At 38.5% G+C, this 51,438-nt stretch carries 41 protein-coding genes and 3 pseudogenes; 19 read left to right on the top strand and 25 right to left on the bottom strand.

All coding sequences use genetic code 11. The features are described from left to right. The first annotated feature begins 182 nt into the window (after positions 1 to 182). Entirely contained in the window at positions 183 to 929 is a 747-nt protein-coding gene (locus ACSC97_RS06915; RefSeq protein WP_004954430.1) for a TenA family transcriptional regulator, read from the top strand. Positions 930 to 995: 66 nt separating this feature from the next. Here the strand turns inward: ACSC97_RS06915 and ACSC97_RS06910 are convergent, their stop codons facing one another. Next, a complete protein-coding gene (locus ACSC97_RS06910; RefSeq protein ID WP_130575555.1) occupies positions 996 to 1,694 on the bottom strand; it encodes an NAD(P)H-dependent oxidoreductase in 699 nt (232 codons plus the stop codon). Positions 1,695 to 1,817: 123 nt separating this feature from the next. Between ACSC97_RS06910 and ACSC97_RS06905 the strand changes: the two genes are divergently transcribed. Next, entirely contained in the window at positions 1,818 to 2,816 is a 999-nt protein-coding gene (locus ACSC97_RS06905; RefSeq protein ID WP_436660069.1) for a helix-turn-helix domain-containing protein, read from the top strand. Positions 2,817 to 3,454: 638 nt separating this feature from the next. Here ACSC97_RS06905 and ACSC97_RS06900 read toward each other — a convergent pair. The 3 genes from ACSC97_RS06900 to ACSC97_RS06890 are packed head-to-tail and all read right to left on the bottom strand — an operon-like array spanning position 3,455 to position 5,659. Further along, on the bottom strand, positions 3,455 to 3,892 hold the full coding sequence (locus ACSC97_RS06900) for a hypothetical protein (protein ID WP_436660067.1): 438 nt from the start codon (positions 3,890 to 3,892) through the stop codon (positions 3,455 to 3,457). 56 nt (positions 3,893 to 3,948) lie between these two features. Further along, a complete protein-coding gene (locus ACSC97_RS06895; RefSeq protein ID WP_004911078.1) occupies positions 3,949 to 5,010 on the bottom strand; it encodes a nucleotidyl transferase AbiEii/AbiGii toxin family protein in 1,062 nt (353 codons plus the stop codon). Beyond that, a complete protein-coding gene (locus tag ACSC97_RS06890) occupies positions 5,003 to 5,659 on the bottom strand; it encodes a DUF6088 family protein (RefSeq protein WP_253167330.1) in 657 nt (218 codons plus the stop codon). The genes ACSC97_RS06895 and ACSC97_RS06890 overlap by 8 nt, the downstream gene beginning before the upstream one ends. 210 nt (positions 5,660 to 5,869) lie before the next feature. Between ACSC97_RS06890 and ACSC97_RS06885 the strand changes: the two are divergent. After that, a pseudogene (locus ACSC97_RS06885) lies at positions 5,870 to 6,616 on the top strand (IS5 family transposase). 928 nt (positions 6,617 to 7,544) lie between these two features. Here the strand turns inward: ACSC97_RS06885 and ACSC97_RS06880 are convergent. Genes ACSC97_RS06880 through ACSC97_RS06855 form a run of 6 tightly spaced genes read right to left on the bottom strand, consistent with a single transcriptional unit; the run spans position 7,545 to position 14,368 of the window. Next, positions 7,545 to 8,603 carry a 2,3-butanediol dehydrogenase gene (locus ACSC97_RS06880; RefSeq protein ID WP_436660064.1) on the bottom strand — a complete coding sequence of 353 codons (1,059 nt, stop codon included), beginning with the start codon at positions 8,601 to 8,603 and terminating at the stop codon, positions 7,545 to 7,547. 21 nt (positions 8,604 to 8,624) lie between these two features. Beyond that, positions 8,625 to 9,410, bottom strand: coding sequence for an acetoin reductase (locus tag ACSC97_RS06875; protein ID WP_436660062.1), 786 nt, complete (start codon positions 9,408 to 9,410; stop codon positions 8,625 to 8,627). An 11-nt stretch (positions 9,411 to 9,421) separates the two neighbouring features. Further along, positions 9,422 to 10,822, bottom strand: a complete 1,401-nt coding sequence (lpdA, locus tag ACSC97_RS06870; RefSeq protein ID WP_436660060.1) for a dihydrolipoyl dehydrogenase — start codon at positions 10,820 to 10,822, stop codon at positions 9,422 to 9,424. 11 nt (positions 10,823 to 10,833) lie between these two features. Continuing rightward, complete coding sequence (locus ACSC97_RS06865) at positions 10,834 to 12,369, bottom strand: 2-oxo acid dehydrogenase subunit E2 (RefSeq protein WP_034705946.1); 1,536 nt, start codon at positions 12,367 to 12,369, stop codon at positions 10,834 to 10,836. 1 nt (position 12,370) lies between these two features. Further along, entirely contained in the window at positions 12,371 to 13,390 is a 1,020-nt protein-coding gene (locus ACSC97_RS06860; RefSeq protein ID WP_004979604.1) for an alpha-ketoacid dehydrogenase subunit beta, read from the bottom strand. 15 nt (positions 13,391 to 13,405) lie between these two features. Next, positions 13,406 to 14,368 carry a thiamine pyrophosphate-dependent dehydrogenase E1 component subunit alpha gene (locus tag ACSC97_RS06855; protein ID WP_178319289.1) on the bottom strand — a complete coding sequence of 321 codons (963 nt, stop codon included), beginning with the start codon at positions 14,366 to 14,368 and terminating at the stop codon, positions 13,406 to 13,408. A 342-nt stretch (positions 14,369 to 14,710) separates the two neighbouring features. On the opposite strand from ACSC97_RS06855, the gene lipA reads away from it, so the two are divergent. The 4 genes from lipA to ACSC97_RS06835 all read left to right on the top strand — a co-directional run bounded on the left by lipA (position 14,711) and on the right by ACSC97_RS06835 (position 19,205). After that, positions 14,711 to 15,685, top strand: coding sequence for a lipoyl synthase (gene lipA, locus ACSC97_RS06850; protein WP_436660056.1), 975 nt, complete (start codon positions 14,711 to 14,713; stop codon positions 15,683 to 15,685). Positions 15,686 to 15,944: 259 nt separating this feature from the next. Continuing rightward, positions 15,945 to 17,036 (top strand): transcriptional regulator, encoded by a 1,092-nt coding sequence (locus tag ACSC97_RS06845; RefSeq protein ID WP_436660054.1) that lies wholly within the window; start codon positions 15,945 to 15,947, stop codon positions 17,034 to 17,036. A gap of 394 nt (positions 17,037 to 17,430) precedes the next feature. Then, positions 17,431 to 18,506 (top strand): IS3 family transposase gene (locus ACSC97_RS06840; RefSeq protein WP_087548153.1). Its coding sequence is split into 2 segments (ribosomal slippage): positions 17,431 to 17,683 and positions 17,683 to 18,506, totalling 1,077 coding nucleotides; the frame shifts between segments, so codons are not numbered across the junction. A 456-nt stretch (positions 18,507 to 18,962) separates the two neighbouring features. Beyond that, the gene (locus tag ACSC97_RS06835) at positions 18,963 to 19,205 is read left to right on the top strand and encodes a VF530 family DNA-binding protein (RefSeq protein ID WP_020899562.1); all 243 of its coding nucleotides are present in this window, start codon (positions 18,963 to 18,965) and stop codon (positions 19,203 to 19,205) included. A 78-nt stretch (positions 19,206 to 19,283) separates the two neighbouring features. Here ACSC97_RS06835 and ACSC97_RS06830 read toward each other — a convergent pair whose 3' ends face one another. Both ACSC97_RS06830 and ACSC97_RS06825 read right to left on the bottom strand, forming a co-directional pair. After that, positions 19,284 to 19,592, bottom strand: a complete 309-nt coding sequence (locus tag ACSC97_RS06830; protein WP_436660051.1) for a helix-turn-helix domain-containing protein — start codon at positions 19,590 to 19,592, stop codon at positions 19,284 to 19,286. Further along, complete coding sequence (locus tag ACSC97_RS06825; RefSeq protein WP_436660049.1) at positions 19,589 to 20,920, bottom strand: type II toxin-antitoxin system HipA family toxin; 1,332 nt, start codon at positions 20,918 to 20,920, stop codon at positions 19,589 to 19,591. The genes ACSC97_RS06830 and ACSC97_RS06825 overlap by 4 nt, the downstream gene beginning before the upstream one ends. A 277-nt stretch (positions 20,921 to 21,197) precedes the next feature. Between ACSC97_RS06825 and ACSC97_RS06820 the strand changes: the two genes are divergently transcribed. Next, positions 21,198 to 21,896, top strand: coding sequence for a DUF1826 domain-containing protein (locus ACSC97_RS06820; protein WP_416700903.1), 699 nt, complete (start codon positions 21,198 to 21,200; stop codon positions 21,894 to 21,896). 59 nt (positions 21,897 to 21,955) lie between these two features. Here the strand turns inward: ACSC97_RS06820 and ACSC97_RS06815 are convergent, their stop codons facing one another. From ACSC97_RS06815 to ACSC97_RS06795, 5 genes are all read right to left on the bottom strand, one after another. After that, entirely contained in the window at positions 21,956 to 22,753 is a 798-nt protein-coding gene (locus ACSC97_RS06815; RefSeq protein WP_039907982.1) for a sulfite exporter TauE/SafE family protein, read from the bottom strand. Positions 22,754 to 22,794: 41 nt separating this feature from the next. After that, entirely contained in the window at positions 22,795 to 23,289 is a 495-nt protein-coding gene (locus tag ACSC97_RS06810; protein WP_436660046.1) for a flavin reductase family protein, read from the bottom strand. Positions 23,290 to 23,475: 186 nt separating this feature from the next. Further along, positions 23,476 to 24,504, bottom strand: coding sequence for a methionine synthase (locus ACSC97_RS06805; RefSeq protein WP_087540915.1), 1,029 nt, complete (start codon positions 24,502 to 24,504; stop codon positions 23,476 to 23,478). Between the two features lie 23 nt (positions 24,505 to 24,527). Beyond that, a complete protein-coding gene (locus tag ACSC97_RS06800) occupies positions 24,528 to 25,523 on the bottom strand; it encodes a DUF1852 domain-containing protein (protein WP_436660044.1) in 996 nt (331 codons plus the stop codon). 387 nt (positions 25,524 to 25,910) lie between these two features. Next, on the bottom strand, positions 25,911 to 28,115 hold the full coding sequence (locus ACSC97_RS06795) for a TonB-dependent siderophore receptor (RefSeq protein ID WP_436660042.1): 2,205 nt from the start codon (positions 28,113 to 28,115) through the stop codon (positions 25,911 to 25,913). A gap of 218 nt (positions 28,116 to 28,333) precedes the next feature. Between ACSC97_RS06795 and ACSC97_RS06790 the strand changes: the two genes are divergently transcribed. The 5 genes from ACSC97_RS06790 to ACSC97_RS06770 all read left to right on the top strand — a co-directional run bounded on the left by ACSC97_RS06790 (position 28,334) and on the right by ACSC97_RS06770 (position 32,655). Continuing rightward, on the top strand, positions 28,334 to 28,765 hold the full coding sequence (locus ACSC97_RS06790) for an SRPBCC family protein (RefSeq protein WP_004911109.1): 432 nt from the start codon (positions 28,334 to 28,336) through the stop codon (positions 28,763 to 28,765). 175 nt (positions 28,766 to 28,940) lie between these two features. Next, a complete protein-coding gene (locus ACSC97_RS06785; protein WP_419372031.1) occupies positions 28,941 to 29,822 on the top strand; it encodes a LysR family transcriptional regulator in 882 nt (293 codons plus the stop codon). A gap of 230 nt (positions 29,823 to 30,052) precedes the next feature. Continuing rightward, the gene (locus tag ACSC97_RS06780) at positions 30,053 to 30,757 is read left to right on the top strand and encodes a CoA transferase subunit A (RefSeq protein ID WP_039048228.1); all 705 of its coding nucleotides are present in this window, start codon (positions 30,053 to 30,055) and stop codon (positions 30,755 to 30,757) included. A gap of 1 nt (position 30,758) precedes the next feature. Beyond that, positions 30,759 to 31,406 (top strand): CoA transferase subunit B, encoded by a 648-nt coding sequence (locus ACSC97_RS06775; RefSeq protein WP_004954392.1) that lies wholly within the window; start codon positions 30,759 to 30,761, stop codon positions 31,404 to 31,406. 76 nt (positions 31,407 to 31,482) lie between these two features. Continuing rightward, positions 31,483 to 32,655, top strand: coding sequence for a thiolase family protein (locus ACSC97_RS06770; protein WP_125318749.1), 1,173 nt, complete (start codon positions 31,483 to 31,485; stop codon positions 32,653 to 32,655). Positions 32,656 to 32,948: 293 nt separating this feature from the next. Here the strand turns inward: ACSC97_RS06770 and ACSC97_RS06765 are convergent, their stop codons facing one another. The 5 genes from ACSC97_RS06765 to ACSC97_RS06745 all read right to left on the bottom strand — a co-directional run bounded on the left by ACSC97_RS06765 (position 32,949) and on the right by ACSC97_RS06745 (position 39,194). Then, positions 32,949 to 34,316, bottom strand: coding sequence for an MFS transporter (locus ACSC97_RS06765; RefSeq protein WP_436660038.1), 1,368 nt, complete (start codon positions 34,314 to 34,316; stop codon positions 32,949 to 32,951). A 94-nt stretch (positions 34,317 to 34,410) separates the two neighbouring features. Further along, a complete protein-coding gene (locus tag ACSC97_RS06760) occupies positions 34,411 to 35,697 on the bottom strand; it encodes a DcaP family trimeric outer membrane transporter (RefSeq protein ID WP_436660036.1) in 1,287 nt (428 codons plus the stop codon). Positions 35,698 to 35,980: 283 nt separating this feature from the next. After that, on the bottom strand, positions 35,981 to 36,682 hold the full coding sequence (locus tag ACSC97_RS06755; protein ID WP_436660034.1) for a class I SAM-dependent methyltransferase: 702 nt from the start codon (positions 36,680 to 36,682) through the stop codon (positions 35,981 to 35,983). A 91-nt stretch (positions 36,683 to 36,773) separates the two neighbouring features. Then, the gene (locus tag ACSC97_RS06750) at positions 36,774 to 38,468 is read right to left on the bottom strand and encodes an AMP-binding protein (protein ID WP_436660032.1); all 1,695 of its coding nucleotides are present in this window, start codon (positions 38,466 to 38,468) and stop codon (positions 36,774 to 36,776) included. Positions 38,469 to 38,576: 108 nt separating this feature from the next. Further along, a complete protein-coding gene (locus tag ACSC97_RS06745) occupies positions 38,577 to 39,194 on the bottom strand; it encodes a TetR/AcrR family transcriptional regulator (protein ID WP_436660030.1) in 618 nt (205 codons plus the stop codon). A 145-nt stretch (positions 39,195 to 39,339) separates the two neighbouring features. Here ACSC97_RS06745 and ACSC97_RS06740 point away from each other — a divergent pair, with 145 nt between their 5' ends. From ACSC97_RS06740 to ACSC97_RS06720, 5 genes are read left to right on the top strand one after another with little or no spacing between them, the layout of a single operon-like run. Continuing rightward, on the top strand, positions 39,340 to 40,512 hold the full coding sequence (locus ACSC97_RS06740; RefSeq protein ID WP_004911138.1) for an isovaleryl-CoA dehydrogenase: 1,173 nt from the start codon (positions 39,340 to 39,342) through the stop codon (positions 40,510 to 40,512). Between the two features lie 24 nt (positions 40,513 to 40,536). Further along, entirely contained in the window at positions 40,537 to 42,138 is a 1,602-nt protein-coding gene (locus ACSC97_RS06735; protein WP_243482376.1) for a carboxyl transferase domain-containing protein, read from the top strand. Positions 42,139 to 42,147: 9 nt separating this feature from the next. Continuing rightward, positions 42,148 to 42,951 carry an enoyl-CoA hydratase/isomerase family protein gene (locus tag ACSC97_RS06730; protein ID WP_436660027.1) on the top strand — a complete coding sequence of 268 codons (804 nt, stop codon included), beginning with the start codon at positions 42,148 to 42,150 and terminating at the stop codon, positions 42,949 to 42,951. An 11-nt stretch (positions 42,952 to 42,962) separates the two neighbouring features. Further along, complete coding sequence (locus ACSC97_RS06725; RefSeq protein ID WP_436660025.1) at positions 42,963 to 44,954, top strand: acetyl/propionyl/methylcrotonyl-CoA carboxylase subunit alpha; 1,992 nt, start codon at positions 42,963 to 42,965, stop codon at positions 44,952 to 44,954. After that, positions 44,951 to 45,853, top strand: a complete 903-nt coding sequence (locus tag ACSC97_RS06720; protein ID WP_436660023.1) for a hydroxymethylglutaryl-CoA lyase — start codon at positions 44,951 to 44,953, stop codon at positions 45,851 to 45,853. Before ACSC97_RS06725 ends, ACSC97_RS06720 begins: the two co-directional genes overlap by 4 nt. Positions 45,854 to 45,952: 99 nt before the next feature. On the opposite strand, the gene ACSC97_RS06715 is transcribed toward ACSC97_RS06720, so the two are convergent. Next, positions 45,953 to 46,909 (bottom strand): LysR family transcriptional regulator, encoded by a 957-nt coding sequence (locus ACSC97_RS06715; RefSeq protein ID WP_129262808.1) that lies wholly within the window; start codon positions 46,907 to 46,909, stop codon positions 45,953 to 45,955. A 200-nt stretch (positions 46,910 to 47,109) separates the two neighbouring features. On the opposite strand from ACSC97_RS06715, the pseudogene ACSC97_RS06710 reads away from it, so the two are divergent. Beyond that, positions 47,110 to 50,583 (top strand): annotated as a pseudogene (locus ACSC97_RS06710) (indolepyruvate ferredoxin oxidoreductase family protein). 121 nt (positions 50,584 to 50,704) lie between these two features. Here ACSC97_RS06710 and ACSC97_RS06705 read toward each other — a convergent pair. Both ACSC97_RS06705 and ACSC97_RS06700 read right to left on the bottom strand, forming a co-directional pair. Further along, the gene (locus tag ACSC97_RS06705) at positions 50,705 to 51,106 is read right to left on the bottom strand and encodes a DUF6670 family protein (protein WP_436660021.1); all 402 of its coding nucleotides are present in this window, start codon (positions 51,104 to 51,106) and stop codon (positions 50,705 to 50,707) included. Between the two features lie 188 nt (positions 51,107 to 51,294). After that, positions 51,295 to 51,438: pseudogene (locus ACSC97_RS06700) on the bottom strand (IS701 family transposase); the annotation flags it as partial.

Here is a 51,438-nt window from a genome sequence, read left to right as displayed (position 1 = left end):
TTGGCAGAAGAAATTATTTAGACCAATGATCAAAAACTTCATTGATGACTTTATTCTCGATAAAAATCATCTGCTACCACAGAGAGTCTATAAATAATAGTGCGTAAGTCCTAAATTTAGAAAAAAGCATCAATCACATACAGAGTGATTGAATTAAGTCATACGAAATAGGATGCATCGCAATGACTGCTATGAATCAATACAGCACAAAATTAGAAATCACTCCTCATTCTGATTGGGCGCAAAAGTTCTGGGATGAGCTTGTACCTGCTAAAGAAAGAGTGAGTAAACATCCATTATTTGTGGACATGGCAAATGGGGATTTAAGCCTTGAGTGCTTTCGTTCTGCATTATTAAATTTTTATCCATTGGTTGCTCATTTTCCGTCATACATGGCAGGTGCATTAGCTAAAGCGACTAACTTTGCTCTAGATGGTGTAACCGAAACACGAGACTGGTTAATCCAAAATATCAAAGTTGAAGAAAGACATTTAAATTGGTATCAAGATTGGGCAGGTGGATTCGGTTTGACTGTTGAGATGTTAAATAACGTTAGACCTCCTGCGGCGATGAATGCTGTGAATCATTATTTGTGGGATGTAAATTTTAGAGGTGGCTTGGCTGAAAGTATTGCTGCAACAAATTTAGCCATTGAGTGGGCGACAGGTGATTGGACAATCCAAGTCTACAAAGGGATTCAAACTTATACTTCACATCCTGAAGTCAATATCAATAAAAGATCATTGGCTTGGTTGAGAGCTCATGCGCATTATGATGATTTACATCCATATGAAGCGATGGAATTAATCAAAAGATTATGTGACAAAGATCCTGTTTTACAGAAAAAAGCTTTTCAGGCAGCTCAAGATGGTTTGGCTTATTATGAGTTGGCTTTGGATGAGTGCTATAAAATTCAACATAAAAACTAAGTTCTAATGATAGAAACAGTCACATTTTTATAAAAGTGTGACTGTTTTTTTATAAGTTTGATTTTGTTAAATCGGATAAAGTTTCTCATCAAAGTTTTCTAATTTTGGAAACTCTAAAGGCGTTAATTGATCTATATTGTTTAAATAATCTTCAAAATTTTCAATGATATTCATTCTATCTTCATCTTTAATATAAGGAACATGATAAGCAATAAATGGCGGAAGTACCTCAAAACCTACATAAGCCAAACTCCCTCGTTGGATTGAAGATAGGTAAGTCTCTATATAGCCGTGAATTGATTTATCACCAAACATATGCTCACGACCGCCCAGAGTCAGACACAGCATCGCTTTTTTTCCAGTCATTCCACCATGATTGTAAAAGCGTTTTCCACCATAAAAGAGACCAGAAACAAATACTCGATCAATCCATCCTTTTAAGATTGCAGGAACAGAAGTCCAATATAGTGGAAAGCTGAATATAACAAGATCTGCACGTTTAACTTTATCGATTTCAATTTGAATATCTTGCGCAAGTGTTTGATTCTTTTGTGCATGACGTTGTTCAAGTGCATAATTAAAGTAATAAGTTTGGTTGAGTGATTCAAAATCTAATTGTGAAGCAACTGGATTGAAATTCATCTCATATAAGTCAGAGATTTCTACATAATGTCCTTGTTTTTCAAGATTTTCTTTAGCAGTATTTTTTAAAGATGATGTGAATGACTTGGGTTCAGGATGTGCATGAACAATCAAAATATTCATTTAATATTTGCCTTGATGAAGAATTTCATCTTTTTACTATGCCGTAAATAAAAAAGCTGTCATAGTTCATGACCCGACAATATTTACCATTTCACGCCAATGTAAATGATTAATGGAGTGTCAATGTTACTTTCTAAGTTACCAGGTACGTATGTAAATCTATTGATTGAAACTATAGAAGAATGGGGGATTTCATCAGAGGAAATTCTTGCTGACACACATATTACATTTGAAGATTTACAAAAAACGTATTGGTATGTTGATTCGAAGGTTTTTATTCAATTACTTGAGAAATCAGTCCGCTTAACAGGTAATGCCGCATTTCCAATTATTATGGCAAATAAAATGAAAGTATCTCATTATGGAAATGTTGGTATTGCTGCAATGTCCTCAAAAAATCTTGATCAGGCATTGAGAGTATTAGAAGAATTTATTGGTCTATACTGTGGTGTATTCAAGCTGAGATTAGAAATTGAAGGTGAAAAAGCATTTTTATATCTTACTTATATACTAGTTGAATCTGAGAGTACAAATAAATTTATAGCATTTCTTGCGGCAAGCTTTGCGAATATTATAAGAAAGTTGATAAAAACTGAATCAGATATTTTTATTTTTCTTAAACAAAAACAATCATTTATTAATAATAATTTTGCTTATAAATTTGAGCAAGTAAAGGATGCTGTTTCCTTTGACAGAGAGCTATTAAATATACATTTAGAGACCGCAGACGAGATTGTTTTTAAACTTGCAATGAAGCAGTGTATTCGTGATACAGATAAACACATAAAAAGCAGACAAACAAAATCAATTATACGATCTCAAATCATTGAGCTGATAGAAACAAGTCTGATCCAAAAGAATATTGGTCAATTGAACTTATCTGAGGTTGCCAAGCAGTTAAATATATCTTCAAGAACGTTGCAGCGTTATTTGGAAATTGAAGACACAACATTCAAAGCTTTGATTGCTGAAGTTAGAAAACATTATGCAGAAGCCATGCTGATTCAAAACGAACTATCTATACAAGAAATATCTGAGTCTTTAGGTTATGCAGACGTTTCTCATTTCTCAAGAGCTTTTAAAAATTGGACTGGTGTTACGCCAAAAGCATTTAGGAAGTAAGCATGAATAGATATGTAGTTTAGATTTTTCAAATCCATTTTTATTTCGCATAATGTATATTATGTTAAATTGAGTACATGATACTTTAAGTTCATAGACCTCCTTGCTTAACTTAAAATCAATCACTTATATAAAATAACATTTCACATTCAGTTCACTTATGCTTATATTCTATTTACTTCATAAAGTTCTTGGTACTTAGAATGTTTGTCGTAAAAACAATTAAACTTTCAAAAAAGTATTCTAATCAAAATCACATAGTTCTATTGTTTGATACTTCAGCTACAGTACCTTGTCTCTATCCTTTACTCTATTCTACGACTGTCCTGAGATTTCAAAGTTTTGCCACACAACAATCAGATATGCTGGCACTAAAGTTTTGGTATGAGTTTTGGCATCAGAAATATTCAACTTTGTTCTGTGAGTCATTTTTGTCTTCCAAATATGAACCTGAGATTTTTAGGGGGGATTACCGATGAGCTATTGGCCAGCAATCACTCGTTTATTCGAAATATGACGGATAAGCTTGATAAGGGATTACTTACATAATTAGCAGACCCTATATAACATTTAAAACAGTTTTTGAATAAAAAGAGCCCATATCAAATATCAATGGGCTCTTTCTTTTGGTTTTATATTTAATTTATTGGCTTTAAAAAATCTCGATTATCATTTTCTTCAAAACCATTTGAAATTAATAATTCCTCTAACTGTTCTCTCTTAGGGTTAATCGATTTAATGCCTACTAACCACATACTATTATTAAACCATTTTTTGGGTAAATAATTTTTTATATGATCTATATCATTTAAAATACTTTGTGTAAATCCTCTAAATTTATTGGCTGATGGTGATTTACCTAAATTAAACTCAATAGTATTATTTTGAGAGTTAAATTCAAACCATACAAATCCAAGTAAATTAGAGTTTAAGTCTTTGACTTCAAAAAAGTATTCATAGTCTAACTCATCCCCTACATTGAGATGACCACCTCCAAAAGTCTTTGGATTTTGAAGTAAAATTTTGATATTTTGGTCAATTACTGGTTTAGGTCGTTTGTGATAAGTGTAAATCATTATTATTAACTCGTATTTTAATTAATTGATATAGGCCTTAGCACCTAACAACTTAACTACGCTACAGATGCCATATATTCCTTAATAGATAGATTAATGACATCTTGGGTTTGCTTGGTAGCTGCTATGATTTGCTTAAAGGTTATAGCAGTATCATTGAGATAGTTTGCTTCGAGCATCTGATGATAATCAGTTTCCAGCTGCTGCATACCTTCATCATTAGGAAGTAATAAGAAGTTACCCTGTAGGCATTGATCATAATGTGCATAGGATGCATTGAAAAAAATATTTTTAAGTCTAACTACATCCTTGAGTAAAAGTACATCTTGAGTGGCTTCTCTACCAATCTCGTGTTTAGACAAAGCCATCAGATCAAACCAATGCCGTGATAGGCGCTCTGCAGACTGCCTTACGCCACGATGACACTCTACATGTATCAATGTGGCTTTTTCCCAAAAAGTCCGCATTGGTGAGAGTACAGTGACATTGCTCGAGGGGAATTCAAACTCTTCAATCGCATCTGCTAGATAAGGTTTTACTAGATGTATGGCATTTGGATTAATGATGTTACGACCACCAAATTCAATTAAAACATATTCAAGCATATATGGCTTTTGCCCATCCCGCTCAACTACAGAGGGATAAACGAAATTGATACAGTCACCTTCCTCACTCACATTTACCTGAAATACATCACCCCGAGGTAGTATTTTTAATTGCTCACGCAGATACGGTGCGACTACATCCTCTACATAGGATCGAACCTCGCCTTTTAGCGACTCATTCATTCTGCGACGTGCACTAGAACCCAGGCTATCTGGAGCAGTTTGACCTTCATCCAGATTTAGGCTCTTAGCCGCCTCGAACTGACGGTAATCAAGTGTAATATCGATATCTTCTGAAAAGCGATCGATCAAGTTAAATACTTTGGAAAGCGAGGTACCACCTTTAAAGGCCATATCCAACTTATGCGGCATTTCAAACAGTTGTTTAAGCACCCAGCATACCCACACATCTTTTTCAGCAATAGCCATTTCACGGTACGGCTGAACCGACATGAAGTATCTTAGGATTTCAGCTTGATCCTTTTCACTGAGGTGCAAAAACTTTTCAGGCATAATTGTTTTCCGATATAACTGCCCTCTTCATCCAACTTGGTAATGGAGAGTTTTTTAGTTGCTCAAATTGTTGTTCATTCAGACGTGACTTAATTTTCTGAATCACTTGTTCATTCACTAGTTCTTTACCTAAGTAATGCATTGCGGCAATAGCCAAACCTACTTCAGTCCCATGAGCCTGGAATAGTTTCTTGTTACTGGAATGGACAAGCTTAACCTTTGCACCTGCAATTTCGAGCTCACGGGTTATACCGGTAGTGTAGTAAATCTTTTTCATTGGTATCTGGGTACTCAGACCAAGCCAGTTTGCCGCTGTAGCACCGTGAACCTGCAGTACTTCTTTATTTTTCTTGCTGATTACCTTAATAACCTCATTTACATTCGGAGGTAATGATTTTCCTTTCAAAACCTTGCTGTACTCAGGTTTATAATAGATACCATTTTGAATACGCTGAATCTCACCCTCTCTAACCATACGAGAGAGGGTTCGTAAAACGGTTTCATGATTGCCTTGCACGCGCATTTGGTCTGCAGCAAATACACGGCCAGGTTTATATTTCTGAATTTTGTTTTTGACTGATTGGGACACATTAAGGCTATTTCTAACACCTGATGACGAAGCATTAGAAGGCTGTGAATTAATATTCATGGCGTTCACCCTATTTATGATCTTACCTCTTAAATAGTACTATATTTTCAGACATATAGTACATAAATTATGTATATATTTTCGGACAATTAATTTATTAAAATTTATTAATATACAAGGTTTTATTTTTTTAGGGGCTGTTGACATTTACTGTGCAAAAAAATAGCGAGGAAGTAGAATTTAATCGCCAAACCAAATCTACTCATCGCTATGCTTCGTACAATGTTGACTGATCAACACTGGTCTAAGTTAGAAACTATTTTCCGTAATTTTCGTATTTATCTCAAACAAAATCTTCGAAATTTTATTGAAGTTATTCTTTATAGAATCCGTACAGGTTGCCCATGGCGGGATTTACCCCCTGCCTTCGGAAAGCCAAACTCCATATTCAAGAAATTTTCTCGGTGGTCGAAAGACAATAAGTTATTAAAAATATTTAAGTTAATTTCGTCTGATGCTGATCTAGAGTGGGTGTTTATTGATGGTAGTCATGTGAGAGCTCATCAGCATGCTACAGAAATCAAGGATCAGGCGCTTTCAAAAAGTATCGGTGGAAACAGTTCTAAAATTCATTTGGCGGTTGATTCTCACTGAAACCCTATTCAATTTCTGATAGAGGATGGCACGACCCATGATGTAAAAGTGGCACCGAAATTAGTCGACAGCCTAGACCTGAAAGAGACAGAAATTCTCTGTGCCGATAAAGGTTATGACTCTGAACCCTTGAGAGAACAAATAGAAAAAACGGGTACTCAAGCCAATATTCCCAAGAAATCCAATACCCTTTCAAATAATGATCATATGGATTGGTATTCATATAAAATCAGGCATTTAGTTGAGAATGCCTTTGCTCGATTAAAGCACTTTAGAGGAATTGCTACACGCTATGACAAGCTAAAGCAAAGTTATGAAAATTCTGTTGCCTTAGCTTGCATCTTTATTTGGCTGCCATTATGAAATGGCAACAGCCCCTATTTTCTTTGTTCTGACTTTAATTTTAAAAAGTTAAAATTTATCCAATTAACTCTGCCTACTAATAACTATCAAAACTAAAAAACCATACTCTGCCCAATTTTTAGACAATGCATCTTGATGGTTAAAACCATCGATTTCATCAAGTTCATGAACCAGAAAAATTTCAAAATAAAAACTATATAGACAAATCCATGATTTTATTAATATTCGAATGATGTTTTGTTATGAACTAGATTTCAGGTGAACATAAGTTAAATAAATAACACCTGCTAATTTGTTCATTATTTCTGATATAGATTAAATCAGGTTTTATTATCTGTCAAATTAGTAATGCACTTTTATGTTTGCTTCAGTTAAATAGGTTTTCTTTAAGGTCTTATTCTATAAAAAGAAAGGTCTACATTTTAAGACACTAAATCAAATGGCAGAAGATTTTTACAAGTCGGCTGACTAGAATCTCACAAGTGAATGTCTCCTGCTATTTCAGCACACATCAATGTTAATTATGTTTAAATTTCAACCCTCCCATTTTTCAACTAGCTCAGGTTATAATGATGGCCTCCAAAAATATGGTTTATCTATTATGAATGCCTCCAATGACCCTCTACACTCAGCATAATATTTTATACCAAACAGTAAACTAAACTTATTGAATCGCCAATGATTTTTTAGACACCTTTTAATTAGTGGTGGACTGCCACCACTCTCCTGGCAAAATTTAGTCTATATCCCTATGGTTTATTTAAAAACTTATTTTCTATCTTTACTAGGCTGTATGATCAAAATCATACTGGCACTCAACACTTTAAATTTGAGAATGAATCTGTACGTACAGACTCATTCCCTATCTATAAAGATATTAGAAATAGCTACATAGAGTTTATTTCTAGCTTATTCAAATTAGGCTTTACTATGGATGAACAATAATTTTTACAGCCGATTCATTATTATGAATCAACGTTTCAAAGCCTTTAGAAACAAGATCATCTAATGCAATACGTTGGGTAATAAAAGGTTCTAGATTAATCTTACCTTGCTCAACCAAACGAATAGTTTCCTGATGGTCATTGACGTAAGCTATCGTGCCACGAATATCTAGCTCTTTCATCACCACACTATGCACATTAATTGTGGCAGGATGGCTCCAAATAGAAACGATAACGACTACACCAGTTGGTTTCACTGCTGCAACGAGTGTATCCATGACTTTATTGACACTACTACATTCAAAAGCGACATCTACACCGCGGTCTTCTGTAATTTTCATTACCTCAGCAACTACATCAACCTTAGATGGGTCTAGTACATAATCGGCAACACCCGCTTCTATCGCTTTTTCTTTACGTTTTGCACTCAGTTCAGTAATGATGACCGTGAGACCTTTGGCCTTTAAAATAGCAGATAAAAGTAAGCCTATTGGGCCTGCTCCACCAACCAGTGAGATATCGCCAGCTTTTGCGCCACTTCTGACATAGGCATGATGACCGACAGATAAAGGTTCTATCAATGCTGCTTGGTCTAAAGGAATATCATTTGAAATAGGATGTACCCAACGCCGCTGAACTGCAATTTTTTCAGAAAGACCACCACCGCGCCCGCCTAAACCAATAAAGTTCATATTTTTTGATAAATGATACTTATCATTCGGCCCAGTCGGGACATCATCCGCAATAATGTAGGGTTCAACTACGACATGTTGCCCAATTTGAATATCATCTACTCCCTCACCAACTGCATAAACTACGCCTGAAAATTCATGTCCCATTGTTACAGGTGCAGATTCTCCTGAAATTGGATGTGGATGACCACAAGGTGGAATAAAAATAGGGCCTTCCATGAATTCATGTAAATCTGTACCGCAAATACCGCACCATGCAACTTGAATTCCAACGGTGCCTGGAACTACTTTCGGTTCAGGAATATCTTCAATCCGAATATCCCCTCGGTCATAAAAACGAGCTGCTTTCATTATGTATTCCTTATGTTGATGTTAACGGTAAACCATTCCACCATCTGTCAAAATAGACTGACCTGTAATGTAGTTTGCATCCTCACTGGCTAAAAATGCAACTAATGCAGCCACGTCATCTGGTTTTTCAGCACGTCCTAAAGCAATACCATCTACATATTTTTTATACGTTTGACCAATTGGTGCACCTGTAATTTCAGAGAACCGCTGATCTATTTCGACCCACATGTCTGTACCAACAACACCCGGACAATAACTATTTACAGTAATTTTAGCACTGGCATATTCTTTAGCCGCAGCTTGCGTCAATGCACGAACTGCAAATTTAGTTGCCGAATAAACACCGAGCAAAGCAAAACCTTCATGACCTGCTATTGAGCATGCACTAATAATTTTTCCAGCCTGTTGGCGTTGTTTAAATTTATTTGCTGCGGCTTGAATCCCCCAAAGTACACCACCGACATTGATGTTCATAATTTGGGTAAATTCACTCGGCGTTACTTCTGCCAAAGCTTTGACTTGTGCAATACCTGCATTATTAATCATGATATCAAAACCATTAAGTGTCGATTCTGCATGATTAATAGCGTCACTGATTTGTATTGGATCTGAAATATCCGCAATAAATGTGGTGGCTTTTACGCCAAAGGCTTCAACCTCTTGTTGAACAGTATTTAACTTTTCTTGGTGAAGATCGACCAAGGCAATATGAACACCTTCTTGTGCTAAACGTAAGGCAATACCACGTCCAATGCCTTGTGCCGCACCCGTAATTAAAGCAACTTTGTTGTTTAAACCTCTAGGCATGTTGCGACTCCTTAAATATGGATTGCACGTTGCATCGCCGACAAGACCGACTCATGCATCGCCTCAGACAAAGTAGGATGAGGGAAAATGACCTGCGCTAAGCTTTCATCTGTAGCTTCTAGGTATTTCGCGATGGCAAAACCTTGAATGTGTTCGGTGACTTCATGTCCAACCATGTGAGCACCCAACAATTCACCCGTTTCCTGACTAAAAATGGTTTTAATAAATCCTGCGCTATCGCCCAAAGCCAATGCTTTACCATTCGCTTGTAAAGGAAACTTACCCACATTGATATTCAAGCCCGTAGCTTTCGCTTTCTGTTCTGTCAAACCAATACTGGCCACTTGTGGATGGGTAAAGATACAGCCCGGAATTTGTGTATGATCTAAAGCATGTACATGACTTAGGCCTGCAATTTTCTCCACACAAAGAATGGCTTCATGACTGGCTTTGTGTGCCAAACACGGTGCACCTGCGACATCACCAATTGCATAAATGCCCACTACATTGGTTTTACACCATGAGTCGACTTTAATAAAACCATTCTCAAATTCAACTCCCAAAGCTTCTAGGCCAAGATTTTCAGCATTCGGTTTCACGCCAATAGCTGAAAGCACCTTTTCAACAGTAATGATTTGCACACCTGTGGCAGTTTCAATATGACAATGTACTTGAGCCTGATCAGTTTCTATTTTTTTTACAGTCGCTTCGGTTAAAACCTGCATACCCTGCTGTTCAAATTGCTTTTGTACATACTTCGCAACTTCAATGTCTTCGCTAGGGAGAATCTGCTTTGCAATATCAACCAAGGTAACTTGGCAGCCTAAGTCTTGGTATAGGCTTGCAAACTCACTGCCTATAGCCCCCGAACCAATGACCAGTAAAGATTTTGGTAATTGTTCCGGAACTAAAGCCTCTTTATAACTCCAGACCTGATGGCCATCTACAGGAATATGAGGCAAATTGGCCGCACGTGCACCTGTTGCGACAATAATATGCGGTGCAGAAATCTGCTGTTTTTGACCATTCGCATCTGTAAGCTCTAATTGCTCTTTGGCAATAAACTGGGCTGCCGCGTTAAAAACAGTGATTTGATTTTTTTTCAATAATTGACCGATACCTTGTACCAGTTGCTCAGAAACCTGTCTGCTATGATGGACCAGTTTTTGAATGTCAAAATCAATCGCGTTAAGAGTAAAGCCAAACTGCCCTGCATGTTTGAACTGCTGTGCAAGCGCAGCCCCGCTCAATAATGCCTTGGTTGGAATGCATCCCCAATTAAGACACACTCCGCCTAAGTGTTGTTTTTCAACGATTGCAGTTTTTAATCCCAGTTGCGCTGCGCGAATCGCAGCGACATATCCTCCAGGACCAGCACCAATAACCACAAGATCAAATTGTGTATCTGACATGACTATTCCTCCTACACCAAAATTAATGCAGGATTTTCGACAAACTGCTTAAATGCCGATAAGAATTGAGCACCCAACGCACCATCAATGACACGATGATCACAAGACAATGTTGCGGTCACCATTTCACGAACAACAATCTCATCATTTTCAACGACAGCACGTTTCTCTGCTGCACCTAAGGCTAGAATTGCACCTTGAGGCGGGTTAATAATGGCATCAAACTGTTGAATACCAAGCATGCCCAAATTGGAAATACTGAAACTGCCCCCTTGAAACTCATCAGGTGCCAATTTTCCAGTTTTGGCACGTGTCGCCAGATCACGCATATTATTGGAAATTTGCGCCAAAGATTTACGGTTCGCTGCTTTAATAATTGGCGTGATCAGTCCATTTTCGATGGCTACAGCAACCGAAATATCAGCCTGTTCAAACTGTAAAATCTGCTGATTCTCTTCATCAAACTGAACATTAACTTGTGGAACTTTAATCAGTGCAGCAGCAGCAGCTTTAATCAGCATATCGTTAATGGACAGTTTGACTTGCGGTACAGTACTGTTAATTTGCTGACGCAAAGCCTGAACCGACTCAACATTTAAGTCTATCGTTAAGCGAAAATGTGGTGCATTGCGTTTTGCCGCTTGTAGCCGTGCAGCGATTGCTTTACGCATACCATTCATAGCTACGGTGGTGAATTTTGCAGACTCTGTTGGATGCGCATACTCAGTATGTTGAGCTTGTACAGGATTTTCCCGTTGATATACAGCTTCAACATCTTCCTTACAGACTCGTCCACGTGAACCTGATGCACGACAATCATGCAAATTAATGCCCCATTGTTTTGCCAAACGGCGGGCAACAGGTGTCGCTAGAACATAACTGTCATCTGCTTTAGATTTCGCGGCTTTCGTGCTGGCTTGATGACGTACATCTGGCCAAGAACCACCAGCAGCTTGAACTGCGGCCTGAATATCTTGAACACTGATACGGCCTTCACGTCCAGAACCCGTAATCTGAGCCAAGTTTACATTATGCTTTTCAGCCAATTTCAAGGCATGTGGCGTTGCAAAAATATCATCGCTTTGTTGGTAGCCTTGTAACTCATCAGGAATAGAATATCCGCCCTGAGTCACCGCTTTTGATCCATTACCAACACTGTTCTGTTTAGGAGCAGCTTGTACTTTGGTTTCAACTTGAGCCACATCGACTTTTTCAGGAACCGCTGCTACCGCTTTATTTTCAGTTACAGCAGGTGTTCCACCTAAGGACTGTGCAAATGCTTCAACTTCTGCATCGGAAACTTGGGCGTCTGCACAAATTGCAATGACTCCTCCTACGACAAGGGTATCACCATCTTTAGCAATAATTTTTCGTAGCAAGCCATCGAAAGGCGCTTCTAGAACATTGACGATTTTTGTGGTTTCAATTTCACAAATTTCCTGTCCTTTACTAAATTGCGTACCTTCCTGAATCAGCCATTGGGCAATCGTGCCCTCTTCCATGGACAAACCCCATTTTGGGATTTCTAAAGTTTTAATTTCGCTCATCCTAAGCCTCCAACGTCTTGCGTACAGCCTGTTCGATGCGTTCTACACTTGGTAGCCATTCTTTTTCTAGTACTGGTGAAAATGGTACGGGTGAGTGTGGTGGAGTGACTAACTCGATTGGTGCTTTAAGATAATGAAAGCCCTTCTGTGCAATGAGGGCAGCCACATCATGTCCGAAACCACAACGCGCTGCTGATTCATCCACAATAACTACGCGACCTGTTGAAGCCACTGACTCTAAAATGCCATCTTCGTCTAATGGAGAAATGGTTCGAGGGTCAACCACTTCAACCGAAATGCCTTCTTTTGCGAGCTTGTCAGCAACTTCATTGGCACGATGCACCATCAGGCTTAAGGCAATAATGGTGATATCAGTACCTTCACGTGTGTAATTTGCGACACCAAAAGGAATAGTGTAGGCCTCATCTGGTACTTCGCCCTTAATGTCGTACAATAACTTGTGTTCACAAAAGACTACTGGGTCATCATCTCGAATGGCTTGAATCAATAACCCTTTCACATCATAGGCGCTCGAAGGCACCACCACTTTTAAGCCAGGTACTGAGGCAAACACGTTATATGGCGACTGAGAATGCTGTGCTGCGGCAGAAAAACCTGCACCGATCATGCCTCGTACAACGAGTGGCGCTTTGGCTTTGCCGCCAAACATGTAGCGAAATTTAGCTGCTTGGTTATACAGCATGTCATAACACACGCCGTAAAAATCCATAAACATTAAATCTGCCACAGGTCTTAAACCCGTTGCAGCAGCACCTGCCGCCATACCAATAATCGCTGATTCTGTAATTGGCGTATCAATGACTCGTTCAGAACCAAATTCAGTCCATAAGCCTTTGGTTACACCAAGTACACCGCCAAAACCTTCCAGTTTATTGTCATCGGTATTTTTGCCACCATGCCCACCACGAACATCTTCACCGACCACAATGACACTTGGGTCTCGGCGCATTTCTAATTCAATTGCTTCTTTAATCGCGTTTCGATAACTTTTATTTGGCATTTTTCTACTATTCCTTTAGTAAGAGACGTAAACATCAGTAAGTAACTGAGAGACTTCTGGGTACTTAGCTGCGCGTGCTTTTGCAACGGCATCGTCTACATTGGCTTTAGACTGAGCGTCAATCGCATCGAGCTTGGCTTCGTCAATTTTGTCTTTGACTTTTTCGCGGAATATTTTCAATGGATCTTTATGTTCTTTGACATAATCCAGTTCTTCTTTGGAACGAATAAGTCCCGGATCACCTTCAAAATGTCCATAAAAACGGTTGGTTACTGTTTCAATCACACTCGGACCTTCACCACGGCGGGCACGTTCAATGGCTTTTTGTGCAACTTCATACACAGCAAAAAAGTCTGTTCCATCTACTTTTTCAGCGGGTAAGCCAAAACCTGCTGCTCGGCCTGCAATGTCTTTACTGCCTACGGCATAATCATGTGCAGTACCTTCACCAAAACCGTTATTTTCAAAAACAAAAATCACAGGGAGCTTTAACACCACAGCCATATTCATTGCTTCAAAAGTTAAGCCCTGATTTGAACCGCCATCACCGGTAAAAGATAGACCAATCCCACCATTTTTGAGTGTTTTAGCACTTAAAGCTGCCCCAATAGCCAAAGGTGGACCACCACCCACAATACCGTTTGCACCGAGCATGCCTTTATCTAAGTCCGCAATGTGCATTGAGCCGCCTTTACCACGACACAAACCATCATCTTTGCCAAAAATTTCTAGCATCATGGCGTGAATGTCACAGCCCTTTGCAATACAATGTCCGTGACCACGATGTGTTGAGGTAATGAAGTCCTTATCTGTTAAATTTTCACAAATCCCTACTGCAACAGCTTCCTCACCGCTATAGAGATGGATGAAACCAGGAATATCACCTGTATTGTTTTCATCGTGAAGTCGATCCTCAAATTCACGAATGTCGCGCATTCTTTTGTATGCTGCTAGCAATTGCTCTTCCGTTAATTGCATATCTTTGTTCCTTATTTACTACGCTTAAAAGAAAATCCAAAATTGAATAATTGGATTTTTAAATCGTATATTTATATAAGAATATTTTTACTTAATTTCATATTAGACTAAAAAAATATAATCCATAAAAAGATGAGATAAATATTAAAAACAGAAGGTTATGAAATTAAAAATTTTTGTAAAATTTTACAATAGTTCAATCACATACAAAAACAAACCTTTAACCAACCTTTGTTTTATATGATAAGTTTTTTGCCCTGTTTTAATATTATTAATCCATTTAAATCAGTTTATTTAATATCAGGGTATATCTTAATTAATTTAAACGACGGAGTGTTTGAAATGGATTTAAATAACACAGTATTAACAGGAAAGAAGTTACGTGGCGCTGAAAAAATGGCGCGTATTCCAATTAAATTTGTTCCAACGGAAACGACACCGAAAAAGCCAGAATGGATTTGGACTAAAATTAGTCAACCTGAGGAAGTTCAAATCATTAAGGATTTATTACGACAACAGAAACTACATACCGTTTGTGAAGAAGCGGCCTGCCCTAATTTGCCTCAATGCTTTAGCGGTGGAACTGCAACGTTTATGATCATGGGAGATATTTGTACCCGACGTTGTCCTTTTTGTGATGTTGCTCACGGTCGACCAAATGTATTGGATCTTAATGAGCCCAAGCATCTGGCTGAAACAGTCAAGAATCTAAACTTAAAGTATGTTGTGATTACTTCCGTTGACCGAGATGATTTAAAAGATGGCGGTGCACAGCATTTTGCAGATTGCATTCGAGAAATTCGTCAAACTAGTCCATACACTTTGATTGAAGTTTTGGTTCCTGATTTTCGTGGTCGCGCAGATATTGCACTTAAAATTTTGAGCAAAAATCCACCTGATGTCTTTAATCACAATATTGAAACCGTGCCACGCCTGTATAAAGCCATGCGACCAGGCGCTGACTATCAGCATTCATTGAATTTACTTAAGAAATTTAAACACTACTGCCCTGATATCCCAACGAAATGTGGTTTGATGGTGGGTTTAGGAGAGATTGAAGCTGAGGTTATTGCGTTATTAAATGATTTGAAAGATTATCAAGTAGACTATGTCACAATTGGTCAATACTTACAGCCATCTAAGTCTCATGCGCCAATTCATCGTTTTGTTACGTTGCAAGAGTTTAATCATTATCAAACACATGGAGAGCGCTTAGCGTTTAAAAATATTTGGAGTGCGCCATTAGTGAGATCAAGTTATTTTGCTGACCGTCAGTATTATGGTGAGTCTGTACCTGCCCCATATATACGTGAATGACTTTTCATTATTTACATGCTTCATTGATAAATATGACAGTTACGTTTATTAACATTTCAGATGGAAATAGTCATTTTCAGCTCATAAGAACACTTTTAAAGTAGCTCAAGGACTGGTAAAGCCAAAAGATCTAACTTAACCAAGCAAAGAAAAAAGCATTTAAAATCGAAGCAAGAAGAAATGACGTAAATGACTATAAATTTTGAAGCTCATTTCTAAAGTTTGAAAATATTACAGTCTCATCATAAAGGAATATGATATGAACCTGTTCAATACACCACCTGCAAAAAAGCTGCAAACGACGCATTTAATTAATCAAACTACTGTGCATGCTGCCCCTGTTTTAGCATTGCCTCAAGAAGATAAAACGTCTTTATTCCGCCGCTCTATTCAGCATAATTATGCAGATTTACTCAAAATAGCAAATGATTCAGATATGGCGATTGGTCTTACAGATCATCACGGGACTCTGTTATGGACATGGAGTAGTTCAGCCATGCTTTCTTCTGCTGAACAAGTTCATTTTATTGAGGGCGGACATTGGTCTACACAGGCAGTTGGAACCAATGCGATTGGTATGGCGTTAAACAGCCAAATATCAAGTTGCGTCTATTCTCATGAAAACCAAATGGACAGTGTTAGAGATTGGGTTTGTTATGCCGCACCGATTTGGGACCCAACATCGGGACAATTTCACGGCATTATTAACCTTTCTACAAAATATAAAAAACATACGCCTTTAGGGTTGCTCGCAGTTGAACGCTGTGCAGATTTAATACAGCGTGCCATAAAATTTGAGCAGCAAAATTTTTTGTACATTAAAGCGCTAGGTTCGCCTTGGGTTCAATTTAATGGGCAAACTTTAAACTTGAGTCACCGTCAAATTGAAATACTTTGCATTTTAGCTTTGCATCCCCATGGAATTGGCTTAGAAGAGTTACACTATGCCCTTTATGGTGAGCGTAGTGTCAGCCTAAAAACCCTAAAGGCTGAGCTTTCACAACTTCGTAGCTTATTACCCCATTCAATTGAGGCTCGCATTTATAGGCTTAGCTGTGAAGTTCAATGTGATTTTTTACGTGCTGAACAATCATTAAATGCAAATCTTATATCCAGTACATTCTCGCTATATAAAGGTAGCTTTTTATCTAAATCAGAAAGCCCATTACTCAGCACATGGAGACATTGTTTTGATGCCCGTTTAAGCCAGTTGATCTATCAAATAAAGGATATCGATCAGTTATTAAGAATTATTGGGCAGACACATGACCGAATTGATGCAATACAACGCTTATTAGAACTCTTACCACAAGATAGCGCCCACCGTAATTATTTTTCAAATCTGATTTAGATTTGATCTGTTGCTTCAATTCTAAAGTTTTATTGTGTAGAAGATTGAAAAGGAAGTATGACTTTCATACTTCCTTTAATAAAATTTAAAATTGAGAACTAACTACAGTGAAGTCTAGTAATTCACTTACCTAGCTTTGACACCCAGTTTGTCGCTGGATGGTGTACCCATGCCATTACTACAGCTTTAATAGTTAAAGCCACCAAATCTTCTAAGTCTAAGTTATGTAAGTGTGACTTACCATAAGCGCACGTCTATGCCGTGATGGTGACGATAAATATTTAAGAATGCTGACAAGCTTCATCCACCGTTGGTGATATAGAGGTAATCCCCCCTAAAAATAAAAGGATGTAAAAGTAGAATTTTCTCTTAAGATCAAAGCAGGAGATTCTGCATGAAAACATCTAAATTTACTGACAGTCAGATTATGTCTATTTTGAAACAAGCGGAGTCTGGCACGCCTGTTGCCACCCTTTGCCGTGAACATGGTATGAGTAATGCGACTTTTTACAAATGGCGGGCTAAATATGGCGGCATGGATGCCTCATTAATTACTCGATTGAAAGAACTAGAAGCCGAAAATGCCAAGCTAAAAAAGATGTATGCTGAAGAGCGGCTTAAAGCTGAAATCATTCAGGAAGCCATGTCAAAAAAGTGGTAAAGCCATCTTGTCGTCGTCAGATGGCACAACAAGCCGTTGGTGATCATGCCGTCAGTATTCGTTTGGCCTGCCGTGCATTTAGTATCAGTGAAACCTGCTACCGTTATCAGTCCAAATTGAACGATGACAATGCACTGATTGCAGAACAATTGATTGAACTCACCGAAGAAAATACAGATTGGGGCTTCGGGCTATGCTTCTCTTATCTACGCCATGTTGAGAAGTGTGGTTGGAATCATAAGCGTGTTTACCGTATTTACTGTGAGCTGGCATTGAATCTGCGGATCAAACCAAGAAGACGATTAAAACGACATGTACCTGAACCATTGAAGGAACCAACTCATCCAAATCAAGTATGGTCATTGGATTTTATGCATGATCAGTTAAGTGATGGACGAAGTTACCGTTTGCTTAACGTAATTGACGACTATCGACGTGAGGGTTTAGTGATTGAAGCAGGTTTTTCACTGCCTGCACTGCGCGTCATTCGTACACTTAACCAATTGCTCGAATGGAGAGACAAACCGCTTGTGATTCGCTGCGACAATGGACCTGAATTTATCAGCCACGAATTCGTACGTTGGGCAGCTGAGCATGGTATCCGTATTGAATATATTCAACCAGGCAAGCCACAACAAAATGCTTATATCGAACGATACAATCGTACAATGCGTTATAGTTGGGTGAGCAAACATTTGTTCGATACATTGGAGCAAGTACAAGATTATGCAACACAGTGGTTGTGGCACTACAATCATGAACGACCACATCAAGCTAACGGAGGCAAACCACCTTTGATGGCTGCTTAACCTCTACTTTTAAATTCAGTTATTTATGGGAGGATTACCCTTGTAAGTATGAATATAATGTATTAACAGGAATTGATGATATCAAAGTTGTTATAAATCAATGCTTATAAAGAAATCATAATTATTAGTCCTAATTTATTTCTACTGTTTTTTTTATCTAAGATTTCATTATTAGCTTTAATTTCTTAAAAAAATCGTCCACTGGTTATAATTTCATTTTTAACTTGAAATCACAGTGAATTTCAAAATTAAGTTTTTTTTATCAAAAATCGATATAGCTAAATCAGTTACTTAGAGATGGTAAAATTTCAAAATTAACTTTTATAGACATTTACTCTCTGACCTGTATTCAATAACTTATATGAGTTCTATTTTAATTACGTTCAAATTCCAACCCTCTCATTTTTAACTAGCCTAGGTTATAATGATGGTCTTCCAAAATATTGTTGCTCTATTATGAACGCCTCCAATGACCCTCTACACGGCAAAAAACTTGCTGACATTTTGGATGAATTATTGGATTACTACGGTGGCTTTGAAGGCTTAAGTCGTAAAATTGAAATTAGATGTTTTTGCATAGATCCAAGTGTTAAATCATCATTGCGATTCTTGCGTACCACACCATGGGCACGTGAAAAAGTAGAAAGCTTATATTTGTATGTCTTACGCCAAAAAGCCAAACAAAAATCTCAGCTATGAAAACCCTAGCCTCAGCATTTTAATTAGCCGATTCTTAATATCTTTTATCAGGAAGCTATATGTTCATAGCCATTGATCTCATTCTGATGGTTTAATGATCTTTCTCACAATGTGCTCATGAGTCGGTACAAGCCCTGATTTCAATCCAAGTGGTTTAAATACCTTGTCTAAAACAGATTGCGTAAGTTTTCCTTTGTCCTGTTCAATATCAGTTAACGTCCTGCGACTTACACCGACTAAATTTGCATATTGTTCCTGAGACATACCAAGAATATTTTTTCGCAAATACGCCAATAATTGTCCCAATGTAATTTCATTCAATAAGTACTGCAGATATAGATCAATAAGAACTTGTTGACGATCTTGAGTCTGATTTTTTGTATTCATAATAGTTCCCATCTTTCTAATTTAGCTTCAACATAGTCAAATGAAAGCGCTGGCATCTCCATAATTTGTTTTGGTACACCTTTATCTATTAATCTTTGTTTTAGCCCGACAAGATGACTTGCTAAAGATTTCAATGTAGTTAGAGACAAATTCGGATCGCATAAATGTGCAAGCTTTTGTGTAATTTGCTCCCATCGATATTCTCCTCCTTCCTCATAAGGACTTCCCCAAGTTGTTGATCTTGTGACAACTTCTGGATCAGCTTTCATTGGAGCAAAATCATAAATTGGAGCAAGCGAAATTTTTCCAGATTGTTTTAGAAATGAAGTATTTCGCCCATGATTATCAGAATTACCAAAAATAATATTGAGTAAATCTCGCTGTAACCACTCACAAACGAATTGTTCTGAATCAAACTCTGAATCAATAGATATCAGTAAATTGCATAGATTTTCAATCACTTCAAAGTGATTGAGATGGCTACCCGAAGCTTTATTTAATACGGAATAGACAGATTCAAGCCCATGACGATGCCATTTTTGGTTGTGCCATTCAACATCAAATCTTGGTAGCCATAATGATGGATATTTTTCACCTTCGATCAGCTTCATTTCTGTAGTTTCAATGGTGTTGAAACCCAACTCTTTTAGTTCTTGATAGTAATAGTATTCTGCTCTGAGAATATTACAGTCGATCTCACTACGATTATTTCTAGGGAATTTAACTAGATAGTGTTGATCAGGTTGATCAAAGTTTTGTTGATAAGTATCAATCCAAATATTTTGATCTTTTGTAGCACGAATCAATAATTTAGGAGCTTCACCACCTGCTCCTGTTGCACCACCACTAATTGCACCCATTTGCTGTGCATATTCAAGAAAATCTACATTTCGGTCAGCAACATCACTTTGACTAAAATAACGTAAATGCAGAGTTGATTCAGGATTGATTGGTGGAAGAGCTTCTTTAATTCTCAAATTGCCTACGGGTGCGATGCCACCTTTTTCTAATAAAATACTATCTTGCTCAGCATGCGTTAGTCTTTGTAGACCTAGAAAATTCACCCAATAACGGCGTGCAGCACCTGATGGAACAATATCATCTAAAAAACCAAACCATGAACTAGATTCATGTTTTATTAGTATTTGTACAGGTAGCGACAAACTACAGGCATGCTCATCTTGCTTGTCCAAATTGTGGATTGCGTATTCTAAATCGTAAGCTAATTCACTGGCACTTGCTGAGCCTAGTTTAGGTTCTAATAATGTTAGTTCAGCAATATCAAACCAACTTTGATCAAGTAACGCCTGTATTGTTAGTTTTTTCATTGATGTAAATGAGCAATTATTTTCTCAAAAATACTCTATTTTTTTATATTTGTGAATATATTTGCGCACAATTGTTTTTTATGTAAGTTTTTGAGCATAAATTTGCTCATAATGATCTGTGGAAAATAACTTTCTCAGTGTCTATTTAAAACCCTTTATTTCATTGTTATAAGGTATGAAAAATTAAATGTCTGAAAAATACTATTCCATCTATCGTTGTTAACGTGATCGAACTGTGTATCATTAAACATATTTTCTTTTTGATAAACTTCTTTTTATGAAGAATGCATTTTCTGACCACAAGCAAATTAGCGTGGTTTCAAGTTTCTCCGAACTTGTCAGTTCTAATTTTCAAGGAGATAGAAATGCGATTTGTTGGTATAGAAATCTTAATGGGGATTTTCAAGAAATCGTCAAAAAACTTCAGCTAAAGAAAAATATCACTGAGATTTCAGTTGATGATTTATTGGCTTTACAACTTTCTGAACATGGTCGTTTAGCAAGAGAAATCATAATTGCGGATATTCAGCAATTAACAGAGCTTGGCGCATCACCTACGCTTAACTTAATTCAAAATTACGAACGTGATGATGAGTTAGATTTTATTTCGACAGATGTTTATTCATTTCATGTTGATCGCTCGCCTATTCCAACAGATACTTTTTTATGTACCTATCACGGTGCGGCAAGTGAGATTCTGCCAAACGATCAAGTTGAGCAAAAGATTCTAGTTCCTGAAATTAGAGAAAAACTAAAAAATCTACATGATGGACCAGAAGCCGAATTTGAGAATTTTTTAGAAGAATATTTCTTTGATTTGCACTACCGAGCAAAACCTGAGAGTAAACCTGTTAATTTAGGTTTAGGTCATCTATGGCGTTTGGCAGTCGACCATCCAACACAACAAGTTTTACCCTGTGTGCATAGAGCACCGATAGAGATAGATGGAGAATATAGATTGCTGTTGATTTGTTAAAGACTAGAAAAAGATTTTAAAAGCTCACAGAAAAGTGAGCTATACGGAGAAGATTTTTATCACATGCCTTTGTAAAGAAAGAAGCATCCAACGATCAATAACATTAAAGCAAAGCATTTTTTAAGTACGATTGGCGATAAAATATGTGCTGTTTTAGCTCCAAGCTTAGCCGTCATAAAACTCATAATGCTAATACCTAAAAATGCATAGATATGTACAAAACCAATAGTGTTAGGCACATTGATATGCTGTTTCATACCAAAAAAAATAAATCCTAAAGCACCTGCGATGGCAATTGGTAAGCCACATGCTGCCGAGGTTCCGACGGCTTTTTGCATGACTACACCATAATGATTTAGATAAGGAACGGTTAAACTCCCTCCCCCAATACCAAAAATTGCTGAAGCAACTCCGATGCCTGTACCTGCAAATATTTGTCGAGTTGTTGATGGTAATACCTTACCCTGATCGATTACATTTTTCGCCCCAAAGAACATTTTGTAAGCAACCCAGATCACAAATATCCCGATGATCAATTGTAAATTTGCCCCAGAAAGTAATCCCGCAATACCAGCTCCTAAAAATGAACCAAGGATTAGTCCTGGTGTTAGATTTTTAAATACAGGCCAAATCACGGCGCTGTTTTTATTGTGGGCGATCAATGAACTAATAGAAGTCACAATGATTGTTGCCAATGAGGTTCCCAAAGCCATATGCATGATGACATCTGGTTGGTATCCCATTTGAGTGAATACGATGTATAAAAGTGGAACGATAATGAGCCCACCACCGACACCAAAGAGTCCAGCAGCGAAACCAGCTAAAGCCCCGATGGCTAAAAAAATGATTAATTCCACGAGATATTTTCTTAAAATAAAGGGATGAATAGATAGTTGGCTCAGGCAATTTCTGCAATCTGCCCAACTTGATGATAAGCACGGTTAAAGTAGACTAACCCCTGATCATGCTGACTTTGTTGGATAGCAATGATACGACAAATAAAAATGGTATGTGTTCCAACTTCCTGAATCTGCTCAATTTGACAATCAAAACTAACCAAAGCATCTTTTAACACAGGTGCGCCAGTTTCTAATTCTGTCCAACTGCCATATTTGAAACGTTCTTCAGGACTCATCTTTGATGAAAACACTTTAGACATATGCTGATGATGTGCTGCCAAGACATTCACAGTGAGAATTTTATTTTCAACAAAGTGTGTATGTGAGCTAGAAGCGATATTCATACATACCAAAAGTGTTGCTGGTGAATCTGTCACGCTGCACACAGCTGATGCCGTAAATCCATATCGACCTGTAGAGCCAATCGTTGTTACAACACTCACTGCACTTGTTAATAAAGACATTGCATTTCTAAAGTCTATTGCTTCAATCATTAAATTGTTCCTCAATTGAACCGTACCTTTTAGATTTAGCAATATCATGCTATTCCATTTCTTAGGCACACCATCTGCATGTGTTTTTAAATAGATGCGATCTTTGGTCAAGATTGACGCTAAAAGAGACTCATGGCTTGATCATTATTTTGATTGCAAACCATAAATCCTATTTAGCTCAAAATATTAGTTAGATAGTTCTTTTCGAACGATTTCTGCACCTGCGCTTAAAGCATTAAGTTTGCCTCTCGCTACATGGCGAGACAACGGCGCCATGCCACAATTGGTTGATGGATAAAGTTTGTCAGCATCAACAAATTGCAAAGCTTTTCTTAAGGTATCGGCAACTTCTTCAGGTGTTTCGATATTATTTGTAGCAACATCGATCGCACCTACCATCACTTTTTTACCGCGAATTAGTTCAATTAGATCCATTGGTACGCGAGAGTTTTGGCATTCTAGCGAAACGATATCAATTTTAGATTTTTGAAGCTTAGGAAAGGCTTCCTCATATTGACGCCATTCTGAACCTAATGTCTTTTTCCAATCTGTATTGGCTTTAATACCGTAGCCATAGCAAATATGTACGGCTGTTTCACATTTCAGACCCTCTAGCGCTCTTTCTAAAGTTGCAACACCCCAATCATTGACCTCATCAAAAAATACATTAAATGCAGGTTCATCAAACTGGATGATATCAACACCAGCTGCTTCGAGTTCTCTCGCTTCCTGATTTAAAATTTTTGCGAATTCCCATGCTAGTTTTTCACGGCTTTTATAATGTCCGTCATATAAGGTATCAATCATGGTCATAGGACCTGGTAATGCCCATTTGATCGGTTGATTGGTTTGTTGACGTAAAAATTTAGCATCTTCAACGAATACAGGTTTTTGACGACTGACAGCACCCACAACGGATGGAACACTTGCATCGTAACGATTTCGAATTCGAACCGTTTCACGCTTCTGGAAATCAACGCCATCTAGGTGTTCAATAAACGTTGTGACGAAATGTTGGCGAGTTTGTTCACCATCACTTACGATATCAATGCCCGAGTGTAATTGCTCGTGCAGTGACAGTCTTAAAGCATCTTGCTTAGCTTCATAAAGTTGTTCATCTTGGAGTTTCCATGGCGACCAAAGCTTTTCAGGTTCAGCTAACCAAGAAGGTTTCGGTAAGCTGCCAGCAGTTGATGTCGGTAATAGTCGTTTCATAATCAGTAATCTTCTATATCAGTTTACACAGCAGCATAATTTTGTTCGGTGTAGTTCTCAGCCCACTGTTCGAGAATCTCTCGATATGGTTTGATAAATTGCTCTTCAGTGAATTTGCCTTGTTTTACAGCTAACTGACTACGCTCTTCACGGTCGTATACGATTTGCGTTAAAGAGTAATCTTGGTATTTCAAACTTGGTTGATAGCATTTGCCAGCTAGAGAGTTAGCATTGTAAATTTCAGGTCGGTAAATCTTTTGGAATGTTTCCATTGTGCTGATTGCACTAATAAGTTCTAGGTTGCTGTAATCACTTAGCAAATCACCTGAAAAATAAAAAGCTAATGGCGCTACACTGTTAGCAGGCATGAAATAACGTACTTTTAGCCCCATTTTATTGAAGTATTCATCTGTCAGAGAATATTCGTCTTGTTGATATTCAACGCCCAAAACAGGATGTACATTTGCAGTTTGATAATATGTTTTTGTGCTCGACACACTCAGGCATATCACAGGTGCTTTACCAAAATTCGCTTTGTATGCCGCTGAGTTGATTAAGTGTTTAAAAAGCTTGCCGTGTAATACACCAAAGTTATCTGGCGCACTAAATTTTGCTTGATTTTTACTGTGTTCTAGTAATAAGACACTAAAATCATAATCACGAACATAAGATGAAAAACTATTACCTACCATGCCATCAATACGCTTATTTGTCTGATGATCAACAATTGTTGTTTTTAGCATTTCAATAACTGGAAATGCATGACCATTACCTTTGATATCCATATTTGCTGAAATAATATCGATTTCAACCGAATAACGATCCGCTTTTGGATTATCCCAATGAGCTAAGTCATTGAAACGATTATTGATCATTTGTAAGGTTTTACGTAGATTTTCTTGACGGCTCTCACCTCTTGCTAAATTTGCAAAGTTAGTTGTAAGACGTGTGCTTTCTGAAGGATGATAATTTTCATCAAAACGAATACTTTTAATAGAACATGTAAATTTTTTACTCATTGTACTACTACCCTAATCTCTAAGATAAAACCTGAATTTCTGTATGAAAGAATTTATACATGAATGTTCACATGAGTAAAAATGATTTAATCTAACTAAAAGATGAATAAAATTCATGGTTGTGTGTTTTTATGGGTTTCAGTGCTCTAACCTGAATGAGCTTCATCATGAGCTGAAAAACTATCAGGATATTGATTGAATTATTGCTATAAGGGTGTGCTTGTAATTTGGAATTATTCTTTAGATGATGACATACAATCTTTCGTTTCTATTTTTTGTTTACAACGATATAAAACTTGAATTTTATTAATCGAATAACAGAATTCCGTAAAAAAAGACGATCTAATTTTAAGTCAGATCGCCTTTATTCATATCAGTGAATTGGATTTAAAAATCCACCGTCCAAGAAAATTGTGCAGTGCGTGGAGCGCCTAGGAACAAATAATCATCTCCAAAGAAGCTTCCCGCATCTCTCCAATATTTTTTATTAAATAGATTATCTACATTGAATCTTAACGTGTTTTCATAACCATTAGCTTTAAAGTTATAAGCTGCACCAGCATTAAAAACTGTGTAGCTTGGAACTTTGACGCTGCCTATTTTATTGGCATATTTACTTGAACTGTATTGTGTACCAGCCAGTAGTCTTAAGCCTTCTACTTGTGGCAATTGATACGATAAGTAAGTTGCAAAGCGTACTTTAGGAACATTCTGAGTTTGATGGCCTTGATATTCAGCGACATCAATCTCTTTTAAGCGTGAACGAGTCAGCGCCAAAGTCGAGACCATATCTAAATTCTGTGCCAAACGTCCTTGCAAACCAAGTTCTAAACCTAAGTTATGTTGTTTACCATCAGTTAAGTAATAGTTATCAGTATTCGTATATTGATGATCTTGTTCTAGATCAAATATTGCTGCTGTAAATAACATAGATGGTAATTGATACTTCAATCCCAGTTCATATTGGGTGGATTTGATTGGAGCAAGTGTTTCAAATGCATTACCGACAATCCCTTTTTCTTCATTACCGAAGGCATACCACGGTGCTTGTCCACCATCACTTAGACCTTTGCTAAATGATGTGTAAACTTGCGTATTTTCCCAAGGTTGGTACATCAGTGCAAATTGTGGCAAGAATCGGTTTAAATCTGTATCACGAATCTTATTCGCTGCCGCATCATAAGCTTTCTCATCTAAAGAAAGGATTTTTCCACCCATATGAACTGACCATGCGTCATTGAAACGGATTTGGTCTAGTAGATTTAATGCGGTTTGCTGACTATCAAGGGACTTATAGCGATTGCCTAGAGCTACATCTGTAGGCTTATAGTCCACAGTATTGTTATAGATGTTGCCCGTACCAACGAGTTGATTGATTGCATCATATTGAGCACGTCGTTTATAGGTATGAGATAACTCGACATTTAAGCTATGCTGCCATGTCCCTGTTGCGAACTTGCCGTTTAATCCTGTTTTAAATTGATTTGTTAAATAACTATCATCTGGACTACGGAAATCATAAATATCGTAGTTACCCTTTTGATCAAAGGTATTGCCTAAACCTGTAAATTCACAAATCTCACTATAACAACCCCACGGGAATGCTGAATAGTCATCAACGACTACACGGCTTTGTGAAGCGGATAAGTTTGCTGTCCAATCATCATTGAGACGATGCGTATATTTTAAACTCGTATTCAGACTTTCATTAGTAACGGGTTTACTCCAACTTTGATAACCCAGTAAACGATCCCATTCCACATTAGTCGGTACAGTTTTCCCATCTAATAATTGATAGCCTGGTACCGAGCGTTGACGTTGGCGTTGTGATTCAATATCAAACTCAAGTTTTGAATCATCAGAAATCTTCCAGTCCAAAGCAACTGAACCAAAAAGTCGCTTCCCATTGGTATGCTCTACATACGGATGAATCTCTTCGTGAGCTAAATTGATTCGATAGCCAAATTGTTGATTTTCACCCACGATATCGCCGATATCTGTTGCGATACGATAACCACCCTGACTATCTGTTTCTAAGGTAACTGAACGAATATCCTTTGGACGTTTAGTCACGTAGTTAACTATTCCACCTGGCGTAGACATACCACTTTGGATTGCGCTGATACCCTTTAAGATCTCGACTTGTTCTTTATTTTCTAGCGCAACATTTTGTTCGCCTCTAAGTAAGTTGCCATTCAGTAGATAACTTGAACCTAGATTGAGCGCGAAACCACGCATAATAAAGTTTGAGTAATAGCCAATAGGCGCATAACCATCCCCTACAGCAGCATCATTTTTCACAACGTCAGCCAGTGTTTTAGCATGCTGATCAGCAATGCGTTCGGCAGTAATCGTGCTCACTGAAGCAGGAATTTTGGCAACGGTTTGTTGATTAAAACCCGATAAATTGATTTGAGGTTGGTAATACGCACTTTGAATGGATTGTGCGGCTAAAGTGATTGTTGGAAGTTGCGAAACAGTGTTTTCATCTTCTGCATTTGCGACGACTGAACTTAGTCCCATACACGAAAATGAACCAACGGTTAGAAGCGCTTTTTGTAAACGAGAAAATGAAAATGGATAAGTTTTCACAGTAGTTGCCTAACCCCAAAAAAGATAATGGTATAACCTGAATTTTCGAGGCTGAGTATTCACAATTTTTGATGCTTGAACAAGCGCCTTTGCTTACATATATCTGAATTTTTAGCTACTCCGATAATCCGACAAACAAAATGACCAGTTCAGCCAAACCGTGTTAGTATTTGAAAATGACAATTCATCATGTCAAATTAAAAAAGAAAGGAATTGCTATGCTAAAAATGCAACAAATCAACATCACTCAAGAATTCAATGCCCCTGTCGAAAAGGTATTTGCGATCCTCAGCGAACATGAAAATTTGAATAAGCTCTTCGCTCCAGCAAAAGTGACTCGTTTGAGTGATGGTCAAGATGCACGTAATGGGGTTGGTTCAGCGCGTAAGTTATCTATACCACTCACACCTTCATTTGTTGAAACAAATTTAGTCTATAGAGAAAATGAATTGATTGAATACGCGATTACCAGTGGTATTGCACCAATTAAAGCGCATCGCGGCGTAATGAAGTTTACCGATTTGGGAAATAATCGTAGTCGTTTGGACTATACGATTAGCTTTAAGGGTCGTGTGCCTTTTATTGGGCCAATTATCAAATTGGCATTACAAAATGGTGTGAGCCGTGGACTTAAAAAACTAAAAGTATAAGTTTTAGAGAAACTTCGTATTCTCTAATTTTAATCTTAACTCCCATAATCTATGATTGTGGGAGTTTTTATTTGCTGTATAGATCAACTTTTCTTTGAAAATTAATTTCTAAAATAACATTCAGCTTATTTTTACGATAAATTAGATCTATTCAATAATTTACTTAGGAAAAGCGATGACTCTTAAGCAGCTAAAGGCATTTTTAGCACTTGCGCGTACTTTAAATTATGCTAATGCTTCGCTGGAACTGCACTTAAGTCAATCTGCTTTAAGTCTAAGTATAAAAAGTTTAGAAGATGAACTCGGCGGTAAGTTGTTTAATCGAAATACACGTCGTGTTGAACTGACTCAAGAAGGTAAATCCCTCATTCCCTACGCAAAAAAACTATTGGCAAATTGGGATGAAATGGAAAATGACGTTAAACAACGCTTTAAATTAAATCGCGGCACACTTAGTATCGCCTCGATGCCCTTTTTTACCCATGCGATCTTGCCTGATGTGATTCATTCTTTTTTATCTGAGTATCCAAACCTTAATTTTTCGATCCATGATATTCCAAATGAAACCATCATAGAAAAAGTTCAAGATGGTATCTTTGAGTTAGGTATTTGTTTTGAACCAGAACTGACCGAAGGCTTAGAGTTTGTGCCTTTGTTTGATGAAGACTTTCTCGCCTTACTTCCTAAAAATCATGCTTTAGCAAACAATGCACGTATTTCGTGGCAACAATTGTTTGCTAATCCTTTTATTACACTACAAAAGCCATCGATTGTTCGTCACTTGGTTGAGCAAAACTGTTTGCGCAACAATATGACTTTGGATTTGAAAATAGAGTGTCATCAGATTTCTTCATTATCTAGTTTTGTTGCACATGGCATTGGGGTAAGCGCGATTCCTCGTCATTTTGCTAAGCATATTGATTTAACAGAGAATGTATTACTCGAACTGGAAGATGGAACCATCCACAAAACGGTTGGTATCGTCTATAAAAAGAATTTTGAAATATCACATATTTCGGCACAATTTATTCAGTCATTGAAAAGGTATAAATTTTAAATAACTCATTATTGTAATTGGTTTAATATTTTTTACTTTTAAATAAATATATTTATTATTAATATTTTCAATAGTTTATGAATTTTAATCTATTGTTTTTTAAGATTAAAATCCATCCAAATAAATCAATTTATTAATTAAACTCATTAATCCTTGAGAAAAATCAACTTCTATCTACCTAGTCCTAATGCTAAAACTAAATCACTAAGGGACGATAGGACAATAATAGAATGAATAAGGTATATGCCAGTGCTGAGGCAGCAATCAAAGATGTGGTTGCTAATAACCAAACCCTTGCCGTGGGCGGTTTTGGGTTATGTGGAATTCCTGAGCAGCTCATTGTCGCGGTTAAAGAAAGTGGTGTAACAGGTCTTACTTGTATTTCAAATAATGCAGGTGTTGATGATTTTGGCCTAGGTATTTTATTGCATACCAAACAGATCAAAAAAATGATCTCATCTTATGTGGGTGAAAATAAAGAATTCGAACGTCAATATCTAAATGGTGAGCTTGAAGTTGAATTAACTCCACAAGGAACATTAGCGGAAAAATTGCGCGCTGGTGGAGCTGGTATTCCAGCTTTTTATACGAAAACTGGTGTAGGAACTCTGATTGCTGAAGGCAAAGAAGAACGTAATTTTCATGGTAAAAAATACATTTTAGAAGAATCGCTTACTGCTGATGTTTCTCTTATTAAAGCTTACAAGGCAGATAAAGCTGGAAATTTAATATTCCGTAAGACGGCTCAGAACTTTAATCCTGAATGTGCAATGGCTGGGAAAATCACCATTGCTGAAGTGGAACAAATCGTTGAGATTGGTGAATTAGATCCAGATGAAATTCATTTGCCTGGGATTTATGTGAATCGCATTATTTTAAATGCATCACCTGAAAAACGTATCGAACAAAAAACTTTAAGCATGGAGGCAGTTTAAAATGGCTTGGTCACGTAATGAAATGGCACAGCGTGCTGCACAAGAACTCGAAGATGGCTTCTATGTGAACTTAGGTATTGGTCTACCTACCCTTGTTGCCAACTATATTCCAAAAAACATGAATGTATGGTTGCAGTCTGAAAATGGGCTGCTTGGTATCGGCGCATTTCCTACTGAAGAAACCTTAGATGCAGATTTGATCAATGCTGGAAAGCAAACGATTACTGCACGTGCAGGTGCGGCATTTTTCTCAAGTTCAGAATCTTTCGCAATGATCCGTGGCGGTCATGTCAATATTGCGATTTTAGGCGCTATGGAAGTTTCTGAACAAGGTGACTTAGCCAATTGGATGATTCCAGGTAAGAAAGTCAAAGGCATGGGCGGTGCGATGGACTTGGTTGCAGGTGTTCAAAAAGTTGTGGTTCTGATGGAACACTGTGCGAAAGATGGTACACCTAAGATTGTGAAAAACTGTAGTTTACCACTGACAGGTCAAGCCGTTGTCCATCGTGTGATAACGGATTTAGGTGTCATGGATATTACGTCTGAAGGTGTTGAACTGATTGAACTCGCAAAAGATGTGACGCTTGAACAAATTCGAGCAGTAACAGGTGTGCCATTAATTTTTGATAAATCTTTAGTGGCATAAATGAGATGAGATATTCTGCTCTTGTCTGTTGAACTGGAGCAGTTTTACGACAACATACATTTAAAGAGATATAAAAATGAGTTCTATTGTTATTGTGTCAGGTAGTCGTACCGCGATGGGCGGTTTTCAAGGTAGCCTTGCTAGTTTAACTGCTCCAGAATTAGGTGCTGCCGTAATCCGTGAATCTATCCAGCGCGCTGGTATTGCACCAGAGCAAGTCAATGAAGTGATTTTTGGTTGTGTATTGAGTGCAGGCATTGGTCAAGGTCCTGCTCGTCAAGCAATGCGTAAAGCTGGAGTTCCAGATCATGTTGGCGCAGTGACCATCAATAAACTATGTGGTTCTGCGATGAAAGCAGTATTGATGGCATCAGATGCATTGAAAGCTGGTAGTGCAAATATTGTGGTTGCGGGCGGTATGGAATCAATGACCAATGCACCATATATCTTACCTAAAGCACGTGGTGGCTATCGTATGGGACATGGTGAAATCAAAGATCATATGTTCTTGGATGGTTTAGAAGATGCTGAAACGGGTCGTTTAATGGGTTCATTTGCTCAGGATATGGCAAATACCAAGGGCTTCACCCGTGAGCAAATGGATAACTTTGCGATTTCTTCACTCAAAAAAGCTCAAACAGCGATTACAGAAGGATATTTCAAAGATGAAATCGTCGCTGTGGAAGTTAAAACACGTAAAGGTGTTGAGGTGATTGACCAAGATGAGCAACCTCTTAAAGCAAATCTTGATAAAATTCCGACACTACGCCCTGCTTTTAGCAAAGACGGTACGATTACGGCAGCCAATTCGAGTTCGATTTCGGATGGTGCTGCGGCTTTAGTACTTTCTACAGAAGATTATGCACAAGCAAATGATTTAAATGTCTTGGCTAAGATTGTAGCTACTTCAAGTCATTCGCAACATCCAAGTGAGTTTACGATTGCTCCAATTAGTGCGATTCAAAAAGTACTTGATCGTGCTGGCTGGTCAGTTGAGGATGTCGATGCATGGGAAATCAATGAAGCTTTCGCGATGGTGGCTATGGCTCCGATTCATGAGTTAGGTATTGATGAAGCTAAAGTCAATATTCACGGTGGCGCATGTGCTTTAGGTCATCCGATTGGTGCGACAGGTTCACGTATTATTCTTTCATTGATCTATGCATTAAAACGTCTAGGCAAGAAGAAAGGTGTTGCTGCATTATGTATTGGTGGCGGTGAAGCAACAGCTGTTGCAATTGAAATCTAAATTATCAAATATCAATAAAGCATCTCAATCGAGATGCTTTTTTTTGCATAAAAATGATGTGTGGAAAAGGTTTGATCTGATTTATATTCATTTTTCTTTCTAGATTGAATGAAAAAATAGATACCAGTCTCATGTAAATCCAAGTGTTTTAAAGAATTAAGGGTTGTCAGGAATTGAGCCAACTCACTTCTATTCTTACCTTTTTGATTTTAAGTTCTGTCTGAAATAAAAAAAGCACATCAGCCTATCTGATGTGCTTTTAGTGTTTTATAGAAGAATCAAATCATATTAAGTTAAGCATTACTTGATTCGGTCAAGCTAGTTTTTACTTCTTCTACTTGTTGTTGCTCATCATCAAATTTATGACGTTTCAAACTCAATATTGCGCAAATTGCTAACATTGCAGGGACAGAAATCATCACAAAATTCATGGTATGCGGTAAGTTCAAGGTTAATAACAAGCCTGTTAAAATTGGACCGACAATCGCACCAATTCGACCTACACCAGAAGCACAACCAATTCCAGTCGAGCGAACACTTAATGGATAGTATTGCGCAACATAGCTATAAAGAAGGATTGAAGTACCTATAGTCGCTGCGCCAGCAACAGTTACTAAACCATATAAAACATAAGCTGGAGAGTTAAATCCTAAGCCGATCAGTGCCACTACACCTGCCATCAGCATTCCCATGATCACAGGTTTCAAATGGAATTTGTCTGAGAGAATGCCACCACCAATTGAACCAATCATTGCACCAACATTCAAAGCAAACAAGAATAAGATACTCTTGCCGAGTGAATAACCTGCTGCAAGCATTAGTTTAGGTAACCAACTACTTAGTGCGTAAACCATTAATAAGCACATAAAGAACAATACCCAAAACATAAGCGTATTGAATGCACGCCCTTGTTGAAATAAGCCTTTTACAGAACTACCTGTTGGAACATTATCTTCATTCAACACTAAACGCGTATTAATACCGATGCTTTGTTCAGGTGAAATTTTTTGAATGATGCTATGTGCTTGATCAGTTTTGCCAGTTTTAACCAAAAAGGTTAAAGATTCAGGTAGGAATTTCCAGATAACAGGTAATAAAATTAAAGGAATACCAGCAATCAAGAACATGATTTGCCAACCTTGACTCTCAACTAAATAACTTCCGATAAGCGCAGATAGAATTCCACCGATCGCATAACCACTAAACATCGTGCCAACTAAGGTACTGCGAATACGTTTAGGTGCGTACTCTGATGTGAGTGCGACGAGATTTGGCATAACTCCGCCTATCCCTAAACCTGCTAAAAACCGTAAAATACCAAATTCAAAAGGATTAGATGCAAACGCACCTAAAAAAGTAAAACCGCTAAAGAAGGTCACACAGATTAAAATTACATTTTTACGTCCTATTTTATCTGCCAAAGCACCGAATAACATGGCTCCAAACATCATCCCGCACAAAGCCGTACTGGCGAGCATGCCTGCTTGTACAGAAGTGAGAGACCACTCCTGCATAAGTAAAGGTAGAACAACGCCATAAATGACGAGATCGTAACCATCAAAAATAATAATCAATAAGCACCAAAGTAAAATACTCCAGTGAAAAGGTGTAAACTTTGCTTCGTCAATTACTGCATTTACATTAACCGTAGATGTTGTCATTCTGCATCTCCTCAATGAGATAAATTCCTATCATTATTTAAAACGACATAATGCACCTTAAAGAAAAATATTATTATTCAAGGTCTTATTTGTATTAAAAATCATAACTCGCCATCATGTTGATGCGGTTATCCGTCCCTGTGCGACCATCAAAGGTTTCACGTTCACCGTAGACATATTCCATCCCTAAGGTAATTGGCTTGTAAGGGTTATACATGCCATTGATCCAGCCTTGCCATAGTTCTTTATTTTGAGCTGTGTTGTCTTTATTGATTCGTGCAAATGCATTGTTGTCTTTGGCTTTCATATAGCCATAACCCAATGTTGAACGAAATTGAGTGTTAAATTGATGGGTAATCCCTGTTGAAATTGAATCAAACTCATTGCTTTGAACATGCTTTTGATCATCAATTGCATAACTGCTATTGGTCCACATCAGGAAGCGTCCGTCGCCTTTGATATGGTTATAGTCTGCTTTGAGAAAAGTTTTTGGTGTTAACTGATATTTTCCACCGATGCCGACACCCCATGCCCATTCTTCATCTTGACTAGTTTTCTTTTCAGCGACAAAGCTACGTCCTGAAAGCATAGAGCCATTGGCAAACTTATGATTTACACGTCCAACAAAGGCAGGTAAACGCATTTCATTATCAGGATCAGAGCTTGCTGTATATTTAGGATCTTCTACTGCTAAAGCAAAGCTAGTATTTGCCGTAATACTGTCACTATAACGAACCAATGGTGAGCGTTGTAATGCTCCACCTACATAGGTCGCAGCATCAATCGTTTCTGGATAATATTCAGGTGCGATAAATGTGGACCATGTCTGACCTAATAACCATTTATCAAAGGTTAAATAGGCATGACGGATACGGAATTGATCGCGTGATGCGCTACCAAAGAAGTCCATTTCTAATTTTCCACCGACATCGCCAATAGCAGTAGGTGTTTTAAAATTTAGACCAATCCGAGAAACACTTGCAGTGCTATGCAAACGATCTTTTTGTTGCGCTTCTTCAGCTGTCCCTTCTAATGGTACACCGCTAATGTTGTTGTACATCGTAGATGCGCCTTTCGCTTGATAAGATGCATCCGCACGCAAATAACCATATAAATTAACCTCTGCACCAGATTTGGTGAGTGATAATTTCGGCGTTGTTGTTTGAACAGGTTCAGATGTCTGTGCAACCATGACCTGAGTAGTGGGCTGAGCAGGCGGAGTTTGCTGTACATAATTTTGCAGCATTGCACGCAACTCTTTTACTTCTTGACGAAGTTGTTCTATTTCTGCATTTTCTGAGCCTGCATAACTTCCTGACATGGCAGTGAGTACAGATAGCGCTAAAACACTTTGTTGAACCGTTAAGATGAATCTTTTCATTAAAATCAATTTCCTTGTTTCATGAACTTTACTTTTCAAGTTCATTTTTTGTTTGCGTTGTATCCTTTGCAGTACTTGATGACTGCATCGCATTTCTTGTTTTAAAACCTAATGATATGATTTTATTTGGTTTTACCTCCTCTCATTGTTTTGTGTAACGCTTTATTTAGACAAAAAGAACCTCACAATAACTATAAAAGTCACTGTTAATTGAACGTTTGGTAAAAATAAAAGCTAAATTATTCTTCTAATCATTTATTCCATTATGAATGAGTCCCTTGGGTTATGAGGCTTGAGCAAACTCGGCAATTTCTGCCTTTTTCGCAATCAACCCCTGATACATTAAGATTTGACTATATGAGTGCACGTCTTCAAAACCAATGCCTTGAAGTTGTTGTTGATATTCACTGAATGAAATAGTGAAAAAGTCATTTTCCATGCGATCTAACATTTTCTGGCATTGCAATTCAGTTAAACCTTGAGCCATACATAAATAACGTAAAGCTTGTAGATGCTGAGGATTGCTGCAAGGCATCAAATCATAGGTCAATAGCAGTCCACTATTTTTCAAACAACGATGAATACTGCTGTAGAAGTCAGTTTTTTGTTCATCTGCTATAAAGTGCGCGACTAAAATAGAAAGTGCAGCATCAAAACCAGCACCTTCAGTTAAAGCAAAGTGATCACCATGTACAAATTGTACCTGTGCAGACTTCCCCATTTGTTTGACACGTGTTTCTGCTTTTTCAAGCATAGCTAAGGAAGGATCAAGCGCAGTAAATTTCCAATTAGGATGTCTATTTAGCAGATTTTCCAACTCATAACCTGTTCCACATCCAACAATAAGTATGTGTGCAGTTGGTTGAAGTACAGACTGTAAAATGGCATCCACTTGTTGATGAATGATTTCATATCCAGGAATTAACTTACGAATATGTTGATCATATTCTTCAACGATCTTTGGACTATTAAAATCTTTTGCCATTCACTGTGATCCTTTGCCTTATGACTTTAAAATGCTGTTTTTTCTATGCGATGTAAAACATCATTTTTTTCTATGCGATGTAAAACATCATTTAGTCGAATACGTTTCCAGTTAAATTCAGTTCAGCACGCATAATTTCCTGTAACTTAAACTTCTGCGCTTTGCCTGATGCAGTCATAGGAAATTCATTAAAGAATTTTACGTAACGTGGCACTTTATTATGTGAAATGTGTTCCTTACAGAAACTACGAATGTTGTCTTCATCGGTCTGATGATGTTCATGCAAAATAATACAAGCACAAAGTTCTTCACCGTAACGCGTATCAGGTAGACCAATCACTTGCACATCACAGATCGCAGGATGGGTATATAAGAAGTCTTCGATTTCTTTAGGAAAGAGATTTTCTCCACCTCGAATGACGACATCTTTGATGCGACCTTTGATTTTGACAAAGCCTTCAGCATCCATCTCCGCAATGTCACCCGTATGCATCCAACCTGCGGCATCAATTACTTCACGGGTTTTTTCTTCTTCACCCCAATAGCCTGCCATTACCGAGTAACCTCTGACGCATAGCTCGCCTAAGGTTCCTTGTGGTACGAGTTGCCCTTCAGGATCGACGATTTTGATTTCGACATGTGGATGAACATGCCCAACCGTACTGACGCGTTTATCAATGGTGTCACTCACGGAGCTTTGTACGCTGACAGGTGAAGTCTCAGTCATGCCATAACAAATCGTGATTTCTGACATATGCATACGATCAATCACACGCTGCATAATTTCACGTCGGCATGGGCTTCCCGCCATGATCCCTGTACGTAAACTAGATAAGTCAAATTCATTAAATTGTTCATGCTCTAAAGTGGCGATGAACATGGTTGGTACGCCGTATGCTGCCGTACAACGTTCGTTGTGAATTGTCTTTAGTGTTTCTAATGGATTAAATACAGCTGATGGATACACCATAGTAGAACCATGTGTGATACAAGCTAGATTTCCCATGACCATACCGAAACAGTGGAATAAAGGCACAGAGATGCATACTTTATCTTGTGGCGTTAAACGAATACCCTCTCCTACAAAATAACCATTATTCAGAATGTTATGATGGGTGAGCATTGTGCCTTTCGGATTACCAGTCGTTCCTGACGTAAATTGAATATTAATGGTTTCATCAAATTGCAATTGCTGCGTAGCCAATTGTAATTGATCGAGTCGTTCTTGAGTTGGAGGAACGACTAGATCACTGAAACGATGAATACCTGTATGCTGTTTTTCATCAATTTTGATCACAAACTTTAAGAAAGGCAGACGTTCTGAATGAATAATTTTGTCTGTACAGAAAACAATTTCTGGTGCAATTCGTGTCAAAAGCTCTTGATAATCAGTCGTTTTGAATTGTGAGGCGATGATCAATCCTTTGCAGGAAACTTTATTCAATACATACTCTAACTCATGGCTTTTGTAGGCAGGATTTAAGTTCACTAGGATAATCCCTGCTTTAAAAGCAGCAAATTGAGTGATCGTCCATTCCACGCAGTTTGGTGACCAGATGCCTAGTCGATCGCCTTTCTTTAAACCGAGTTTGAGCAAACTACAGGCAAAAGTATTCACTTCATCTTGTAGTTGTTTATAGGTCAACCGTCTGTTCTGATGTGAACTTACAATCGCTTCTTGATCAGCATATTGCTGACAAGCTTGATCAAATTTTTCTCCAATCGTCATCCCTAATAAGGGTTGTGCACTTGGTCCAGAGGCATAGCTTAACCGTTGTTGTTGCATTGAATCATTCTCCTTGATTCTTTCTAATTCTGTTCTGATTTCATCTCATTGTTATTACTGCAACTATTCTTCAAACTGCCTTGTTTTGATTTTTATTGTTGTTTATGCCTATTTTTTCCTCACGGCATCCACACAAAAATCAGCAATCTGCTTTGAAAAATAGTCTTTGTGTTGCTGATCAAACTTTGTATTTTGAGCTGGGTCTAGAGGTTCTACGACTACAAAAGTCATCGCGCCAACCACACAAAGTGCAGTGGTATTTAAATCCTCTAACATAAACTCGCCACTTGCATTTCCATCTGCGAGTATTTTAATAATACTTTGTTTAATCAACTGCTTAACACGAAAACGCTCATGCTCTACCAATGAATCAACAGGTTCAAACATGAGTGAATATGCAAGCTGAGGGCTGTTTAGTGCCCTTTTTACAAAGGTTGTTACCGCTTTATGTAACTTCTGTTCCGCCGTTAGATCACTTTCCGTAATCGCATCAATCACTAAAAGTTCGGTATTGATCGCTTCTGACAGAACTTCAATAAGTACCTGACTTTTATTGTCAAAGTAGCGATAAACCAACCCACTTGAAACACCTGCTTGCTCAGCAATTGTTTGTATCTGTGCGTCTTTAAACCCTCCTTCTGAAATTAATTTTCTGGCTGAACTCAAAATCGACTTACGATTTTGTTCCATCCGTTCTTGCATTAAAGATGATCGTTTATAACTCATGAAATTTATTCTCTATCAAATAAAGTGAATTGTAAATCATTTTATGAATCTCTATTCACTTTTTCAAAAATTCATTGTATGGTACTTCCTAAGCACAAACAAGAATGCTTATGGAACAACAAATATAACCAATAGGATGAACACAATGAACCTACGTAGCTTGAATTTTGGTCTGGATGAAACATTGATTGCCCTTCAAGATTCAGTTGCCGCATTTTGTGCAAAAGAAATTGCACCAATTGCTCAGCAAGTAGATCAAGATAATAAATTCCCGAGCCATCTATGGAAAAAGTTCGGTGATATGGGCTTATTAGGCCTAACGGTTTCTGAAGAATACGGCGGCACCAACCTTGGTTATCTTGCCCATATTATTGTTATGCAAGAAATTTCGCGTGCTTCTGCAGCAATTGCACTTTCATACGGCGCACACTCAAACCTATGTATTAACCAAATTAATCGCAACGGTAATGAGCAACAAAAGCAGAAATATCTGCCTAAATTAATTTCTGGAGAATATGTCGGTGCCCTAGCGATGTCTGAACCGAATGCGGGTTCTGATGTGGTCAGTATGAAATTACGTGCTGAACAAAAAGGTGATCATTTCGTTTTAAATGGTTCCAAGATGTGGATTACCAATGGCGGTGATGCTGATGTCCTAGTGGTATACGCAAAAACTGATCCACATGCAGGCGCAAAAGGCATGACCGCTTTTTTAATTGAAAAGGACATGAAAGGTTTTAGTCATGGTCATCACTTAGACAAACTGGGTATGCGTGGCTCAAATACCTATCCATTGTTTTTTGACAATGTAGAAGTACCTGTTGAAAACGTGTTGGGTGGTGTCGGTAACGGCGCTAAAGTCCTGATGAGTGGCTTGGACTATGAGCGTGCAGTTCTTAGCGCAGGTCCACTTGGCATTATGGATGCCTGCATGGATGTCGTGATTCCGTATTTACATCAACGTGAACAATTTGGACAAGCTTTAGGTGAATTCCAATTAATGCAAGGCAAACTTGCTGATATGTATTCAACTTGGCTGGCTTGTAAAGCGCTTGTATATGCCGTTGGTACAGCGTGTGATAAAGCAGATCATGACCGTAGCTTACGTAAAGATGCAGCCAGTGCCATTTTATATGCAGCAGAAAAAGCGACATGGATGGCGGGTGAAGCGATTCAAACTTTAGGTGGCAATGGCTATATCAATGAATTCCCTACGGGGCGTTTATGGCGTGATGCAAAACTTTATGAAATTGGTGCAGGCACATCTGAAATTCGTCGTATGTTGATCGGACGTGAATTGTTTAATGAAACCAAATAATAACGATAAGTCAGGATGCATCATATGAATCAATTACAAAGCAAAATTAATGTGCGAAGTGAAGACTTCAAAATAAACCAACAAGCTATGCAGACGTTGGTCAATGATTTAACACAAGTCGCCCAAAATATCGCATTAGGTGGCGGAGAAAACGCACGTCAAAAGCATTTAGCACGTGGAAAATTGCTTCCACGTGAACGTATAGATCAATTGATTGACGTTGGCACAGCTTTTTTAGAAATCGGACAACTTGCTGCGTATAAGGTTTATGAGGATGATATTCCTGCTGCGGGTGTGATTGCGGGTATTGGACAGGTCAATGGTGTGACATGCATGATCGTTGCAAATGATGCAACGGTTAAAGGTGGTACTTATTATCCACTTACGGTTAAAAAGCATTTACGTGCTCAAGAAATTGCAGAACAAAATCACTTACCTTGTATTTATCTTGTAGATTCAGGTGGTGCGTATTTACCTATGCAGGATCAGGTCTTCCCTGATCGTGATCACTTCGGACGTATCTTCTACAATCAAGCACGTATGTCGAGCCAAGGTATAGCCCAAATTGCAGTTGTCATGGGTAGCTGTACCGCTGGTGGTGCTTACGTTCCTGCGATGTCAGATGAAACTATCATCGTGCGTAATCAAGGCACGATTTTCTTGGGTGGCCCCCCTCTGGTTAAAGCTGCAACAGGTGAAGTCGTAAGTAGCGAAGATTTGGGTGGTGGTGATGTACATACGCGTCTTTCAGGTGTTGCTGATCACCTCGCTGAAAATGATGAACATGCGATTGCGATTGCACGTAATATCGTTGCCAATTTGAATAAAAAACCAAACGAACTCAATAAACAGATTGATGAACCATTGTTTGATGCGAAAGAGTTGTATGGTGTAGTCCCAACCGATGCGCGCAAGCCATTTGATGTACGAGAAGTGATTGCACGTATCGTCGATGGTTCTCGTTTCGATGAGTTTAAGGCTCGTTTTGGCTCAACCTTGATCACAGGGTTTGCATCACTTTATGGGATGCCTGTCGGAATTATTGCCAATAATGGCATTCTATTTTCTGAGTCAGCTCAAAAAGGCGCACACTTTATTGAATTATGTACCCAACGCAATATTCCGTTGTTATTTATTCAAAATATCACAGGCTTTATGGTGGGTCGCCAATACGAAAATGAAGGTATTGCCAAACACGGTGCAAAACTAGTGATGGCGGTTGCAACTGCAAATGTACCAAAACTTACACTCATCATTGGCGGTTCTTTTGGTGCAGGTAACTACGGTATGTGTGGACGTGCTTATTCTCCACGTTTCTTATGGACTTGGCCAAACTCGCGTATTTCAGTCATGGGCGGTGAGCAAGCAGCCAGCGTACTTTCGACTTTGAAGCGTGATCAGATCGAGCAAAAAGGCGCAGAATGGTCAGCACAAGAAGAAGATGAATTTAAACAACCGATTCGCGATCAGTATGAACGTCAAGGTCATCCTTACTACGCTTCTGCTCGTTTGTGGGATGACGGTGTGATTGATCCAGCGCAAACGCGTCAAGTACTTGGTTTAAGTCTAGCCGCTGCAATGAATGCTCCAATTCAACCGACTAAATTTGGCGTGTTCCGCATGTAAGAGGTGTTTATGAGCTATCAATTTTTACAACTGGAACAGCATGATCAGGTGGCATATGTGTGGCTGAATCGTCCTGAGCTACACAATGCTTTCAATACAACGGTGATTGAAGAATTTCATACTTGCTTTAAGCAACTTGCTACCCGTGACGATATTCGAGTTGTGGTTTTAGCAGGTCGTGGTAAAAGCTTTTCAGCAGGTGCAGATCTGAATTGGATGAAACAAGCGGGTCAAGCTTCTACAGAAGAAAATGAAGCCGATGCTTTAAAACTCGCACAGATGCTTGAAGCACTTGCAACCTTAAAACAGCCAACGATTGCACGTGTTCATGGCATTGCTTTTGGTGGTGGTATGGGTTTGGCATCTGCATGTGATATTTGCATTGCGAGTACCGATGCAAAGTTTGCAACCTCTGAAGTTCGACTAGGTCTTGCCCCTTCTACGATTAGCCCATATGTGATTCGTGCGATTGGCGCTAGACAAGCTTCACGCTATTTTTTAACTGCTGAACGTATCTCAGCGCACGAAGCAAAACAAATCGGTTTGGCACATGAAATTGCGGATGCAGAAGATTTAGATAAAAAAGTTCAAGAGATTATTGATGCTTTACTGTTGGGTGGACCACATGCCCAAGCAGCATCTAAGCAACTGATTCAAATGGTTAGCAACCAAAGTATGAACGATGAGTTACTTCGACAAACTGCTCAACATATTGCACAAGTCCGTCAAGGCAGTGAGGCAAAAGAAGGCTTAACTGCTTTCTTAAATAAGCAAGCCCCTGCGTGGACTTCAAATTCTAATAACAACAATTAAGGATGATTAACATGTTTGAAAAGATTTTAATTGCGAATCGTGGTGAGATTGCTTGCCGTGTAATTCGTACCGCCAAAAAATTAGGTATTGCGACGGTTGCGGTTTACTCAGATGCAGATGCACATGCACAACACGTTAAACTTGCTGATGAAGCGATTTATATTGGCCAATCTCCTGCAACACAAAGTTATTTACAAGTTGATCGTATTATTCAAGCGGCGATTGATACAGGAAGCCAAGCGATTCATCCTGGTTATGGTTTTCTTTCGGAAAACGATCAATTTGCCTTAGCTTGCCAGCAGCATAATATTTGCTTCATTGGTCCTCCAGTCGATGCCATTTTAGCGATGGGCTTGAAAGCTACCTCTAAAGCTTTGATGGAAAAAGCAGGTGTACCTCTAACACCGGGCTATCACGGAACAAATCAAGATGCTGAATTTTTAAAACAACAAGCAGATCGTATTGGCTATCCCGTATTGATTAAAGCAAGTGCTGGCGGTGGCGGTAAAGGCATGAGTCTAGTGGAACGTAGCGAAGATTTCCTTCATTCTCTTGCGTCGTGTAAACGTGAAGCCAAATCGAGTTTTGGTAATGATGATGTACTGATTGAACGATATGTGATTCAACCACGTCATATCGAAGTACAGGTATTTGGCGACACGCATGGCAACTATGTACATTTATTTGAACGGGATTGTTCTGTTCAACGTCGTCATCAAAAAGTACTAGAGGAAGCCCCTGCTCCGCAAATGCCAAGCGAAAAGCTCGATGCGATGCGTCAAGCTGCAATCGATGCTGCGCGTGCGGTAAATTATGTCGGTGCAGGTACGGTTGAGTTTATTGTTGAACAAGATGGTACGGCGTATTTCATGGAAATGAACACACGCTTACAAGTCGAACATCCTGTGACTGAAATGATTACTGGAGAAGATTTAGTAGAGTGGCAATTACGAGTTGCGTATGGTGAGCCACTACCAAAATTACAACATGAGTTACAAATTCATGGCCATGCGCTCGAAGCACGTATTTATGCCGAAGAACCAGACAAAGGCTTTTTACCTGCAATCGGTAAAATTGATTATCTCCGCTATCCAGCGCAAAACCAATATGTTCGTGTAGATAGTGGCATCGTTGAAGGTGATGAAATTACCACTTTCTACGACCCAATGATTGCCAAATTGATCGTATGGGGTAAAAACCGTGAAGCTGCTTTGATTCAAATGCAACACGCGCTTAGTCAATTCCATGTCGATGGTTTAGGCAATAACATTGCTTTTTTGGAAAAGATTGTACGTTGTGATTCATTCAAACAAGCAAAGTTGGATACGAATCTAATCCAACGTGAAGAACAGTTTTTGTTTAGCCCAGCGAACATAAAACCTGAGTTTATTGTTGCGACTGCATTTATTGAATTTCTAAGCCAAATGCAAGGCAATCAATCAACTCAAAAACAACTGTGGCTAGCACAACCCTTATGGCGTAGTAATGTCTCTTATCAGCACAGCATTAAATTGAACTATTTAAATCAAAATATTCAAATTAAGTTTTCTGCTGTCGAACAAGGGTTTAACGCAGAACTTAATGGTCAGCAGTATCACATTACAGGTCAATTGACTGATCAACACAGTGCAAATATTCAAATTGGTGGAATCCAGCAAAAACTCGCCTTTAATCGAGGTTTGCAAGGTATTACCCTGTTCAACGCTGGACAAAGTTATAAGTTTAGCTACTTACGTCAGGATTATAATCAAACTGATAGTCAATCTGAGCAAGGACATCTCAAAGCACCGATGCCAGGTGTGGTGACACAATTACTTGTAGGCGCAAATCACACCGTGAAGAAAGATGATGTGCTTTTGACGCTTGAAGCGATGAAAATGGAATATACCATTCGTGCTCCAAAAGATGGTGTGATTTTGGATGCCTATTTCCAAGTGGGAGATCAAGTCAAAGCTGGTGATGAGCTTGTGGACTTCCAAGCTGCTGAGGAGGAAGTTGCATGAGTGACTATGTAAAGATTGTAGAAGTTGGGCCTCGTGATGGTTTGCAAAACGAGAAACAAGCTTTAAGTATTGAGCAGCGATTGAGTTTTATCAATGATTTAATTGATGCAGGTTTAAAGTCAATTGAAGTGGGTTCATGTGTATCAGCCAAATGGGTACCACAAATGGCACAGAGCGATGAGTTATTTAAATTGTTGCCACAATGTGATGATTTAAATTTGAGCTTGCTCACGCCAAATCTTAAAGGCTTTGAAGCTGCCTTAGCAGTTGGATGTAAAGAGGTTGCGGTCTTTACCGCAGCTTCTGAGAGTTTTACCCGAAAGAATATCAACTGCTCGATCGATGAAAGCTTAGAACGATTCTCTGAAATTTTCCAAGCCGCGCAAGCAAATAATGTTCGCGTACGTGGTTATGTCTCTTGTATGGTGGACTGTCCTTACGAAGGTGCAATTGATCCAAAACAAGTCGTGAATGTCGTCAAACGGCTGTATGACATGGGGTGTTATGAGATTTCATTGGGTGAAACCATTGGGACAGCGACACCAGATCGAGTGCAAAAAGTTTGGCAAGCATGTTTAGCAGAATTGGACAGCAAGATTTTGGCTGGACATTTTCATAATACCTATGGCATGGCAATCGCCAATATCTATCAATCTTTACAGCAAGGTATTCGAGTCTTTGATTCTTCGCTTGCTGGACTGGGTGGTTGTCCTTATGCCAAAGGTTCATCAGGGAATGTTGCAACAGAGGATTTATATTATTTACTGTCTCACATTGGATATGAAACAGGCATTAATCTAGAGAAACTGATGTTGGCTAGTCAAAATATCAATCAAACATTGAACCGAAAAAACTTATCTAATTATGCAAATACTTATCTTCAGCAGTCATGCGCATAAATAAATATCAGCGTTCATTATAAATGCTCCACTAAAAATAAATTTGAAGGAGCATTCATATTTTTTGTTTTAATCACTTATTTTTGACTTAAATTTAGATCATTCAGTATGTGTTAATTGATAAAAATAAGAAGTATCTGATTTAATTTTTGGTGAAATATATTGTTCTACCCAATCCAACCAAGCACGAGTTTTTGCATCAATATAATCTCTTGACGGTAATAAGGTATAAACACCAATATCAGGTGAACGCCAATCGGGTAAGACATGACACAATCGACCTGCCCGAACAGCTTCAATCACTGAAAACATCGGTAATAATGCGATTCCCATATCTTGTTGTACGACATCTAATAATAACTCAGGAGTATCAGCCACAATTTGACCGCTCGTACTGATCTCATGAAAACCACCCTTTTCATTAATCAAATGCCATTCGGGTGTAATTGATGGGTTGACCAAACGTAGACATGCATGGTTGTACAAATCTTCAGGTGAGTTTGGTGTGCCATGCTTTTCTAAATATGCAGGAGATGCGCACAACACAGAAAATATGGTGCCAATACGACGTGATACGAATCTGGAGTCAGTCAGTGATTCAGTTAAATATAAGCTGACATCAATTCCCTTACCTAAAAGATCTGGTGTGTTCTGCGAAGTTCGATATTCAACCGTCAAATCTGGATAGCTTTGGCAAAATTTAGCCATTACAGGCGATATATAATAATGCCCAAAGCTTGCCATACTCAAAATACGCAACCGTCCTTTTGGCTTTGTTGCCGTTCCTGTCGCTTCAGACTCTGCTTCATCTATGATCGATAGAACTTGTCGACAACGCTCAGCATAAAGCGCACCAATATCTGTCAATGCATGCTGCCGTGTAGAGCGTTGCATCAGTTTAACACCAAGCCGTGACTCTAACTCGCTGATCAGACGTGATACCTGAGCTGTGGTCAAATCCATCTGTTCAGCAGCTGCTGTAAAACTTCCACTGTCAATCACTTTCAGGAAAGCATGCATTGCATGCAACAGTCCACCATCGAGATTTTTGCGCATAACGTAAATATCTTTTCCTAAATTACGCATTGTTGCACCAGTTTAGATCAACCACAATGGTAAATATGTACATACATCCATGCGTATTTTTTTGACGGTTCAGCGCATGATTTGATCGTTGTATGTCTATAACTCCAAAAGTCAACTCGGATGTTGAGAAAAGAAAGTAGCTCGAACTACATAATACAAAGGAGACATAAATGAATATCGCTACGACATTTACACCTAAAAAGATACCGACTAAAGATGTATCCCTTGATGATAAATACATAAGCGATAACGGCACGGCTTATATGACAGGTATTCAAGCTTTGGTGCGTTTACCACTCGCTCAAACCCGCCGTGATAGTAAAAATGGTTACCATACTGCTGGGTTTATTTCAGGTTATCGTGGATCACCTGTTGGTAACTATGATAATTTTCTTTGGCAAATTGAAGGAATTTTGAAAGATCATGATGTGGTCTTCCAACCTGGTGTTAATGAAGATTTAGCTGCAACCGCGATTTGGGGTACTCAACAAGCCAATTTAGCAGGTCAAGGTAAATTTGATGGTGTTACTTCTTGGTGGTATGGCAAAGGTCCAGGTGTAGATCGCTCAGGTGATGTACTACGTCATGCTAACCTCGCAGGCACAGCCGAACACGGTGGTGTTGTTGCCCTATTTGGTGATGATCATTCTTGTAAGTCTTCTACTGTTCCGCACCAGTCTGAACATGTGATGATGGGTTGCGGCATTCCTATTTTTTATCCAACCTCAGTACAACACATTCTTGATCTTGGTATTCATGCGGTCGCAATGTCACGATTTGCTGGTGTATGGACTTCCATGAAACTCGTGAGTGAAATTGTAGAGACATCAGCATCTGTACATGTTGATGAGGATCGTGTCATTCCAGTCTTGCCTAAAGATGTTAAATTTCCTGATAATGGCGTTAATATTCGCTGGCCAGATCATGGTATCCAACAAGAAGAACGACTTTACAAATACCGCTTACCTGCTGTTTTAGCATATGCACGTGCCAACCAACTTAATAAAGTCACTTGGTCATGTGAAAATGCCCGTATCGGTATCGTTGCGAGTGGCAAAGGTTATCTCGATACGATTGAAGCTTTGCGTATATTAGGGATTGATAACGATATTGCTGAACAAATTGGCTTAAAAGTTTATCAAGTCGGTCTTATTTGGCCTTTGGAACCACAAGGATTACATGAGTTTGCAGAAGGTTTAAAAGAGCTGATCGTTGTTGAAGAAAAACGCCCGATTCTTGAATCCCAAATTAAAGATGAGTTGTATTCACTACCTGACCATCAACGTCCTCATATTATTGGTAAAGCTTGTGATGGTAAGGGTGAATGGAGTACATCAACTGAGGAAGCCCCCTTAATTGGATATTACGAGTTTCAGCCTGAACCGATTGCAAAAATGTTGGCAGCACGTTTTCTCGCCTTGGATATTCCAGTACGTATAAAAGAACAAATTCAAAACCGAGTTGGTTTATTAAAAACAGCTGAACAAGAATCTCAACGTATTTTAGATATTGCTGATCGCAAGCCATTTTTCTGTAGCGGATGTCCTCACAATACTTCGACTAAATTACCCGAAGGCAGTCGTGCATTAGGTGGTATTGGATGTCATTACATTGCAGTTTCACTTGATCGTGGTACAGAAACCTATTCACAAATGGGTGGTGAAGGTGTGAGTTGGGCTGGTGCATCGCATTTTACTAATGAAAAACACATTTTCGCTAATCTAGGTGATGGAACTTATTTCCATTCGGGTTATCTTGCTATTCGCCAAGCCATCGCTGCAAAAATTAATATTACTTACAAAATCCTCTACAACGATGCTGTTGCAATGACGGGCGGACAACATGTGGATGGACATTTGAGTGTTGCTCAACTAACGCGTCAGTTAGCCGCTGAAGGGATAAAAAAACAGGTTATCGTGACTGATGAACCTGAGCTGATACATGCCGAAGAAGGTATAGCACCTGATGTAGAAATTCATCACCGTAATGAATTAGATGCAATCCAACGTCAATTACGTGATATTTCGGGAGTAACAGCCCTAATTTATGTTCAAACTTGTGCTAGCGAAAAACGTCGTCGTCGTAAACGTAATGCCTACCCTGACCCTGCTGAACGTTTATTTATTAATACTGATATTTGTGAAGGCTGTGGTGACTGTTCAAAACAATCGAACTGTTTATCTGTCGAACCTGTAGAAACAGAATTAGGTACTAAGCGACAAATTAACCAGAGTACCTGTAATAAAGACTTTACTTGCGTCGAAGGCTTTTGCCCAAGTTTTGTCACTGTACATACACGTGATATGAAACGCCCTGAAAAATTTGAAGGATTTCCTGCTGGCTGGCCAGAAAAACCAATCATTCCAAGCTTGGAAAACACACCGAGCAGAATCATGGTGGGTGGTGTTGGTGGTACAGGTGTGGTTACTTTAGGTGCATTGTTAGGAATGGCTGCGCATCTAGAAGGTAAAGCAACACGTGTTATGGATATGGCAGGATTAGCACAGAAAGGTGGAACAGTATATTCCTATGTACAACTTGCTTCAGACGACGAGAAAATTTCAGCAACAAAAATTCCTGCTGGTCAATGTGATATTTTAATCGGTGCCGATGCAATCGTAGCAGGTAGCAAAGCTGCGTTATCACGCCTAAGAGATGAAGCAGTGGTGATCGTGAATGAAGATGCCTCTCCAACGTTAAGTTTTATTGAATCTCGGGACTGGTATGCTCCGATTACAGACTTAATTACTCGTTTGAAAGGACGTGTACATCACGGAAAACTAGTTACATTACCAGCAGCTCGGATTGCCACTCAAGTACTCGGAGATTCGATCTATACCAACCAAATTCTGTTGGGTATGGCTTGGCAATCAGGAAAAATACCGCTACTAAGAGAAAGTATAGAAAAAGCAATTCAATTAAATGGTACGGCGGTTGATAAGAATATCGAGGCTTTCCGCATCGGTTGTTATCTGAGCAGTGATCCTAGTTTAATTCAGCGTTTAGTCGCAGCGATGCCAAAACTTAATAAACCTCAGACCATCTCGGAACTAATTGAAGATCGTACTACTCGTCTGCGTGAATATTGGAATGAAACTTACGCCTTGAAGTATAAAAACTTAGTAGAAAGCGCTGCGGAAAAACTACCTGAATCATTAGCTGGAACGATTGCAACTCAACTTTATCGAGTGATGGCTTATAAAGATGAGTATGAAGTTGCACGTTTACTTACAGCTAAAAAATTCAAACAGTCTATAGCCTCACAGTTTGGAGAAGGCTTACGTCTAACCTATCACCTAGCTCCACCTGTACTGGGCGCACATCAAAATATTCGTAAACGTGCTTTTGGATATTGGATCCGTTTCCCTTTGATGCTATTGGCACGTTTATAATGGCTACGTGAAACTTTCCTAGACCCGTTTGCTCGTCAAACAGAACGTCAGCACGAACAAGCGTGGCGTGACCGTTATATCAGCTTTGTCGAGGCTTTAATTGAATCACCTGAAAAATACAATCTGGTCGTTGCGGAGGAAATTGCCAAACTTCCTGCTGAGGTGCGAGGTTTTGGGCATGTGAAAGCGCAAGCGATGAACAGTGCGATACAGCGTTGGGATGAGCTTACAACATCACTCAATAAATCCTAAAATTTTATTCAACTTGTAGGGCTGGCATTTTAATGTTCAGCCTTTTTTATTTAAAATCTGATATGAACTGATCATCTTCCTTTTATTTCATCAAATTTTATTTTGTTTTTCTCTATGTTCTCTAGGTGTGTAGCCCATTACACTCTTTGAATAGCTGAATATGCGATCCATCTTCATATAACTGACATTCTTTAGGAGTTGAATAACCTTTGAATTGATCAGAATAAGTAGCCGCTGTTCCCATAACTGCAGTTGCATTATTTCGAGGCGAATCTTTGAATACATGATCGGTATCAAATGCCAATGCACCGGGTGTGCCGATAACTGACATAATTGAAAAGAATTGATGAGGTGCTAGTAGTTCAGGAATCATCACCCCATAATGAGTCCAACCAATATGTTTGGCTTGATGATAAGGTTTTAATGCGTAGCCTTTAGGAAATGCCTTGCCATCTTGCGATGCAGAACTGTCAAGCAATGGGAAAATTGAATGAATCAACGATGTGATTGCAGGTTTTGTCACTAATTTTTCAGTGTTTTTTATCAAAGAGAAACTCATCGTAGGACTCGCTTTTATATTTAGCTTTATAGTCAATATAATGCAGAATAAGTTGTTAAATTTGACTTTTAATTACCAAAGATTATGTCAGTTCGATCAAATTGATTTTTAATAAGATGAATCTTTTTTAATTATATAGGACTTACGCACTATCATTTATAGATTCTCTGTGGTAGCAGATGATTTTTATCGAGAATAAAGTCATCAATGAAGTCTTTGATGATTGGTCTAAATAATTTCTTCTGCCAACGATATACATTTTCAAAGATCCGCTCAAACTGGTTCTTTTGTATCTC

The organism is Acinetobacter sp. P1(2025) (assembly GCF_051390655.1).
GTDB lineage: Bacteria > Pseudomonadota > Gammaproteobacteria > Pseudomonadales > Moraxellaceae > Acinetobacter > Acinetobacter junii.
The sequence above is the reverse complement of the archived record's forward strand: the minus strand, read 5'-3'. Positions and strand labels throughout refer to the sequence as shown.

Coding starts and splice junctions, on each gene's coding strand:
- ACSC97_RS06915 (WP_004954430.1), top strand. CDS start 183: ATGACTGCTATGAATCAATACAGCACAAAATTAGAAATCACTCCTCAT.
- ACSC97_RS06910 (WP_130575555.1), bottom strand. CDS start 1,694: ATGAATATTTTGATTGTTCATGCACATCCTGAACCCAAGTCATTCACA.
- ACSC97_RS06905 (WP_436660069.1), top strand. CDS start 1,818: ATGTTACTTTCTAAGTTACCAGGTACGTATGTAAATCTATTGATTGAA.
- ACSC97_RS06900 (WP_436660067.1), bottom strand. CDS start 3,892: ATGATTTACACTTATCACAAACGACCTAAACCAGTAATTGACCAAAAT.
- ACSC97_RS06895 (WP_004911078.1), bottom strand. CDS start 5,010: ATGCCTGAAAAGTTTTTGCACCTCAGTGAAAAGGATCAAGCTGAAATC.
- ACSC97_RS06890 (WP_253167330.1), bottom strand. CDS start 5,659: ATGAATATTAATTCACAGCCTTCTAATGCTTCGTCATCAGGTGTTAGA.
- ACSC97_RS06880 (WP_436660064.1), bottom strand. CDS start 8,603: ATGAAAGCAGCTCGTTTTTATGACCGAGGGGATATTCGGATTGAAGAT.
- ACSC97_RS06875 (WP_436660062.1), bottom strand. CDS start 9,410: ATGCCTAGAGGTTTAAACAACAAAGTTGCTTTAATTACGGGTGCGGCA.
- lpdA (WP_436660060.1), bottom strand. CDS start 10,822: ATGTCAGATACACAATTTGATCTTGTGGTTATTGGTGCTGGTCCTGGA.
- ACSC97_RS06865 (WP_034705946.1), bottom strand. CDS start 12,369: ATGAGCGAAATTAAAACTTTAGAAATCCCAAAATGGGGTTTGTCCATG.
- ACSC97_RS06860 (WP_004979604.1), bottom strand. CDS start 13,390: ATGCCAAATAAAAGTTATCGAAACGCGATTAAAGAAGCAATTGAATTA.
- ACSC97_RS06855 (WP_178319289.1), bottom strand. CDS start 14,368: ATGCAATTAACGGAAGAGCAATTGCTAGCAGCATACAAAAGAATGCGC.
- lipA (WP_436660056.1), top strand. CDS start 14,711: ATGGATTTAAATAACACAGTATTAACAGGAAAGAAGTTACGTGGCGCT.
- ACSC97_RS06845 (WP_436660054.1), top strand. CDS start 15,945: ATGAACCTGTTCAATACACCACCTGCAAAAAAGCTGCAAACGACGCAT.
- ACSC97_RS06835 (WP_020899562.1), top strand. CDS start 18,963: ATGAACGCCTCCAATGACCCTCTACACGGCAAAAAACTTGCTGACATT.
- ACSC97_RS06830 (WP_436660051.1), bottom strand. CDS start 19,592: ATGAATACAAAAAATCAGACTCAAGATCGTCAACAAGTTCTTATTGAT.
- ACSC97_RS06825 (WP_436660049.1), bottom strand. CDS start 20,920: ATGAAAAAACTAACAATACAGGCGTTACTTGATCAAAGTTGGTTTGAT.
- ACSC97_RS06820 (WP_416700903.1), top strand. CDS start 21,198: ATGAAGAATGCATTTTCTGACCACAAGCAAATTAGCGTGGTTTCAAGT.
- ACSC97_RS06810 (WP_436660046.1), bottom strand. CDS start 23,289: ATGATTGAAGCAATAGACTTTAGAAATGCAATGTCTTTATTAACAAGT.
- ACSC97_RS06805 (WP_087540915.1), bottom strand. CDS start 24,504: ATGAAACGACTATTACCGACATCAACTGCTGGCAGCTTACCGAAACCT.
- ACSC97_RS06800 (WP_436660044.1), bottom strand. CDS start 25,523: ATGAGTAAAAAATTTACATGTTCTATTAAAAGTATTCGTTTTGATGAA.
- ACSC97_RS06790 (WP_004911109.1), top strand. CDS start 28,334: ATGCTAAAAATGCAACAAATCAACATCACTCAAGAATTCAATGCCCCT.
- ACSC97_RS06785 (WP_419372031.1), top strand. CDS start 28,941: ATGACTCTTAAGCAGCTAAAGGCATTTTTAGCACTTGCGCGTACTTTA.
- ACSC97_RS06780 (WP_039048228.1), top strand. CDS start 30,053: ATGAATAAGGTATATGCCAGTGCTGAGGCAGCAATCAAAGATGTGGTT.
- ACSC97_RS06775 (WP_004954392.1), top strand. CDS start 30,759: ATGGCTTGGTCACGTAATGAAATGGCACAGCGTGCTGCACAAGAACTC.
- ACSC97_RS06770 (WP_125318749.1), top strand. CDS start 31,483: ATGAGTTCTATTGTTATTGTGTCAGGTAGTCGTACCGCGATGGGCGGT.
- ACSC97_RS06765 (WP_436660038.1), bottom strand. CDS start 34,316: ATGACAACATCTACGGTTAATGTAAATGCAGTAATTGACGAAGCAAAG.
- ACSC97_RS06760 (WP_436660036.1), bottom strand. CDS start 35,697: ATGAAAAGATTCATCTTAACGGTTCAACAAAGTGTTTTAGCGCTATCT.
- ACSC97_RS06755 (WP_436660034.1), bottom strand. CDS start 36,682: ATGGCAAAAGATTTTAATAGTCCAAAGATCGTTGAAGAATATGATCAA.
- ACSC97_RS06750 (WP_436660032.1), bottom strand. CDS start 38,468: ATGCAACAACAACGGTTAAGCTATGCCTCTGGACCAAGTGCACAACCC.
- ACSC97_RS06745 (WP_436660030.1), bottom strand. CDS start 39,194: ATGAGTTATAAACGATCATCTTTAATGCAAGAACGGATGGAACAAAAT.
- ACSC97_RS06740 (WP_004911138.1), top strand. CDS start 39,340: ATGAACCTACGTAGCTTGAATTTTGGTCTGGATGAAACATTGATTGCC.
- ACSC97_RS06735 (WP_243482376.1), top strand. CDS start 40,537: ATGAATCAATTACAAAGCAAAATTAATGTGCGAAGTGAAGACTTCAAA.
- ACSC97_RS06730 (WP_436660027.1), top strand. CDS start 42,148: ATGAGCTATCAATTTTTACAACTGGAACAGCATGATCAGGTGGCATAT.
- ACSC97_RS06725 (WP_436660025.1), top strand. CDS start 42,963: ATGTTTGAAAAGATTTTAATTGCGAATCGTGGTGAGATTGCTTGCCGT.
- ACSC97_RS06720 (WP_436660023.1), top strand. CDS start 44,951: ATGAGTGACTATGTAAAGATTGTAGAAGTTGGGCCTCGTGATGGTTTG.
- ACSC97_RS06715 (WP_129262808.1), bottom strand. CDS start 46,909: ATGCGCAAAAATCTCGATGGTGGACTGTTGCATGCAATGCATGCTTTC.